Source organism: Paraurantiacibacter namhicola, assembly GCF_001687545.1.
Lineage (GTDB): Bacteria > Pseudomonadota > Alphaproteobacteria > Sphingomonadales > Sphingomonadaceae > Paraurantiacibacter > Paraurantiacibacter namhicola.
The window spans coordinates 1,747,995-1,803,143 of sequence record NZ_CP016545.1 but is presented as its reverse complement, the minus strand read 5'-3'; the positions used below and the strand labels follow the sequence as shown (position 1 = coordinate 1,803,143).

Here is a 55,149-nt window from a genome sequence, read left to right as displayed (position 1 = left end):
TGTTCCTGACCTTCTGGGGCAAGCCGCGCTGGGCCGAGAGCGAGCATATCCAGCACGCCGTCCATCACGGGCACGATACGCCGGAAGAGCACAATCCCGCCAGCCAGGAAGACGCGGGCGACGACGCCACGCATGCCGTGCCTGCGGCTGACCAGTATGACGGGACGGCGGGCTACCATCCGCATGAAAGCCCGATTTCCATGCTCGTCCCGCTTGCGGTGCTAAGCATCGGCGCGATCTTCGCGGGCCAGATCTTCCACGACGCTTTCCTGAGCGTGGAGGGCAACTTCTGGGCCGGCTCGCTCGCCTTCGATCCTGCACTGATGCAGGCCATGACTGAAGTGCCGTACTGGGTGAAGTATTCCGCGCTGGTAGTGATGCTGCTCGGCCTGCTGGGCGCGTGGTATGCCTATATCCGCAACACCAGCCTGCCGGGTGAGACCACCAAGCAGCTGGGGCCGGTGTACAATTTCGTGTTCAACAAGTGGTATTTCGACGAGCTTTACAACCTGCTGTTCGTGAAGCCGGCCTTCTGGATCGGGCGCATCTTCTGGCAGAAGGGCGATGTCGGCCTGATTGACCGCTTTGGTCCGAATGGCGCGGCCTGGCTGGTCGGGCAGGGTAGCGGCCTCGCCAAGCGTGTGCAGTCCGGATACCTCACCAGCTATGCGCTGATCATGCTGCTCGGCCTCGTGGCCGCCATCACCTGGGTGCTGTTCTGATGGGGGGCTTTCCGATCCTTTCGACCATGCTGGCCGTTCCGCTGGTTGCGGCCATCGCGTGCCTGTTCCTCAGCGCATCCGCTGCTCGTGCAACCGCGCTTGCCGCAACACTGGTGAACCTCGCGCTCGGCGTCGCCCTGTGGCTGAACTACGAAATCGGCGGGCCGCAGTGGCAGTTCGTGGAAAGCGCGCCGCTGTTTGCGGGCTTCTCCTACGCCCTCGGCATCGACGGTATCGCGCTGATGCTGATCGTGCTCAGCGTCTTCCTGATGCCCATCTGTATCGGGGCGAGCTGGACCAGCATCACCAAGCGCGTCGGCGAGTACATGGCGGCTTTCCTGCTGGTCGAAGTGCTGATGATCGGCGTGTTTGCCGCGCAGGACCTGTTCCTGTTCTACATCTTCTTCGAAGCCGGCCTGATCCCGATGTACCTGATCATCGGCATCTGGGGCGGGGACAACCGGATTTACGCCAGTTACAAGTTCTTCCTCTACACGCTGCTCGGCTCCGTCCTGATGCTGATCGCGATGTTCTGGATGGTGAACGAGGCGGGGACGACGGACATTCCCACGCTGATGGCGTATGATTTCCCGCCGGCCGCGCAGACCTGGCTGTGGCTGGCCTTCTTCGCCAGCTTCGCGGTGAAGATGCCGATGTGGCCGGTGCATACCTGGCTGCCGGACGCCCACGTGCAGGCACCCACGGCAGGCTCCATCATCCTGGCCGGCGTGCTGCTGAAGATGGGCGGTTACGGCTTCATCCGCTTCAGCCTGCCGATGTTCCCCGAAGCGTCCGCGCAATTCGTGTGGCTGATCTTCGGCCTCAGCATGGCGGCTGTCGTCATCACCAGCCTGATCGCTCTGGTGCAGCACGACATGAAGAAGCTGATCGCCTATTCCTCCGTCGCCCACATGGCGATCGTGACGGCGGGCCTGTTCGCCTTCAACCAGCAGGGGCTGGAAGGCGCGATGATCATGATGTTGAGCCACGGGCTGGTGTCTGGCGCGCTGTTCCTCAGCGTGGGCATCATCTACGATCGGCTGCACACGCGTGAGATCGACCGTTACGGCGGCCTTTCCATCAACATGCCGAAGTACGCGATCTTTTTCCTGCTGTTCACCATGGCCAGCATCGGCCTGCCGGGCACGAGCGGCTTCGTGGCCGAATTCCTTAGCCTGATGGGCGTGTACGAAGTCAGCAGCTGGGCGACCTTTGTGCTGACCACCGGCATCATCCTGGGCGCGGCCTATATGCTGTACCTCTACCGCCGGGTGTGCTTCGGCGAGCAGAAGAACGCCGATGCCGCCGCCATGCCCGATATCGACAAGCGCGAATGGGCCATGCTGGCACCGCTCGCAGCGGCCGTGCTCTGGATGGGCGTCTATCCTGAAAGCTTCCTCGCACCCATGCGGCAGGACATCGCGGCGCTCGACGCGCGCCTTGCCCGTGCCGCGCCGGAAGGGGATGCCAAGCTGGCGATGACCACTGCGCCGGAGGCCGAAACAAAAGACCAGGAAACTGCCGCTGAGGGCGCGAACTGATGGATATGAACATCTCCCTCGGCCTGATTGCGCCCGAAATCCTGCTGACGGTCGCCTCGCTCGTCCTGCTGTTGGTCGCCGCCTATATTGGCGACAAGGCAGCCCGCGCGACTTCGATTGCCGCCGCCGTCACCCTTGGCGGGGCCTTCTTCCTCGTCGCACCATCGGTGTGCGGGGCAGATAGCGGTGCAGGCACGATTGCCTTTTTCGACCAGTTCCGCGCCGATGCCTTTGCCGGCATGGCCAAGCTGATGATCTACGCCGCCGCAGGTGCTGCGCTGGTGATTGCCACGCCCTTCTTCCAGCGCCTGGGCGCGATGAAGACGGAATATCCGATCCTCATCCTGCTCGCGACGCTGGGCATGAGCGTGATGGTGTCCGCCGCGGACCTGCTGACGCTGTATATCGGCCTGGAACTGAACTCGCTCGCCGCTTACGTCCTCGCTGCCATGCTGCGCGACGATACGCGCTCCGCCGAAGCGGGCCTGAAGTATTTCGTGCTCGGCGCGCTCGCCAGCGGCATCCTGTTGTTCGGTATGAGCCTGGTCTACGGCTTTACCGGCACCACCAATTTCGCTGGCATTGCCGCGTCGCTGGACGGCGGCCTTTCCACCGGCGCGCTGTTCGGCCTGACTTTCGTCCTGGCGGGCCTCGCCTTCAAGATCAGCGCCGTGCCGTTCCACATGTGGACGCCGGACGTGTACGAGGGCGCGCCGACGCCGGTCACCGCCTTCTTCGCCAGCGCTCCCAAGGTCGCAGCCATTGCCCTGACGGCGCGCGTCGCGCTGGAAGCATTTGGCGGGCAGGTCGACGCCTGGCGCCAGATCGTGATCTTTGCGGCGCTCGCCAGCATCGTGGTGGGGGCGCTCGGCGCCATCGGCCAGAGCAATGTGAAGCGCCTGCTGGCCTATTCCAGCATCAACAATGTCGGCTTCATCCTGATCGGTCTGGCTGCCGCGACCGCTGCGGGCCTTTCTGCGATGATGGTGTACCTCGCCATCTACGTCGTGATGACGATCGGCAGTTTCGTCGCGGTTCTGATGATGCGCGGTGCGGATGGGAATAACGTCGAAGGCATCGCCGACTTGGCAGGCCTCAGCCGTACGCAGCCGCTGCTTGCGCTGTGTCTTGCCATGCTGATGTTCAGCCTGGCCGGTATCCCGCCGCTGTTCGGCTTCTGGGGCAAGTTCGTGGTCTTCCAGGCCGCCGTGGAGGCTGACCTGATCGCGCTCGCTGCCCTGGGTATCGCCGCCAGCGTGATCGGCGCGTTCTATTACATCAAGATCGTCAAGGTCATGTATTTCGACGAACCGGCGGACACGATCAAGCAGACGGGCGACTGGTCGCACTGGGCGCTGCTGGCGATCTGCGCGGTGATCATCTCGCCGCTGGGTTACCTGCTGACGCCGTGGCTGGGTGAGCTGGCCGACGGGGCCGCTGCGGCGCTGTTCCTTGGCGCCTGACCGCGCGGGCCGGATCCGCGTGATTGCGGAGACTGGCTCCACCAATGCCGACCTCGTATCCGTCTTGAAATCCGGGGAACGCTGGCCCAAGGGCCAATGGCTTGTCGCGGACCGGCAGACGGCCGGCAAGGGCAGACAGGGCCGCGCGTGGAAATCCGCCAGCGGCAACTTCACCGGCTCCACCGCCGTGCACCTGACCGGGCAGGAACCGCCCGCCGCCAGCCTCTCCTTCGTCGCCAGCCTTGCTATTTACGAAGCGTTGGTGGGACTTCTGGCCGATCCCGCGGTGCTGCAGCTGAAATGGCCGAATGACGTGATGCTGAATGGCGGCAAGGCGAGCGGCATCCTGCTGGAGCGGCACGGCGACAGCGCCGTTGTCGGCATCGGCGTGAACCTCGCAAGCGCGCCGGACCTGCCGGATCGCCGTACGGCTGCACTGGCCGATTTCGGGCCCGCACCCTCGCGCGATGATTTCGCCGGCCTGCTCGCAGCGTCCTTCGATAAAGAGCTGGTCCGCTGGCGGCAATTCGGGTTGGAGCCGATCCTGGCGCGCTGGCAGGCCGCCGCTCACCGGCTTGGCACGAGGCTGTCAGTTCACGATGCCACGGGCGCGCGCCTTTCCGGCACGTTCGACGGCCTCGATACGGACGGAGCCTTGCTGCTGCGTTTGCCCGATGGCTCGCGCCGTGCCATCCACGCCGGCGATGTGATGCTGGAGGAAAGCTGATGCTGCTCGCAATCGATGTCGGCAACACCAATGTCGTTTTCGCCCTGTTCGACGGGGACGAAATCCGCGCGCGCTGGCGCATCGCCACAGACGGCCGCCGCACGGGTGACGAATATGCCACCTGGCTGATGCAGCTGCTCGCCATGGAGGGCATCGAGCGCTCCGCCATCAAACAGATCATCTTCGGCTCCGTCGTCCCGCGCGCGGACCACAATCTGACCGTGCTGGCGCAAAAGTATTTCGGGATAGAGCCGCTGATCGCAGGGCAGGGCGCCGCCACCTGGGATTTCGAGATCGATGTGGAGCGGCCAGCATCGCTTGGTGCCGACCGCGCACTTAACTGCATTGCCGCGCATGAACGTGTTGGCGGGGACATGATCGTGGTCGATTTCGGCACGGCGACGAAGTTCGAAGTGGTCGATTACACGGGTGCTTACAAAGGCGGCATCATTGCGCCCGGCATCAACCTCTCGCTGGACGCATTGGTGGGCAAGACGGCCAAGCTGCCGCGCATCGCCATCCGTGCGCCGGAAACAACCAGCGTCATCGGGCGTAACACAGAGGAGCAGATGCTGATCGGCGTCTTCTGGGGCTATGTCGCCATGATGGAAGGGCTGATCGCGCGCATGAAGGCGGAAATCGGCCGCCCTGTCAAAACCGTCGCTACCGGGGGCCTTGCCATCCTGTTCGACCAGAAAACGGATATTTTCGACGTGATCGATGCCGACCTGACCATTCGTGGCCTGCAGATCCTCGCCCGGCGCACAGCCGCGTGAAGAAGGACTTCACCCCCGAAGACGAATTGCTGTTCCTGGCGCTGGGCGGATCCGGCGAAATCGGGATGAACGTCAACCTCTATGGCTGCCAGGGCAAGTGGCTGATGGTCGACCTGGGCATGACCTTCAGTGGCAATGAATATCCCGGCGTGGACCTGGTCTTTGCCGACCCCGAATTCATCGAGGAGCGCGCCGATGACCTGCTGGGCATTGTCCTGACGCACGGGCACGAGGATCATATCGGCGCAATCCCGTATTTCGCAGCTGACCTCGGCGTACCGCTCTACGCGACGCCCTTCACCGCCGAACTGATCCGCCGCAAGCTGCAGGAAGCGGGCCTTGCGGGCGAGGTCGAGCTGAATGTCATCGAGGAAGATCACGGCCATATCGCCATCGGCCCGTTTGAGGTGACCTACATCCCGCTGGCGCACTCCATTGCCGAGGGCAACGCGCTGCAGATCGAGACGCCTCACGGCCGCATCTTCCACACCGGCGACTGGAAGCTGGACGAGGAGCCGATGATCGGCGAGCCGGCGACCGAGGAGGAGCTTTCCGAGATCGGCGACGAGGGCGTCCTGGCGCTGGTGTGCGATTCCACCAATGTCTTCAATCCGGTCCCCTCCGGCAGCGAGGGCGCGGTCTATCGCGGCCTGCTGGAAGAGGTGCAGAAGCATTCCGGCAAGCGCGTGCTGGTGACGACCTTCGCCAGCAATGTCGCGCGGCTGCAGACCCTTGGCCATGTGGCCGAGGCGACAGGACGGCGGTTATGCGTAGCGGGCCGCTCGCTCGACCGCATGATCGAGGTGAGCCAGGACAATGGCTATCTCGAAGATTTCCCGGAGCCGGTCGATTTCGACACAGCCATGCGCCTGCCGCGGGGCGAGATCATGATCGTGGCCACCGGCGGGCAGGGGGAGCCGCGCGCCGCCCTTTCCCGCATCGCGGAATCGAACCACCCGATCGACCTGTCCCGCGGCGATGTGGTGCTGTTCTCCAGCAGGCAGATCCCGGGCAACGAAATCAGCATCGGCAAGGTGCAGAACCGGCTCGCCGAGCGCGGCGTCCAGATGGTGACCGACCGGCAAAGCGAGATCCACGTGTCGGGCCATCCCGGCCGGCCGGAGCTGGAGGCGCTGTATGGCTGGCTGCGGCCGGACGTGCTCGTGCCGGTCCATGGCGAGATGCGGCACATGCAGGAACAGGCCAGGCTGGGTAAGGCCAACGGCATCGCGCACAACATCCTGCAGCAGAACGGCGATATCGTGCGCCTCGCGCCCGGCAAGCCGGAGACGCTGGCCAAGGTCCCGACCGGAAGGCTGGTGCTGGATGGCGATCTGATCATCCCGGCCGATGGCAAGACCATGACCATGCGCCGCCGCCTGATGCGCGAAGGCATGCTGATGGTGGTGCTGGGGCCGAAGCTCGATCCGCAGGTGGAAGGCTATGGCCTGCCGCTGGACGAAGATTCCGGCGAGTTCGTGGAAGAGGCCGTGGCCGATATCCGCAAGGCAATTTCGCTGCTGAAGGGCAAGGACCGGCAGGACGCCGCCCGCATCAAGGAAGCAGCGCGCCTGGCCGCCCGCCGCGCCGCGACGCGCTGGTGCGGTAAGCGCCCGCAGACCCGCGTCATCATTGCAGGGCAGGAGTAAGCGCCGCGATGCCGATGGAATGGACTTCGATCGTGGCGATCTACACCCTGTTCTGGGTGGTCTGCGCCTTTATCCTGCTACCCGTGGGCATCCGCACGGCTGACGAGACGGGCGCGGAGAAAGTGCCTGGCCAGGCGGACAGCGCCCCGACCAACTTCCAGCCGCGCAAGGTTGTCATCCGTGCGACCGTGCTCGCCGCGTTGCTATGCGGCCTTTACGTTGCCAATTATGCGCAAGGGTGGGTGACGGTCGAGGACATCAACTTCTTCCCGCTGCCCGAAGATCCGGCCTGATCCGGCGACGCGGCGATCAGTCGCGCAAGCGGTCAATCGCCTGTGCGAGCGCAACATACAGCTTACCCATGTCGGAACTGAGAAGTGTGACCGCCAAGGCATTGCCATCGCGGGTGGAAAGCACGCTGCGCAGCATCGCCTCGAAGTCGTGGATGTAGCGGTTCACCGTTTCGCGGAAATCCGGATCATCGTCATAGATGTCGTGCAGATCGCGGACTTCCTGAGTGTCGAGCAGCTTGACCGCCCGGCGCGTGAAGATGCCGCGGTCGCCGCGCAGGTAGCTTGCCCATGCAGTGTCCGTAACCTCGCTCGACATGGCGCGCGCGATGTCGATCCCGCTGGAATTCAGCGCATCGGTAATCAGCGCGACACGGCGGGCGAAATCGTTGTCGACCTGCTCCTCGGCCTGTTCGCGGGCGCGGGAGACGCGGCTTTCCAAATTGCCGGCCAGCTCGTTCACGCGCGATAGCTGGTCGCGCAGGTGCACGATGGTTTCGCGGCTGCTCTCGCCCGCGCGCTCGGCGGCAGCTTCAAGGTCGTCGGTGAGTGTCGACAGCTGTTCGCGGATTGCGGATTCGATGCGGGTCGCACTGTCGCGCCCGATATCGTCGGCCATGCCCTCCAGCGCGTCACCAAGGCCGGCACGTGCCTGCTGGGCAACATCGTCCGATTTCGCGGCGAGGGCCTCCAGCTGCGCTTCCAGCTGGCCAAGGCGCTCGGCATGCGCATCCTGCGCCTCACCGATGCGGGCCTGCAGCGTCTCGATATTCTCGCCGGTCGCGGCGCTGTCCTCGCGCGCCTTCTCGACGGCAGCGGACAGGTCTGCACCGCTTTCCTGCACGCCGGAAAGCAGCTCATGCAGCGCGCGCACGCGGCTGTCATAGTCCTCCAGCCCCGATTGCGCGTCGGCCAGCGCCTGCGGCAGGTCCGTCTGCACATGTTCGGCACTGCCGCGGATCAGTTCCAGCAGGCGGACGCTGTCATTCGTCAGCGTATCGATGGTCTGGCGGCTGCTTTCGAGGCTCTCGCGGGCATCGGCGAGGCGTGTGGTGAGCGACAGGGTCGTTGCATCCAGTGCCTCCCCGCTCTCTGCGCCAACCGACTGTATAGCATCGAACTGTTCCGACAGGCGCGCCAGGCGGGCGGCCAGTGCCTCACCGCGCTCGGTGATGCCGGAAATATGCGCGACCTGCTCTTCCTGCCGCTCGGCCAGCTCCGCATCGAAGCGGGCCATGCGGTCGGCGACGCTGCTGGCTGCGTCCTGTTCGCGCGCCTCGATCTGGGCGAGGCGTCCGGCCTGCAATGTGTCGAAGGCTTCGGCGCGTTTCACGGCTTCTTCGGTCAGGGCGTCGAGATGGGCCTGTGCGTTTTCCAGCGCCTTGGCGTCGGTGTCGGCGACCAGCTTGATGGCGTTCTGCATCCGGGCGCGCATCGCATCGATGGCGGCAGCCCAGTCCGCGCCCCATTTGCTCTGGCCCTCGCGCATGGTCTCCAGCAGCGCCATGCCGTCCACGTCCATCGTGCCGAGCATTTCGCGCATTGTGGCAAGCTGGGCGTCGGTCGCAGCGCGCAGGTTAGTGTCCTGGGCCTCCAGCTCGGCCTTCAGATCGTCGGCACGGCGGCGGAAAGCGGCCAGCGCTTCCACTTCGCGGCTGTCGAAATCGGTGCGGAATTCATCGCTTCGCTCGGCCAGAGAGGCAAAGCGCGCATCGGCATTGTCACCGATCCCGCCGAGCTGCGCCTCGAAGGCGGCAATCAGTTCGTCGACGCGGACGCGCAGCGATTCCACCTGGCTTTCGCTCGCTTCGCCGAATTCGTTCAGGCGCTTGAAGCCGTTCACCAGCTGTTCCAGGCGGCCATTGGCGGTCTCGCCTGCATGGCCGATCTGGTTCGCGACATCGCGCGCGGAGTTCGAAATTACCGGCAGGTCGTCGCGCAGCCGTTCCATGTTTTCCAGCGCGGTCGTGCTGACACTGCCGATCCGGTCAACCTGCGCGCCATTATCGTGGATCAGCGTCTGCAGCCGGTCCGCATCGCCGGAAATACGCTCGCTGGCAACGCGGCCAAGCGATTCCAGATCGCGCGATTGTGCAGCGATGAAGTCCCGCGCCAGTGACAGCTCGCGGTTGACTGTCGAAAGACGGGTTTCGAGCCGCGCGCTCTCTTCGGACAGCGACGAGGCCACTTCGCCGAACCGCTTCGCCTCGCGCCGCGAATTGCGCACGGAGAGCAGCCAGATGGCGAGGGCGAGCAGGACCGGCACGGACCAGTCCACGATCATCTGCGACCATGCGCGCGGATCTGCGCCGCCAAGTACCTCTGCCTGGTGGACCCAGCCGAAGAATGCGGTCCAGCCGATGATCGCGAGCACGCAAAGCGCGGGGATAAGCCAGCCGTAGCTGCGCCGGGAGGACATCTCGTCCTCTTCCCAGACCTCTTCCTCCGCGAAAATGGCGTCATCCGCCTGTGTTTCTTCGGGCGTGTCAGCGCCGTGCAGTTCGCTCTCGAGCTCGGCCGTCTCGGCTTCGCTGCCGATCGCCACAAGGTTTTTCCGTGCCATTGCGGCACGATATCACAGGTTGGACGCGGAGAAACCCCACCTTAACCATGCTTATGGCAAAGGGTGTGGATGGCTTACGACAGCGGCAGGATGGACGCCAATCTGGCAGCGGCGGCGGGCGAGGACCCGGTGCTGATGGCAGAGCTGCGCGCGGCATTTGCGCAAAGCGTGGCCCAGCATGTCGACCTGCTTTCGCGCGCACGGTGCGATGGAAACTGGGAAATGGCCGCCTCGCGCCTGCGGGGCCTTGGCCACAGCTTCCATTCGGAAAGGCTTGCGCAGCTGGCCGAAGACGCGCTCTCCAGCGCTCCGGGCGACCCGGTGGCACTGCGCAAGCTGAGGGAATTCGAACAGGACCTGCAAACGCGCTGAGTCGCCACAGTTTGCTTGGCAGGGCAGGGCGCGGCGGGTAAACCGCGCACCATGCGAATAGCGATAATCGGGATCAATGGCGGCGCTGGGGCAGAGCTGGCCGGGGCAACGCTGGCCGAGCGGCAGCTGGACCTTGCCATGGACCTTGGGGCGGAGCGTGTGATTGCGCTGGGCCACGGGGCCGATCCCGCCGCCATCGCCCTGCGCACGCAGGCGGAGGGTGCGGGACTTTCCTTCCAGTGCGTTCCGGCCATTGCGCGCCGACTGCTGGGCCTGGTGGGCGCGGCAGACGATATCATCGTGCTCGCGCCGGGCCTGCTGATCAACGACCGGCGTGACCCGGCGCTGCAATCGCTGGCGAAGGAGCGCGGCGTGCTCGCCTTCCCGGCCGATGCCGGAATGTCGGCGGGTTTCGAGCGCATCGATGCGGATACCGCATGGGCCGGCGTTCTAGTCGCGCCGGGACAGGTGGTGGAGCGCCTCAGCGTTCTGCCCGACGATGCCGACCCGGTTTCCGGGCTGCTGCGCGGCGCGCGGCAATCCAATGTCCGCCTCGTGCCGGTTAGCAAGGAGCACCTCGATCGCGGTGACTGGCGCCTTTTTGTCGCCCGCAGCCAGGTCGAGGATTACGCACCGAAATTCCTGATATCCGCAGGCGGCGTCCTGCCGGCAGCGCCGTCGCGCTGGCTGGGCGGCCTGCTCGCGCGCTTGGCCGCGGCCCGCCTTCCGGGCCTGCCGGGCTATGCCTGGCCCCTGCTTTCGGCCTTGCTGGTCGGCGGGGCGCTGGCATCGGGTGCATACCGGGAGACGGCCTGGGGGCTTGCCCTGCTGGCGCTTGCCGCGCTGGTCCACCATCTCGGCGCCGCGCGGCACAGGATCGCCCGCAAGGGACTGAAAAACATTGTCAAACAGGCGCGCATGCCCATGGCTGGGCTGCTGGTCATCGACGCTGCATTCGTGGTTGTCGTCGTGCTGTCCTCGCTCGGTCCGCTCGGCCCGCGGATCTTCGTGCCGCTCGTGCTGGTGTTGTCCATCCGCTCCCTCGCGCGGTTGCGGCTGACGCTGTCCGACATCCTGCGGGATCGGGGGCTGCTCTGCGCCGGGGCGTCGATTGCCGCGGCGGCGGGTCAGTTCGCACCGGCCGCCATGCTCTGGACCATCCTTGCGCTTGCCCTGCTGGCCCTCTGGCCGGAAAGAGCACGCGGCTAATACGGTCTTAACCCTATGGGCCTATGGAAATCGTGCGATTACCGAGGGCTTACATGAACGATACTGCCGTCCTTCCGGTTGAGGAAACGATGCGCCACGAATTGGCGCTGGGCGACGCTGTGATTGCGAGCTGCGGGCCGATCCTGCAACATTTGCTCGCCAATGACGAAAACGGCCTGTTCGGGGACGAGGTTATCGCCCGCGTCCGCGGCATGATGACGCGCATCGCCCGCGACATGCTGTTTGCGCAGGCCGACGCCGCCGGAGTGCCAGATGCCGGCCATTTCGCCCAGAAACGGCAGGAGCCGCTGCTCCACGCACTGCTGTGCGAAGTGCCGCTGCTTTCCCACGCGCAATCGCTGGTGGTGGAGGCGCAGGTCGCCTCCCGCCTGCAGAAGCGCAGCAATATCGACGGGGTCCTCTCCCCGCTGCTCCAGGAACTGGTCGCATCGTCCGACCCGGCGATGGCCAGCGCAGCGATGGGCGTGCTGAGCGCGCAGGCGCGGTTCTCGCAAGGGGTAGAGCGCATGGCGCTACCTATTGCCGAATTGCCGGGCGACCTTCTCCACCGCGCGCTGCTCGTCATGCGCAATGTGGCGGAAGACGAGGGCGAGCCCGAAGAGCCCGTCGAAAAGGCGGAACGCGCGCTGCGCGATGCCTATGACGAAAGCGCCAGCCGCCTTGGCCAGATCTCGCGCCTGCTCAGCCGCATGGGTGACAAGGCCGTAAAGGCTCTCGATATCGACCATGCCGGTGTGGCGATCTTCGCCAGCGCCCTGGCCATGGCATCGGGCCAGCAGCGTGACCTCGCCGTGCTGTCCTTCACCGATCGCCAGTTCGCCCGCCTTGCGCTGGCGCTGCGCGCATCCGGCCTGAACCCGCGCGATGTGGAGGAGCAATTCCTTTACCTGCACCCGCAGATCACCATGCCTGACGGTTTCGACACCATGTCCGCCGACCGCGCCGCATCCCTGCTTGCGGAAGAGCCGGAGCCCGATTTCGGCTGACCCTTCCCATGAGCGCAACCGTACCCTTCCTGGCACAGGCCCGCACCGACGGGCAGGACCGGCTCGTCGAGGCAGACGAGCCGCTCGCCGGGCTGCAATTGCGCAACGGCGGGGAGCTGCCGGGCCGTATCGCGACGCCGGCCCTGCTGGAGCTGGTCCGCAAGTGCCGCCGTTACGGCATGAAGCTGGCCCGCGCGATCGAGGCGCGTGATTCCGAGGAGCGGATCACGGCCTGGGTCGAAGTGGAACCTGACGAGGCGGGCGATGGCTGTACCATCGGCCTTGCCAACTGGCGTACATTCCCGCTGCCCAAGGAAGACCAGGAACTGGCCGAAGAACGCCGTATCGCCATCGAGCGGCAGGTGGCCGAGTTCGGCGCGCGGCTCGGCCCTGACCAGGAAGTCCAGGCCGTCACGCTGGAAAGCGAAGGGCTCGCTCCGCTGGCAGAAGCCATGCGAGGCGGGCGAGGTCGCCCATGGACGGATTTTGTGGATCTGCCGGGATTCGAGCAGGAACAACCCATGCACTGGCGCCTGCTGGATGGCGCCGCTGTCAGCATTCCGGGCTCGAGCCGAGAGTGGAAGGCTGTGCTCGTCCCTCTGGGCCGCGCAAAGCCGGGCAGCCAGGGCTTCGAGCTGTTCTTCAGCTCCGTCCGTGCGCCGGAGGACAGGTCATCGGCCAAACGCGCGAGCAAACCGCGCGGCTTCAACGCAGCCATCGGCAAGGATATCGCCCCAGTGCTGCGCCAGCCCATCGCGCGCATCATCGCCAATGCGGAGACGATCCGTACCCAGCTGGCCGGTCCGCTGGCCGACGAATACAGCAATTACGCCGCCGACATCGCGCAGGCGGGCGAGCATTTGTTGGCCCTGCTGGAGGACCTGTCCACGCTGGAGATCGTCGAAGCAGACGAATTTTCGACCGCACCGGACGAGATCGACCTGGCCGACGTGGCGCGGCGCGCCGCCGGCATCCTGTCAGTCCGTGCGCGCGATAGTGGCATTACGATAGACGCGCCCAAACAGGACGAGTCCGTAGCCGCAGTGGGCGAATTCCGCCGTGTCCTACAGATCCTGCTTAACCTGCTCGGCAATGCGCTTCGCTATGCGCCCGAGGAATCGCAAGTGTGGCTCCGTGCAGAGCAGGACGGCAAGATCGCCCGCATCACCGTGGCCGACCAGGGTGAGGGACTGGACGAGGACCAGCAGGAAAAGGTGTTCGAGAAGTTCGAGCGGCTTGGTCGCTCCGGCGATGGAGGCTCGGGCCTTGGCCTTTACATCTCGCGCAGGCTGGCCCGGGCAATGGGCGGAGACCTGACAGTCGAAAGCGCGAAAGGGCAGGGTGCCCGCTTCACGCTTTCATTGCCTGTCGAAGCGAGCTGAGAAGCCCGCCAATCTGTCGTCAGCGCCGGCCGATCCGCCGGCCGAGGATCACCACCAGCAGGCCTGCCACCATGATGATGGCGCCATTGGTCACCCATGTCTCGTTTGCGAGCATGAAGCTTTCGGCCGGCCACATGATGATGCCCAGGCCCTGCAGCATGAAAAACCCACCGAAAACGGCAACGGTGGCTCCGATTATGACGAGTAGCTTGCCCATGTCGCCCTCTTACCTCTGGTCCAGCGGCACGTAGTCGCGCTGCGTGGGACCGGTGTAGAGCTGGCGCGGACGGCCGATGACCTGGCCGGGATCGGAGATCATCTCGTTCCACTGCGCAACCCAGCCCACGGTGCGGGCGAGCGCAAACAGCGCGGTGAACATGGTGGTCGGGAAGCCGATGGCCGACAGGATAATGCCGGAATAGAAGTCCACATTGGGGAACAGCTTCTTCTCGCGGAAATAATCGTCGTTCAGGGCGATTTCTTCCAGCTGCAGGGCCGTTTCGAACACCGGGTCCTTCACGTTCAGCGCCTCGAACACTTCGCGCACCGTCTTCTGCATCACCGCCGCGCGGGGATCGTAATTCTTGTACACGCGGTGGCCGAAACCCATCAGGCGGAACGGGTCGTTCTTGTCCTTCGCGCGCTCGATGTAATGTGGGATGCGGTCCGGCGTGCCGATTTCGCGCAGCATGTTCAGCGCTGCCTCGTTCGCGCCGCCATGGGCCGGGCCCCAAAGGCAGGCGATGCCGGCCGAGATACAGGCGAAGGGGTTTGCGCCCGAAGAACCGGCCAGTCGCACCGTGGAGGTGGAAGCGTTCTGCTCGTGATCGGCGTGCAGGATGAAGATCTTGTCCATCGCGCTCTCGACCTCGGGGATGACCTCGTATTCCTCGGCCGGAACGCCGAAGGTCATGCGCAGGAAATTGCCCGTGTAGCTGAGCGAATTGTCCGGATAGAGGAAGGGTTGGCCGACCGAATACTTGTAAGCCATCGCCGCAATCGTGGGCATCTTGGCGATCAGGCGGTGGCTGGAAATCTTCCGGTGTTCGGGATCGGAAATGTCCGTGCTGTCATGGTAGAATGCCGAAAGCGCGCCCACGACACCGCACATGATGGCCATCGGGTGCGCATCGCGGCGGAAACCCTGGTAGAACTGGCGCATTTGGTCATGCAGCATGGTGTGCCGCGTGATGGTGTAAGTGAAATCGTCCAGCTCGTCCGAGCTCGGCAGTTCGCCGTTCAGCAGCAGGTAGCTGACTTCCATGAAGCTGGATTTCTCGGCCAGCTGGCCGATGGGATAGCCGCGGTGAAGCAGGACGCCTTCCTGGCCGTCGATATAGGTCAGCGCGCTTTCGCAGCTGGCCGTGGACTTGTAGCCCGGATCGTAGGTGAACTTGCCGGTCGTGCCGTACATCTTGCGGATATCGACCACGTCGGGGCCGCAGGTGCCTTCCAGCACCGGGAAATCGTGGCTCTCGCCGCCAAGCTCTAGTTTCGCCTGTTTGTCAGCCACCTGGCTTCTCCTGTTAACGTCTTGTCTGTTGCCGGGCCTGTTCAGCCGTTCGCTTGATCGTCGATCCGGGCGAGGCTTTCTTCTTTCCCAAGAAGCACCAGCACATCGAATATCCCGGGCGAGGTTGTCGTCCCGGTCAGTGCCGCACGAAGCGGCTGCGCAAGCTTGCCGAGGCCAAGCCCCAGCTCTTCCGCATATGCCTTCAGACTGGCTTCCAAAGCGTCTGTCGTCCAGTCGCTTATCCCGCGCAGCCGCGAAGAGATTTTTGCCAGCATCGCGCGGGCATCGTCACCGAGTAAACCAGCGGCCTTCTCGGTAAGTTCCAGCGGACGCTGCGTGAAGAGGAATGCTGCCCCTTCGGCCAGTTCCTTGATGTCGCGCGCCCGGGTCTTCAGCACAGGCATGGCTTCGGCAAGTAGCGTCTCGTCTACCTTGCCGCCCATTTCCTGTGCGGCCAGCGTGGCCAGACGCACATCGTCGGCCTCGCGAATGTAATTGCCGTTCATGTTCAGCAGCTTCTTCATGTCGAAGCGGCTCGGGCTCTTGCCGACACCGGCGAGGTCGAAAGCGGCAATCGCTTCCTCGCGGCTGAATTCTTCCTGGTCGCCGTGGCCCCAGCCAAGGCGCAGCAGGTAATTGCACATGGCCTCGGGCAGGATGCCCAGCTCGTCGCGGTAAGCTTCCACGCCGGTTGCGCCATGGCGCTTGGAGAGCTTGGCGCCGTCATTGCCGTGGATCAGCGGGACATGGGCATAGACGGGCTGCTCCCAACCGTCCTCGATCCCCTGCATGGCATGGATGATCGGCAGCTGGCGGAAGGCGTTGTTGAGGTGATCGTCGCCGCGGATGATGTGCGTGCAGCCCATGTCGATATCGTCGACCACCACGGCGAGCATGTAAGTCGGCGTGCCATCGGCGCGAAGCAGGATATAATCGTCGATTTCGGCATTCTTCACCGCGACGCGCCCCTGCACGGCGTCCTCGATAACGGTCTCGCCTTCGGTCGCGGTCTTCAGGCGCACGGTGAAGGGCGTGCCGCCGGGCGCTTCGGACGGGTCGCGATCGCGCCAGCGGCCATCGTAGCGCATCGGCTGCTTGTTGGCCCGCTGCTCTGCGCGCATCTGCTCCAGCTCTTCGGGCGTTGCGAAGCACTTGTAAGCATGGCCTGCTTCGAGCAGCTTCAGCGCCACTTCGCGGTGCCGGTCCGCCCGCTGCGACTGGTAGATCGGGTCCGCATCATATTCGAGGCCAAGCCAGGACAGGCCATCCAGGATCGCGTCGATCGCATCCTGCGTGCTGCGCTTGCGGTCCGTATCCTCGATCCGCAGCAGCGCCTTGCCGCCGTGATGCTTTGCGAACAGCCAGTTGAACAGCGCCGTACGCGCGCCGCCGATATGCAGGAAACCGGTGGGCGATGGTGCAAAACGGGTGACGACCTGGCGGTCAGAGCCGAAATTGCCGTCGCTGCCGCTTGCCATTGGGCTGTCTTTCCTATCCAATCGATTTGATGGCCACGCGCGTGCCACCACTGGTGCCCATGGGGGAGGGCGATGGCGATGTTGCGTTGCAGCACACGCCTTGGCGAATGCGCGCGGCTTTGTCCAGCATCGCGGACACGCTTGAAGGCGCCCTGGGCCGTGCAGGCTTCGACAAGGGCCCTTGGCTGGTGGTGGCTTTTGCTGCGGGCATCGCATCGTGGTTCACGCTTCCGGGGCCGGCGAGCTGGATTGCCAGCATGGCCGCGGCGGGATTTCTCGTGCTGGGCGCGCTGGCCGCATGGCGTGGGCGGGAGGATCGCGATGCGCTGCTGCGGGCCTGCATGGCGGTGGGGCTGGTGTTTGCGATCGGGCTGGCATTGGCGTGGGCGCGCTCGGCCACGGTCGGCCAGCCTGCGTTGGAGAGGCCTGTATTCGGCACGTTCGAGGGCACGGTGCTGGAGCGTATCGAGCAACCCTCGCAGGAACGGGTCAGGCTGGTCATGGCCACACGCTCGCCAGAGGACGGCTCGGCCATCAAGGTGCGGGTCAACGTGCCGTTGGAGAACGACCGGGCAGACCTGACGGAAGGCGCAGTGGTCCGCCTTCGCGCTCGCCTGATGCCGCCAGCAGCGCCCATGCTGCCAGGAGGATACGATTTTGCGCGCACCGCCTGGTTCCAGGGGTATGCCGCCACCGGCAGCGCTTTGGGCGAGGTCGAGGTGCTGGAGGGCGCCGAGAGGGGCTCGCTTATCGGCAGCCTGCAAAGGCGCCTGTCGGGGCATGTCCGGGACAATCTGGGCGGATCGGCGGGATCCATCGCGGCGGCCTTTGCCAGCGGGGACCGCGGCGCCATTTCGTCGGTAGACGAGGAGGCGATGCGGGACGCGGGGCTGACGCACCTGCTTTCGATCAGCGGACTGCATGTCAGCGCGGTGATTGCGGCGGCTTACATGCTGGCAATCCGGTTGCTGGCGCTCTGGCCTTGGTTGGTCCTGCGTGTCAGGCTGCCGGTGCTGGCCGCCGGGATCGCGGCCCTGGCGGGGATTGGATATACCCTGCTGACCGGCGCGCAGGTGCCCACGGTGCGAAGCTGCGTGGGCGCGGTGCTGGTGCTTATCGCCCTTGCACTGGGGCGAGAGCCGCTGAGCCTGCGCATGGTAGCCGTGGCGGCGGCCTTCGTGCTGCTGCTGTGGCCGGAGACGCTGGTCGGGCCCAGCTTCCAGATGAGCTTTTCCGCCGTGATAGCCATCGTCGCCTTGCACAACAGCGCGCCCGTCCGTGCCTTCCTGAGGCCGCGCGAAGAGGGTTGGCTGCGGAGGACGGGGCGGGGCGCTTTCATGCTTCTGGTGACTGGGATGGTGATCGAGATAGCCTTGATGCCGATCGTCCTGTTCCACTTCCACCGGGCAGGCGTTTACGGGGCGCTGGCCAATGTCGTTGCCATCCCGCTGGTGACATTCCTGTCCATGCCGCTGATCGCGCTGGCGCTGTTCCTGGACCTGTTCGGGCTGGGCGCACCGGCGTGGTGGCTTGCAGGGCAGACGCTCGACCTGCTGCTGGGCATAGCGCACACGGTTTCGGCGCAGCCGGGCGCGGTCAAGCTGATGCCGCATATGGGCAATGCCGCCTTCGCGCTGTTCGTGGCGGGAGGATTGTGGCTGGCGCTCTGGCGAGGGAGGGCGAGACTGCTGGGCTTTGTGCCCGCGGCAGTCGCCACCGCGATGATGATTGCGACGCCCGTTCCGGACCTGCTGGTTTCAGGCGACGGGCGGCATGTCGGTATCACCGGGGAGGACGAGCGGCTGCTGGTGCTCCGGGACAGCCGGTCAAGCTATGCGCGCGGCAATCTGATGGAGCTTGCGGGCGTGCAGGGCGAAGCCGTGCCGCTGGCAGACTGGCCCGGTGCGCGGTGCAGCCCGGACTTCTGCGTGATCGGCGTAGAGCGAGACGGTCGCACCTGGCAGGTCCTGATCAGCCGGAGTCGTGAACTGATTGCCGAGCGAGACCTTGCCGCGGCCTGCGAACGATCGGACATCGTCATTTCCGAGCGCTGGCTGCCGCGCACATGCGAGCCGCGTGTATTGAAGGCGGATATGCGTATGCTGTCCGAAAGTGGCGGCCTCGCCATCGTGCTGGACGGCGAGGATGCGCGGGTCACCACGGTTGCGCAAAGCCAGGGCGAACATGGCTGGTGGGGCGACCGGGGGCGGCGCTAGGCACAGCGGAGCAAGTCCGGTCCTGCGCCGCCCACAGCCTCAAACTGCGGCGAAATGCCGGATCAGTGGTAGCGGCGGAGCAGCCCTGCGAGCTTGCCCTGAACCTGCACTTCGTTCTGGCTGTAGATCTGCGGCTCATAGCTTGCGTTCGCGGGGTCCAGCACCACCTGCCCGCTGTCGCGGCGCAGGTATTTGAGCGTGGCTTCCTCGCCGCGCACCAGCGCGACCACGATTTCGCCATCGCGCGCGGTGTCGGTCTTGCGGACTAGGGCGAAGTCGCCATCGAAGATGCCGGCCTCGATCATCGAATCGCCTGAAACTTCGAGCGCGTAATGTTCACCTGCGCCCAGCAGGGCGGCGGGGACGGGCAGGCTCTGGTGATCTTCGAAGGCCTCGATCGGCGCACCGGCAGCAATGCGGCCATGCAGAGGGATCTCGACCACGTCGTTGGCGGGAGCCGGAGCCGCCGCCGGAGCCTTGAACTCGACGACATTGTCGTTGCTGGTCGGCGTCTTGCGACCGCCGGCATTCACATCTTCCGGCTCGCGCAGCACTTCGAGTGCACGGGCGCGGTTCGGCAGGCGGCGAATGAAGCCGCGTTCTTCAAGGGCGGAAATCAGGCGGTGGACGCCGGACTTGGATTTCAGGTCCAGCGCTTCCTTCATTTCCTCGAAAGACGGGGAGATTCCGGATTCTTCCAGGCGGCGCTGGATGAACTGGAGCAATTCGTGTTGCTTGGCTGTGAGCATGCCAAGGCCTCCTTGCAGCGGACACGTCAACCCGAGTGGGTCGATTGGTGAACGGACAGGGAACGATTAAGCAACATTCATCAGTGCGTCAAGCGATTCCGCCATTTTCGAGGCAACAGACCTGCACGATGTCGCCAGCCCGTGATGCAGGGCATCCTGCGGGCCGGATGATGAGCGCCTGCGCCGTTGCGAGGGCGCGAAGGGCGCTGCTGTCACGCTCGGCGATAGGTGCGGCTCCAGCCTCGTCCAGCACGGCGCGGTGGAACTCCATCCTCGGCCCGCCTTCCGGCATCGGCGCGGCAAGCGGCATCGCCATTGTCTGCATTCGGGGATCGCTGGCTCCTCCCAGCGCACGCAGGAGCGGCATCACGAACAGGACGGCCGTGACATAGGCGGACACCGGATTACCCGGCAGGCCGACGACAGTCGTCTTGCCCTTGCGCGCCAGCATCAGCGGCTTTCCCGGACGGATCGCTACGCGCCAGAAGTTGACCTCCGCGCCCAAACGCTCCAGCGCCGGTTTCACCAGGTCGTGATCACCCACCGAGGCACCGCCGCTGGTCACGACGACATCGGCATCGCCGGCACGGTCGAGCGCGCCCAGCAGCGCCTCCATGCTGTCCTTGACGGGACCGAGCCGGCTGACCTCGCTCGCATGGCCGCGCACCATTGCTTCCACCATCGCGCCGTTCGAGGCGGGGAGCTGATGCTCGCCAGCGGCTTCCGGGTCGCTGACCAGTTCCTCCCCGCTGTCGATCACGGCGACGGACGGGCGTTTGCCAACCGCCAGCGTGCCATGCCCGGCCGACATGGCGAGCGCGAGCTGGGCCGCGCCAATGCGGGTGCCTGCTTCCAGCACGGTCTCGCCCGAGGCGAAGTCGAAGCCCTCGCGGCGGATGTGGCGCGGCGTTGGCTCGCCTTCCCCGTTCAGCGACAGGGCATCGCCATCGCGGGCTGCGTTCTCCTGCAACAGCACGGCACCAGCCCCTGAAGGCATCAGCGCGCCGGTGGAGATGCGCACCGCCTCGCCATCCACCAGCGAGCCGCCGAAGGGATGGCCGCAGCGACTTTCCCCCACCACGCGCCATGGCCCGGCCAGGCCGCCTGCGCCCATGGCATAGCCGTCCATGGCGGAGAGGTCCGCGGCAGGCTGAGTACGCCGCGCCAGCAGCGGAGCGGCGAGGTAGCGGCCCAGCGCCGCCTCCACCGCAACCTGCTCGCTGCCCAGAGGCGTGACGCCGTCCAGCAGCCTTGCGAGCGCCTCTTCCAGCGACAGCATGCTCATGTCGCGTGCCAGTCCCCGCTCTTGCCGCCGGTCTTCTCCAGCAGGCGGACCTGTTCGATGACCATGCCTTTCTCCAGGGCCTTGGCCATGTCGTAGATAGTCAGCAGGGCCACGCTGGCGGCGACGAGCGCCTCCATCTCCACGCCTGTCTTGCCTGTCAGCGCCGCGCGGGCGGTGACGCGGATCGCGCTTTCGTCGAAGGCGAAGTCCACGCTGACCGTCTCTAGCGCGAGCGGGTGGCAGAGCGGGATCAGCTCGCCCGTGCGCTTGGCGGCCATGATGCCCGCGATGCGCGCGGCGGCCAGCACGTCACCCTTCGGGCCGCTGCCATCGCGCACGGCCTGCAATGTGGCAGTCGACATGGCGATGCGCCCCTCGGCGGTGGCGGAGCGGGCGTTTGCCGTCTTGCCCCCGACATCGACCATGCGGGCCGCGCCCGATTCGTCGAGATGCGTCAGTCTGTTCATCGAAGGGCCTCTGAAGCTGAAAGGTGTTACAGGTGTTACAGTGTCCTGCGTGCAAAATCCGCGAGGATGTTTAGCGCCTGGAAATGGCAGGGGCAGGCATTGGGCGAGGGTTTCATCATCTGGCCGATATGCACGCTGCGCAGCCGGTAGGAAACCGCTTCAGAACAGCCGCGCGCCGTCCGGCACGTCCTTGTCCGGCGTAAACAGCACGACCTCGCCCGCCTCATCCGGGAAGCCGACGGTCAGCACTTCGGATCGCACCGGGCCAATCTGGCGCGGCGGGAAGTTGACCACAGCGGCGACCTTGCGGCCGCGCAGGTCTTCCAGCGCATAATTCGCCACTATCTGCGCGCTGCTCTTCTTCTGGCCGATGCCCGGTCCGAAATCGATCAGCAGCCTGTAGGCAGGCTTGCGGGCCTCGGGAAACTCCTCCGCCTCGACGATGGTGCCGATACGGATGTCGACCTTCAGGAAATCATCGAAGGCAATTTCGCTGGCTGCAGGCGCAGCGGGATCGTGGTGCAGGTGCAAGGCTTATCCTCCAGTCAGGAGCGTTCGGGTCGCGGCCTCGACATCGTCGGCGCGCATCAGGCTTTCGCCCACCAGGAAGGTTCGTACGCCAGCGCGGGCCAGCCGCTGGCAATCGGCGTGCGTGTTGATGCCGCTTTCCCCCACCAGCAGCGCGCCTTCCGGTGCGAGCGGGGCGAGGCGTTCCGTGGTGGCCAGGTCCGTAGTGAAGGTCTTCAAATTGCGGTTGTTCACGCCGACCAGCCGGGATTTGAGCACGTGGGCGCGCTCCATCTCCGCCTCGTCATGCACCTCCACCAGGACATCCATGCCGCGTTCATGGGCAGCCTGTTCGATCGCCGCCATCTGCGCATCCTCCAGCGCGGCGACGATGATCAGGATGGCGTCGGCCCCGATGGCGCGGGCTTCGGCCACCTGCCAGGGATCGACCATGAAGTCCTTGCGCAGCACCGGCAGTTCGCAGCTGGCGCGGGCATCCATCAGGTAATCCTCATGACCCTGGAAATAAGGCGCGTCGGTCAGGACGGAGAGGCAGGCCGCGCCGCCTGCGGCATAATCCATCGCGTGCTTGTGCGGGCGAAAGTCCGCGCGGATCAGGCCCTTGCTGGGAGAGGCTTTCTTGATCTCTGCAATCAGGCCGAAGCCGTCCGCCGAGGCGCGGCGCAATGCCGCCTCGAATCCGCGCGGCGGGCTGGAAAGCTCGGCGGCGCGTGCGTCCAGATCGGCAATGGTCGCGCCCGTCTTGCGCGCGGCGACTTCCTCGCGCTTGGTGGCGCAGATCTCGGCGAGTTTATCCATATTTTCCCAAGGCTAAATGTCCGTTCGGGCTGAGCCTGTCGAAGCCCCCCTTTTTCTTTAAGCGCTGCGCTACAAGGAAGGACGGCCCTTCGACAAGCTCAGGGCGAACGGTTGATGGCAAGCGCGCTATTTTGCCGCCTTTATCCAGCAGTCGAGAATGCCCTTGGCGAGCCCCTTGTCGATGGCTTCGCCCGCTTCCTCCACGCCCTCTTCCCAGCTGTCCACTTCGCCCGCCACGCGCAGGGCAGCGGCGGAATTGAGCAGGACGGCATCGCGATAGGGCCCGGGCGCGCCCATCAGCAGGGCTTCCAGCGCCTTCGCATTGTGTGCTGCATCGCCGCCGCGAATGGCCTCGACCGGCGCGTTTTCGAGCCCAGCCTGCTTTGCGTTGAGGCGCTGCATCTCGAAATCGCGGCCCGTCACTTCGGCCATTTCGTTTCCGGCTGCCAGGCTCAGTTCATCCAGGCCTTCATCGCCAGACACGATCAGCGTGCGTTCGGTCCCCAGCCGCGCCATGGCTCCGGCATAGATCGGCACATAGGCCGGCCGCGCGATGCCGATCAGCTGGCGGCGCACGCGGGCTGGATTGGACAGCGGGCCCATCAGGTTGAAGATGGTGCGGCGGCCCAGTTTCTTGCGGATGGGCTGGATGCGGCGCATCGCCGGGTGGTGGTTGGGCGCGAAGAGGAAGCAGATGCCGATCTCGTTCAGCGTCTTTTCCGCCGTCCGGCCGGCGGCTTCCATGTTGAGGCCCAGCACCTCCAGCGTATCGGCCACGCCCGCCAGCGAGCTGACCGCACGGTTGCCATGCCGCGCCACCGGCACGCCGCACGCGGCCACGACCAGCCCGACAGCGGTGGAGACGTTGAGGGTATGGTGCCCGTCGCCGCCCGTGCCGCACACGTCGATGGCGTTTTCCGGCGCAGCGACCGGGATCAGGCGCGCGCGCAGGGCGCGGGCGGCACCGGCGATCTCGTCGGAAGTCTCGCCGCGATCGGAAAGGCCGGTCAGGAAGTCGGCGATGGCCTCTTCGCTCGTTTCGCCATCCAGGATGCGGCCGAATGTCTCCTCCGCCTCCTCCTCGGTCAGGTGGCGGGCGGTGTCGGGAAGCTGGCTCATGCGGCGATCCGTTTGGGCATGCGCGGGGTCAGCCCGCAGATTTTCAGGAAGTTGGCGAGCAGGGCGTGGCCGTGCTGCGTGGCGATGCTTTCCGGGTGGAACTGCACGCCATGGATGGGCAGGTCGCGGTGCCGGAATCCCATGGCGCAGGTGCCGTCCAGCCCCGGCGTTTCCGACGTGGCGTTGACCACCAGGCAGTCCGGGATGTCCTCGACAATCAGCGAGTGGTAGCGGGTTGCCTCGTAGGGGCTAGGCAGGCCGGCGAAAACGCCGCTGCCGTCATGTTCCACGGGCGAAGTCTTGCCATGCATCAGCCCGCCGCGCACCACGCGCCCGCCAAAGTGCTGCCCGATGGCCTGATGGCCGAGGCACACGCCGAGCAGCGGTGTGGCGCTGTCCGCGCAGGCCGCGACGAGGTCGAGCGAAATGCCCGCCTCGTTCGGCGTACAGGGGCCAGGCGAGATAAGCACGCCCGCCGCGCCCGATGCCATCGCCTCGCTGGCGGAGATCGCATCATTGCGCTCCACCCGCACCTCGGCCCCCAGCTCCATCACGTAATGGACGAGGTTGAAGGTGAAGCTGTCGTAATTGTCGATGACCAATATGGTGCGCGAAGGGATCATGTGGAAGCTCTTGCGGAATTGCCGGTGGGGTTCAAGACCGGTGACGATGCAGGATGGTATCGATGCCGAGCGCCAGCCCCGCGCCGATGACGTAAGCCAGCATGTCTCCCCACGAAAACGTAGTGCCAAGGACGATTTGCGCGATGCGATTATCCTGCAAACCCAGCAGGTCCAGTACGCGTAGATATTGCATGGCCTCGATCGCAAAAGCTACCAGCAGCGCCACGATCGCCGCTGTGATCCGGCGTGCCGAAAACACAGCCAGAAACCCGCAATAGACCAGCATCACTGCGAGGACATCGCCCAGTACGGGCCGTACGAAAGCATCCCTCACGTAAAGCGCGATGTAAGCCTCGATGGCGAACAAGAGACCTGCGGCAAGCGCGTAGCCGCGATGAAATCTCACCTTGCGTCCGCCAATTCGTCCGTCGCGCGGACAAGCCCGTCGATAATGCCCGGTTCGCCTGCGCTGTGGCCGGCATCGTGGACGATCCGCAACTCCCCTTCCGGCCATAGCTGGGCGAGTTCCCATGCGCTGGCGGGCGGGGTGCAGATGTCGTGGCGGCCCTGCACGATGATGCCGGGGATGCCCTTCAGGCGGCCTGCATTCTTCAGCAGCTGGGCTTCTTCCATGAAAAAGCCCTCCATGAAGAAGCGCGCGCAGATGCGGGCGAAGGGGACGGCCTTGGACGGGTCGGCGAAGCTGTCCATCAGCGCGTCGTTCGGCAGTAGGGTGGCAACGCAGCCTTCCCACATCGACCATTCCTTCGCCGCGGCGAGGCGCGTCTGTTCGTCATCGCTGGTCAGGCGGGCGTGATAGGCCTTAACCAGGTCGCCGCGCTCAGTTTCCGGGATCAGGCCGGTGAAGCTGGCCCATTGCTCGGCCATGATCTGGCTGGCGCCGTGGCTGTAAAGCCAGGCCTTCTCCTTCGCGCGGGCCAGGAAAACGCCGCGCAGCACCAGTTCGGACACGCGCTGCGGATGTTCCTGCGCATAGGCGAGGGCGAGCGTCGCGCCCCAGCTGCCGCCGAAGACCTGCCATTTGTCGAAGCCGCACATTGCGCGCAGGCGCTCCATGTCGGCCACGATGCGCCAGGTGTCGTTGTGCTCGATCTCAGCGAAGGGGAGCGATTTGCCGCAGCCGCGCTGGTCGAACAGCAGCACGTCGTATTTGTCCGGGCTCCACTGGCGGCGATGGTCGGGGCTCATTCCGCCGCCCGGGCCGCCATGGAGGAAGACCGCAGGCTTTGCGCCCGGCGTGCCGACGCGCTCGTAATAGAGCGAGTGGCCTTCGCCGACATCCAGCATGCCGCTCTCGTACGGCTCGATTTCCGGATAGAGCGTGCGTTCGTAAGTGAGCGTCATTCCTTGATCTCCACCACGATGATCGGCCCGAGCGAAGGGCCGTTATCCATCCGCCCGCGCGCCGCATTCCATAGCTGCGAGACGCTGCCATCGAGGAACAGCGCATTGGGCGTTTCCGCCACATCGCGGAAATAGCGGGCAAACTTACCGAAGCTGACAGGCGCCTCGCTGATGACGAAATGCGCGCGGCCGGCCGCGTCCACGCCAACGCCGTTGCGGGTCTTCTTGGATTCGCCATCCTCGGAGAAATCGGGGTGCAGCTCGCCATCGATGACGAGCATCGGTCCGCTCTGCGTGCCGAATTCCGGGCGGTCGGACACCGTGTCATAGAATTTCGCGCTGGTCAGCACGCGCCATGTGTCGCCCGTACCGAAGAAAACGCCATTGGGTTTCAGGTGGAAATTGCCCGGGCCGTCCGCGCGGTTGAGTTCGTGCAGCCGCTCTCCGCCTTCGACGTAGTATCCGATGGGCTCGCCCGCCTCGTCATACATGCCGCCATTCATGGCGAAGGCGACTGCGGGGGCATCGGGTGCGCGGTTGGCGGCGAGACCTGCCAGCGAGCGGTAAGGCGCGCCGTCATCGGGGCCGAGATCCATGGCGATGGCGTGCTTCGCGGGCGCGGCGATGCAATGGGTGAGGGGCGTCTCCTCGAACACGACCGGCTTGCAGGCGCTGGGTTCGGATGCGGCCGGCGCGACATCGGTTTGCGAGAGCGGCTCTTCCGCTTCCCCGCAGGCGAGCAGGGCGAGGGGTATCAGGCAGGTCGCCAGACGCATCTTCACCCGGCTCATTGGCCGAACCCCGGCTCCTGCGCCACGCGGGCCGCCTCGCGCGCGGCGGCGATCAGGGCGCCGGCCTTGTGGCGGCATTCGGCAGCCTCGCTTTCCGGCACGGAGTCCGCGACGATGCCTGCGCCTGCCTGCACATGCATCACTTCATCCTTCACCACGGCGGTGCGCAGGACGATGCAGCTGTCGACCGAACCATCAGGCGCGAAATAGCCAACGCCGCCGGCATAGGCACCGCGCGTTTCCGGCTCCAGCTCCGCGATGATCTGGCAGGCGCGGACCTTGGGCGCGCCGCTGACCGTGCCGGCCGGGAAGCCTGCGAACAGTGCGTCGAGCGCGTCCTTGCCCTCCGCCAGGGCGCCGGTGACGTTGCTGACGATATGCATGACGTGGCTGTAGCGTTCGATGGTGAAGCTGGCGGTCACATCCACGCTGCCTTCGCGCGCCACGCGGCCCACATCGTTGCGGCCCAGGTCGAGCAGCATCAGGTGCTCGGCGCATTCCTTGGGGTCAGCCAGCAGGTCGCGCTCGTTCGCCGCATCCTCCGCATCGGTCCGGCCGCGCGGGCGCGTTCCGGCGATGGGACGGATGGTAACTTCGCCATCGCGCACGCGCACGAGGATTTCGGGGCTGGAGCCGACCACGGCAAAGCCCGGCAGGTCCAGGAAATAGAGGAAGGGCGAGGGGTTCACGCGGCGCAGGGCGCGGTAAAGCTCCAGCGGAGGCAGCGGGAAGGGGCAGGTGAAGCGCTGCGCCAGCACGACCTGGAAGATGTCGCCTGCGGTGATGTATTCCTTCGCGCGGCCCACCATGGCGGCATAGTCCGCCTCCGGCATCACCGGGGTGAAGTCCATGTCCGGCAATTTGGCCTGCGCGGGCGCGGCGGGCATGGGGGCGGACAGGGCGCGCAGCGCCTCGTCGATGCGCTCCGCCGCGTCGTCCAGCAGGCGCTCGGCATCGCCATTTGGCCACACGGGCGCGACGGCAAACAGCTCGTCCGACAGATTGTCGAACACCAGCAGCAGGGTGGGGCGCACGAACAGCATGTCCGGCAGCGCCAGCTCGCTGGCAGGCGCGCGCGGCAGGGTTTCGACCAGACCGATGGTCTCATACCCGAAATATCCGACCAGGCAGGCGAGCGCCTCAGGCAATTCTGGCGGCACGTCGATCCGGCAGCTTTCAGCCAGCGCGCGCAGGGCGGTCAACGCATCGCCGCGCTCGGGCTGGAATTCACCGCGATCATGGCGCCAGTTGCGGTTGACCTCCGCCGTCGCGCCTTCGGCCCGGAACACCAGGTCCGGATCCAGCCCCAGCAGGGAATAGCGCCCGCGGATTGCGCCGCCCTCGACCGATTCAAGCAGGAAGTCCCCGCGCCCCGGTTCGATCAGGCGAAGGGCGGCGCCCACGGGCGAGACGGTATCCGCCACCACCTTGCGCCAGACGAGCGCCGGTCGGCCTTCAGCCAGCTGCCCGCGCGCCGCATCGGCATTGTTCGGGCCGCCAGCCTTCATGTCGCCCGCCATCTCTCGCCCCGGATTGTTACGCCTATTGCTGGCTGTTGCCGGTCAGCGATGTGCCAACCGCATCGATGGCCGCCTGGTTGCGTTCCGCGCCGATATCCTTTTCGATCGCGGCAACCAGCTGGTCCGTATATTCGCCTTCCACGGCCTGCGACAGTTCCACAGTCACCTGGTCGACCATCTGCGCGTCGCCGTCCGTCAGGTCCGGCACGGCGATGTCGGTCACGGTGATGACGTACCAGCCGCCGCTGTTCTGCGCTTCCAGCTTTTTCACCGAGCCTTCCGCCATGCTGAAGAACAGCGCGACGCGGCCCGGCACGTCCTGCATCTGGCTGAGCGCCTGCCGGTCCAGCGAGGTGTTCTGCACGGGAATGCTGGCGGTTTCAGCCGCAACGGCCTGCGCCAGCGTTTGCCCGTCTTCGACGCGCTTCACCACGCGGTCCGCTGCCTCGCGGGCAAGGCGGCTGCCTTCGGACCGTTTCCAGTCGGCAATCACATTGCGGCGAATTTCGGAGAGTGGAGCAATGGCAGAAGGCGTGATTTCGCTGACTTCGAAGACCATGATCGTCTTGCCCGGCTCAGCCTCGGCGAGCTGCGGATCGCCTTCGTCCACTTCAAAGACCACCGGCAGGACGCGGCCGAAGAATTCCGGCACGGTCGTGTCCTTGCCATAGATGCGGCCATTGGCGGTCGCAGGTTCCAGCGTGACGATGTCGAGATCCAGCGTCTGGGACAGTTCGGCCAGGCTGGCGCCGCCATCGATTTCGTCCTCGACCTCGCCTGCCAGGTTCAGGAAGGCTGCGCGGCGCTGCTCGGTGGCGAGCTGCTGCGCGATATCGCCGCGCACCTGCGCCAGCGTGCGGCCAGCGCGACGGTCGATATTGTCCACTCGCAGCACATAGAAGCCCAGCGGACCGCGGGCCGGTGCGGCGATGGCACCGCGATCAGCGGAAAAGGCGGCGGTGGCGACAGCTGCGGAGGACTGGCCAGCGGCCTCCTGGCGCGTCACCGGGCCGAACTGCGTGGTGGCCAGCCCGCGTGCCTGCGCGATGGCAGCCAGCGACGTGCCGCTGCGCGCCTGCTGGGCGATCTCATTCGCCAATGCCTGGGTGGGGACGACCAACTGCGTGAAGGTGCGGTTCTCCGTCGCGGCATATTGCGCCTTGTCCCGCTCGTACCGGGCGGCAATCTGCGCATCGGTGGGTGCGGGCAGGTCGCGCACGGCATCCTCGCCAAAGGTGACGTAACGGATCGTGCGGCGTTCGGGCCGGACGTAATTGTTGCGGTTTTCTTGGTAGTACGCGCCCAGCACCTTGTCGGACGGGTCACCCGCCGGGGCGAAGGCTTCGCTGGATAGCGATGCGATGGCGCCGCTGCGGCGTTCCTTCAGCAGGGTGGCATATCGGCTTGCCATGCTGCGCGGCATGGTGGCGCCATAAGCTGCGGGCAGCAGGATCTGGCGCACGAACAGGCCCTGCGTCAGGTCGTTGCGGAAAATGGAATCGGTCAGGTTCGCGCTGCGCAGCGCCCCTTCATAGGTCTGCTGGTCGAAATTGCCGTCGGCCCCGCGGAATGCGCCGATCTGCAGCAGCTCGCTATCAACCAGGCGGTTGCTGACGCGGAAGCCGTATTCGCGGCCGAATTCGGCAATGGAGGCGCGGCGCACCACATTGTCCACCACCCGGTCCATGCCGCCCGATGCCAGGAATGTCTCCATCGTCAGCGTCGGATCGGACTGGCGTGCCTGGTCGTAAGCGCTGGAGATTGCGGCCCTTAGGTCGGAGGTGTCGATCTTGCTGTCGCCCACGGTCGCCACCCGGTCCCCGCCGGCGATGCCGCCAAAGGTCGAATTGTTCGCCACGTCCGAACTGGCAAAGGCAATCCCGATCAGGACCAGGAAGGCCAGCGTGAAGGGAACACCGAACTTCGACTTGAAGAAATCGCGGAAGAATTTGAGCATGGGGTGGATATCGCCTTGAGGAACGCCATTTAGCCCGTTCACGGGCCGTTTCGGCTGAGGGCTTTATCCGGCCTGCGGCCTTCCCGCAACACTGCGGAGCGCGGAATACACGATGTGGAAAAGCTACTTTGACAACCGCGCCTCCCCGGCCTAGCGGACAACGGTTTTATAGCGCGTGCAATGCGCGGAAATATCTGAAATTCTTGGAAAATCATGTCTGAACGCAAATATATCGTTGGCAATTGGAAAATGCATGGCACCCGCGCCATGCTGGCGGAGGCGCGTGCAATCGACCGCTCGGCCGAACGGCTGATCAAGGTGGAGGTGGCCATCGCGCCGCCTTTCACGCTGGTCCACGCCTGCCGCAAGGAAGCCACGCTGATCGGCATTGGCGGCCAGGATTGCCACCATGTGGAAGACGGCGCGCATACGGGCGATGTCTCTGCAGCAATGCTGAAGGACGCTGGCGCCGGCTTCGTGATCCTTGGTCACAGCGAGCGCCGCGCCAATCACGGCGAGACGAATGCGGACGTGAAGGCGAAGGCCGATGCCGCCATCGCCGCCGGGCTCAACATCATCGTCTGCGTGGGCGAGACCGAGGCGGAGCGTGACGCCGGCAAGGCTGAAGCCGTCATCGCGAAGATGCTGGCCGGTTCGCTGCCGTCGGGCGGGGAAGCGCTGACCGAGAAGGTCACCGTGGCTTACGAGCCGGTCTGGGCCATCGGCAGCGGCCGCACGCCTACGCCGGAAGAAATTGTCGCCATGCACACTTCCATTCGGAAGCAGCTGGTGAAGGCTTATGGCGAGGAAGGCGCGAGCATCCGCATCCTGTATGGCGGCTCCGTCAATGCGGAAAATACGCGCGAATTGCTGGCCGACGATATCGTGGGCGGCGCGCTGGTCGGCGGGGCGAGCCTTTCGGCCGAAAGCTTCCTTGGCATCATCATCGCCGCCGGCGACCTGGGCGAAGAGTAAGCCGAGGGACCGGGCTTCCACGCCTCCACATTGTCATTCCTGCGCCGCATCGCTATCTGCGGCGCGCACATCCAATTCCGTAAGGCCGTTTTGCCATGAACCTGTTCCTGTTCCTCACCGTCCTCCAGGGCCTGATCGCCGCCGCGCTGGTCGGCACGATCCTGATGCAGCGCTCCGAAGGGGGCGGGCTGGGCATCGGTGGCGGCGGCAGCCCCGGCGGCATGCTGAGCGCACGCGGCGCAGCGGACTTCCTGAGCCGCGCGACCAAGTGGCTGGCCGTGACCTTCGTGGCGCTGTCCATCGTGATGGCCTCCATCGCCGTGAACCAGAATTCGGCCCGTACGATCGACGATACGCTCGATCGCTCGGTCGTCCCGGCGAACACGCAACAGGCGCCTGACCTGATCCCGGGCGATCCCGGCCTCGACGGCGAAGCACCTGTCGATCCCGCGCCGGCAGCCGATCCGAACGATCCCCTCGCCGGGGTCTGATCCCGCTGACATCGCGAAAGTTGCGGCGCGGCTTTGCGTGCATCGCGCCCGTGTGCCGGCGCGGCATTCCATGCGGGGCCCACCAGCAACGTGGAAAATGTAAAAAAATCCCCGCATCGCCGCTTGCCCCGAATCCCTGCATAAGCCTAAGGCTCTCCTCCCATGGCGCGGTTCATTTTCATTACCGGCGGCGTGGTTTCCTCGCTCGGCAAAGGTCTCATGGCAGCATCGCTTGCTGCCCTCCTGCAGGCGCGTGGCTACAAGGTCCGCATCCGCAAGTTCGATCCCTATCTGAATGTCGATCCGGGCACGATGAGCCCGTATCAGCACGGCGAGGTCTTCGTGACGGACGACGGGGCGGAAACCGACCTCGACCTCGGCCATTACGAGCGGTTCACCGGCGTGTCGGCGCACCAGGGCGACAACATCACCTCCGGCCGCGTGTACCGCGACATCATAGCCAAGGAACGCCGCGGCGATTACCTGGGCGCGACCGTGCAGGTCATCCCGCACGTCACCGATGCCATCAAGCAGTTCGCCCTGGCCGATACGGACGGGCTGGACTTCGTGCTGTGCGAGATCGGCGGCACGGTGGGCGACATCGAGAGCCTGCCCTTCATGGAGGCGATCCGCCAGCTGCGTAACGACCTGGAGCCGATGCAGACGCTGTCGGTCCACGTCACGCTGGTCCCCTACATCGCAGCGGCGGGTGAGCTGAAGACTAAGCCCACCCAGCACTCCGTGCGTGAACTCGCGGCGCTGGGCATCAAGCCCGACGTCCTGCTCTGCCGCGCCGAGCATGAGATCCCGGACGGCGAGCGGCAGAAGATCGCCAATTTCTGCAATGTGCGCAAAGAGGCGGTGATCCCCGCGCTGGACGCACCCAGCATCTATTCCGTGCCGCTGCAATATCACGAGGAAGGCCTCGACACCGAAGTCCTGCGCGGCTTCGGCATCACCGATGCCCCGGCGCCCGACCTGGCGCGCTGGAACGACGTGACGGACCGCTATTTCAACCCCGAAGGCGAAGTCACCATCGCAGTCGTGGGCAAGTACGTCGGCCTGCCCGATGCCTACAAGTCGCTGAACGAGGCGCTGGTCCATGGCGGGCTGGCCAACCGCGTGAAGGTGAAGATCGACTGGATCGATGCCGAGCTGTTCGACCAGGAAGACGAGGATATCGTCGCCCGGCTCGAACCGATGAATGCCATCCTCGTGCCCGGCGGCTTCGGCGACCGGGGCAGCGAGGGCAAGATCGCCGCCGTGCGCTTCGCAAAGGAGCGGAACATCCCATTCCTCGGTATTTGCCTGGGCATGCAGATGGCCTGCGTGGAAGCGGCCCGTGCGGCAGGCCATGCCGGTGCATCCTCGACCGAGTTCGGCGAGACGGACGAGCCGGTGGTGGGCATCATCACCGAATGGATGGGCAAGGAAGGGCTGGAGAAACGCTCGGCCAGCACAGACCTTGGCGGCACGATGCGCCTGGGCGCTTACGAGGCGAAGCTGGATGGCAACAGCCACGTCTCCAGCGTCTATGGCGGAGCGACGGAAATCTCCGAACGCCATCGCCACCGCTACGAGGTGAACTCGGCCTACAAGGGCGCGCTGGAGAAGGACGGCCTGATCTTCACCGGCATGTCACCCGACGGGCTGCTGCCGGAAATCGTGGAGCGTCCGGAGCACCCGTGGTTCATCGGTGTGCAGTTCCACCCGGAACTCAAGAGCAAGCCCTTCGACCCGCACCCGCTGTTCGACGGCTTCATCTCCGCTGCACTGAAGCAGGCACGCCTTGTCTGATACCCTGCCGCGCAGGTGGCCACAGACCGCGACGCCGGTCAGGCAATGGGCGCTTTTCGTGGGCTGCAGGTTGATTTCCCAAGCGTATTTGCCGTAGCAAAACACTACGATAACCGAATTCGACCGCGCCAACAGGGCTGTTTGCGCGGAAAGGGGGCGCTTAACAAAGGTTTAGTTTGAAAACGCGGCTCCGCGCCGCGGCTTTTTCAGACGCTTTTGGACAGTGTCTCGCGATTCGCTGCTCTGGACCGGCCGTCTTCTGCGACCCGGACAGCCAATTCAGGCAGTGAGTCGGCGCTTCATGCGTCGAAGGGGCGGAGCCGATCCCGGCTCCGCCCCTGAACTTTTTGCGGAACGTTATTTAGCGGGACGCACGCGGATCAGGCCGCGTCGGCGTCCTTGTCCTTCGCCTCTTCGTCCTTGTCGTGGACGACTTCCAGCGTGTTGCCGCCGATGGCGATCTTCTTGGGCTTCATCGCATCGGGCACTTCGCGCTTCAGGTCGATGACCAGCAGGCCATCGGCCAGCTCGGCTGCTTCCACGCGGACATAATCGGCCAGGTTGAAGCGGCGTTCGAACCCGCGATTGGCGATGCCGACATGCAGCATGTCGCCTTCCACGGTCTCGTCGCGCTTCTTGCCTTCGACCACCAGCAGGTTCTGCTGCGCGGTGATGTCGATATCCTGCTTGCGGAAGCCGGCCAGTGCCAGCGTGATGCGATAGGCATCTTCGTTGCGCCGTTCGATGTTGAAGGGCGGGTAATTGTCGCCGCTGTTCTGGCGGACCTGGTTTTCCATCAGGTCGAACAAGCGGTCGAAGCCCACGGTGTTGCGGCGGAACGGGGTGAAATCTGTACGGTTCATCGTGTCAAATCCTCTGTCTTTCGAGCAATCTGTCTGTTGCGGGCCGCCCGGCAATCCGGCGCGAACCCAGTTCGATGTCGCCGCACCCTTCCGGCATGCAGCGGCATGGTCTAGGTAGGCTGGCAAATTGCGGTTTCAAGAGGGCCGCAAGTCACCGGAAAGGCGAGACATTGAGCGAACCCAAAGTCGAGATTTACACCAAGGGGATGTGCGGGTTCTGCCACCGTGCCAAGCGGCTGCTGGATGAAAAGGGCGTCGATTACACCGAATACGACATCACCTTTGGCGGCGATGACCAGAAGGCGTTGAAAGAGCGCCTGCCGAGCTATCGCACCGTCCCGCAGATCTTCATCGACGACGAGCCCATCGGCGGCAGCGACGAACTCGCTGCGCTGGAGCGCGAAGGCAGGCTGGACGCCAAGTTGGGCCTGTAATGCCGAAAATCGCCGTCCTGCAGATGACCAGCGGGATTGATCCCGAGGCCAATTTCTTCGCCATCGAAGGCGCGGCGGAAGAAGCTGCGGCTGCCGGGGCGCAGATGCTTTTCACGCCGGAAATGTCGATCCTGCTGGACCGTGATCGCAAGCGGGCGGCCGAGTGGATCGACCCCCGCATGGCGGGCGAGATTGCCGAGAAGCTGACCAATACGGCCATGGAAACCGGCGTCGATATCGCGCTTGGTTCGATGGCGGTTCCGGCTGCGGGTGGGAAATGGGCCAACCGGTCCTGCTACTTCCGCAGCGATGGCGACGGGGCGGTCGCGCCTGTCATCTATGACAAGATGCACATGTTCGACGTGGATCTTGCGAGCGGCGAGAGCTGGCGCGAATCCAATGCCTATGCCGCAGGGGAGGTGGCCGTGACGGTTCCTGCCACGCCACTTGGCACGCTGGGCCTGGCCATCTGTTATGATCTGCGCTTTCCCGCGCTGTTCGAGGAGCTGGGTCGTCGGCGATGCGATGCCATCGCCGTGCCCGCCGCCTTCACCCTGCCCACGGGCCGCGCGCACTGGCATGTCATGCTGCGCGCCCGCGCGATCGAGGCAAGCGCCTTCGTCATTGCCGCGGCGCAGGTTGGCACGCATGAGGATCGGCGCGAAACATACGGGCATTCGCTGGTCGTCGATCCGTGGGGCGAGGTGCTGCTGGACATGGGCGGGGAAGGGCCGGGCCTTGCCTTCTGCGATATTGACCTTGTCCGCATCGAGGACGTCCGCCGCCAATTGCCAAGCCTTGCCAACAAGCGCGACGTGCCTAGATCGCCCGCACCATGATCGTCTTCGACCTGTCCTGCGACAGTGGCCATGCTTTCGAGGCGTGGTTCCGCTCGTCCTCCGCCTTTGCCGACCAGCAGGCGCGCGGACTGGTGGAGTGCCCGCATTGCGGCAGCGCGCAGGTGGCCAAGGCTCCGATGGCGCCATCCGTCGGCCGCAAGGGCAACCAGCAGGTCGCTCCCGCCAAGCCAAGCGCTCCTGAAAAGACCGACAAGGTTGCCGGCGGTGATTTGCCCGCAGAAGTGAAGGACGCGCTCGGCAAGCTGGCCGAGGCGCAGGCGAAGGCGCTCAAGTCCTCCACCTATGTCGGCAAGAAGTTCGCCGATGAAAGCCGCGCCATGCATTACGGCGAAAAGGATGCGGCCCCCATCCACGGCGAAGCAAGCCTTGCCGATGCGAAAGAGCTGCTGGAGGAAGGCGTCACGGTCGCGCCGCTGCTGGTCCCGGTGGCCAAGCCGGACGAGGTGAACTGAGCAATTGCCAGCCTCGCGAGCGCTTCGTAAAGGCGGCAAGGGGCGCCCGTAGCTCAGTCGGATAGAGCACCAGATTCCTAATCTGGGGGCCACAGGTTCGGAGTCGGAGGCGCGAAGCGCCGGAGACGGCCATAGCGAAGCGGCGGCCAATCCTGTCGTTGCTTCGGCAAAGTTCCCAACCTAAGGCGTCCATCGGCGCGCCCGTAGCTCAGTCGGATAGAGCACCAGATTCCTAATCTGGGGGCCACAGGTTCGAATCCTGTCGGGCGCACCATCCAGTCACATGCTCGGGCCCTGCAAGGCAAACCTTGAGTGAAGCGCCTTCCGCGCCTAAAGGCTGCGGCGGTCCCCTGCCATGCATGCTTACGCAAATCCCGCCCGGTTCCTGCGCCTCGCGCGCCCGCTGACGCCAGCCCTGCTGGTGGGCGGGCTCGTGCTCGTGGCCGGGTCGCTTTGGTGGGGCCTCACGAACGTACCGCCGGACCGGCTGATGGGCGAGACCGTGCGCATCCTGTTCATCCATGTCCCCGCCGCATGGCTGGGCATGGGCGGATGGACGGCGATTGCCATCGCCAGCCTCGTCGAACTGGTGTGGCGGCATCCGCTCGCCGCGCTCGCCGCTCGGGCAGCCGCCGTGCCGGGTGCGGTCTTCACATTCATCTGCCTTGCTACCGGCTCCATCTGGGGACGGCCGACCTGGGGCACGTGGTGGGTGTGGGACGGGCGGCTCACCAGCATGCTGGTGCTGCTGTTCCTCTATTTCGGCTATATCGCGCTGACCAATGCGCTGGACCGCGAAGGCGCCTCCAGCCGCATCGCTGCAATCTTCGGCCTGGTGGGCGCGGTGAATGTGCCGATCATCAACCGCTCGGTCGTGTGGTGGAATTCGCTGCACCAGCCGCCAAGCCTCACCATGGGCCAGTCCAGCATCGATCCGGTGTTCCTGTGGCCGCTGCTGGCCGCGACGCTCGGTTTCTCGCTGCTGTTCGGCGCGGTGGTGCTGATGCGGATGCGCACGCTGCTGGCCGAGCGGCAGGCCGAGGCACGGCTGCGCAGGAAGGCGCTTGAGGAATGAGGGAGAACCTCGCCCAATGGGACTTCGTGATCGCCGCCTATGCCGTGGCGATTGCCGGCACGCTGCTGCTGCTTGGCTGGAGCTGGCGCGCCATGCGCCGGGCGGAGCAGCGGCGTGACGAAGTGAAGCGCAAGTGAGCGGCGGGCTGAAGCCGAAGCACCAGCGGTTAGTGCTGGTGATCGTTGCCGTTGTAGCGCTGGTGGGCGCGGGCCTGCTCGCCGCCTATGCGCTGCGCAACCAGGCGAGCTATTTCTACGTGCCGAGCGAAATGGTGTCCGCGCCGCCGGAAACGGGCCGCGCCGTGCGCCTTGGCGGGATGGTGCAGGAAGGCTCCATGCAGACGTTGCCAGACGGCATCACGGTGCGCTTCATGGTCGGGGATGGGGAGGCGAGTGTCCCGGTGCAGTTCACCGGCATCCTGCCCGACCTGTTCGTGGAAGGCAGCGGCGTGGTCGCGGAAGGCAGCCTGGCTGCGGGCGGCACGTTCATGGCCGACAACCTCCTCGCCAAGCATGACGAGAATTACATGCCGCGCGAGCTCGAAGACATGAGCGAGGCGCAGGCCAACAAGGTCGTCGCGGAGACGACGGAGTGAGATTCCCCCACGTCATTGCGAGGAGCCGGAGGCGACGCGGCAATCCATCTCCTGACCTCCGCCCCGCGCGCCTGCATCATAGGTTCGAAGATGGATTGCCGCGCGGCTGCGCCGCTCGCAATGACGGGATGGAGCCATGATCGCCGAACTCGGCCTTGCCGCTCTGTGGATGGCGGCGGCGCTGGCGCTGTTGCAGGTGTTCGCCGCAGGCATGGCGATGCGTGGTGGTCCGGATGGATTTGCGGCGCTGGTGCGCCCTGTCACCGTCCTGCAGGCCGTGCTGGTCGGCATATCCTTCCTCGCGCTGCTTTACCTGTTTGCGGTCACGGATCTGTCCGTGGCGCTGGTGGCGGCCAATTCGCACAGCGCGAAACCGCTTGTCTTCAAGCTGTCGGGCGCATGGGGCAATCACGAAGGATCCATGCTGCTGTGGGTCACCGTCATGGCGCTTGCCGGCGGTCTGATCGCGCAGGTGGAACGCCGGCTGCCGGAGCGCACCATGTGGGCAACGATGGCGACGCAGGGCTTCGTGGCGCTGGGATTTTATGCCTTCCTGCTGCTGAGCTCCAACCCGTTCGAGCGGCTTGCCGAGCCGGTGGAAGAGGGGGCGGGGCTGAACCCGCTGCTGCAGGACATCGGCCTCGCCTTCCATCCGCCCACGCTTTACATCGGCTATGTCGGCCTGTCGGTCGCCTTCAGCTTCGCGCTGGGCGCGCTGCTGACGCGCAATGTCACGCCGGAATTCGCGCGCGTAATGCGGCCATGGGTGCTGGGCGCATGGGTCTTCCTGACCGCCGGGATCGTGGCCGGATCATACTGGGCCTATTACGAGCTGGGCTGGGGAGGCTGGTGGTTCTGGGACCCGGTCGAGAATGCATCGCTGATGCCATGGCTCGCCGCGACCGCGCTGCTTCATTCGGTCAGCGTGCTGGCCAGCCGCGACGCGCTGCGTACCTGGACGATCATGCTGGGCGTGGTCGCCTTTTCCATGAGCATGCTGGGCACCTTCCTCGTACGCTCCGGCATATTGACCAGCGTCCACGCCTTTGCGGTCGACCCGCAGCGCGGAACATTCATCCTGGCTCTGCTGGCGATCTACATCGGCGGGGCGTTGGTGCTCTTCGCCTTGCGAGCGCATTCGATCGCGGAGGGCAAGCGTTTCGCCCTAGTCAGCCGCGAGGGCGCGCTGGTGGTGAACAATGTCGCGCTGTCGGCGATCCTGGCGGTGGTGCTATTGGGCACGCTTTACCCGCTGCTGACCGAAGCATTCGGCGTGCGGGTTTCGGTTGGGCCGCCTTATTTCAATCCGGTTTCCGCGATCTTCTTCCTGCCCATGCTGGTGGTGCTGGCGGTCGGCCCGCTGCTGCGCTGGCGACGTGACCGCGTGGAGCGCATCCAGCGGCCCGTGATCCTGATGGCCGTGATCGGCCTTGCCGCGCTGGTTGCCGTGATGGCGCTGGGCGGGGCGGAGCTACTCTCTCTGCTCGGAATTGCGCTGGCCGCCGCGCTTGCCGTTGGCAGCTTCCTGCCGCTGCGTGGCCGCAGCCCTCGCCGCCTGCCGCTGTCTGTCTGGGGCATGGTGATCGCGCATTTCGGCGTGGCCGTAAGCCTGTTCGGCATGGCGGCGGACACCGCCTTCCAGCAGGAGCGGCTCGTCGCCCTCGCGCCCGGATCGCAGGCGCAGGTGGGGCCGTGGAGCGTGGAACTGGACGGCGTCGTCCCCGTGGCCGGGCCGAACTGGACCGCCATCGAAGGCCGCATCCGAGCCAGCTATCGCGATGGGCCCCCGCGCGATGTCGCGCCGCAGCAGCGCAGCTTCTGGCAGCCGGTGCAGGAGACCAGCGAGGTCGCTTTGCTCACGCGGTGGAACGGGCAGCTGTATGTCGCCATCGGCCAGCAGGCTGAGGGCGATCGCTGGCAGCTGCGCCTGTGGTGGAAGCCCTTCGTGACATGGATCTGGTATGGCGGGCTGCTGATCGCGCTGGGCGGCGTGCTGGCGCTGATCGGCCGCGTGGTCACGGATCTGCGCCGACGCGATGCGCAGGCCCGCATCGCCGAGCGCCGAGAGAGCGAGGCCGCCCTGTGACCACGCCAGTGCGTACATTTCGCTGGGCGCTGTGGGGCGCGGCGCTGGTCCTGCTGGGCCTGTTCGCGCTGTTCGCCTTCCAGTTGCAGCAGCCGCGCGACGAATTCGTGCGCAGCGCCATGATCGGAAAACCCGTCCCGCCCTTCGCGCTGGAGCCTTCGGTGGAAGGCAAGCCGGGCCTTGCCAGCACCGACCTCGCCGATGGCCAGCCGCAACTGCTCAACGTCTTTGCCAGCTGGTGCGTGCCGTGCCGTGCGGAGGCGCCGCAGCTGGAGGCTCTCCAGCAGCAGGGCGCGCGCATCACCGCCGTCGCCATCCGCGACCGGCCGCAGGATGTGGCACGGTTCCTCGAAACTTATGGCGATCCCTTCACCCGTATCGGTGCGGACGACATGAGCGAAGTGCAGCTGCTGCTCGGATCGTCCGGCGTGCCGGAGACATTCGTGATCGATGGGCAGGGCGTCATCACGTACCAGCACATTGGCGACATCCGCGAGGATGACGTGCCCGTGCTGCTGGAAGAATTGCGGAAGGCGCGGAGATGATGAGGCTTTCTACATGCCGTCATCCCAGCGTACGCTGGGATCTCTTCCGGCCTGGCGCGTGGTTGAGAGAGATCCCAGCTTTCGCTGGGATGACGATTATATTGTCGATGCTCTTGAGCTCACCGCTTTCGGCGCAGCAATCCATGCCGCCCGCGCCTTATGCCTACACCCAGCTGGAGGACCCGCAGCAGGAGGCCGAGGCGCGCGAGCTGATGGCCAGCCTTCGCTGCCTCGAGTGCCAGAGCCAGTCCATCGCTGACAGTGACGCCGCCATGGCGGGCGACATGCGCCACCAGGTCCGGCTGCGCATCGCGGCGGGCGAGGAGCCCGAGGCGATCCGCGCATGGATGGTGGAACGCTACGGCGATTACATCAGCTACGAACCGCGCGTCACCACCATGACATGGCCACTGTTTGCCATCCCGGTGGTGCTGTTTGCCATCGGCCTGCTCGTGATGTGGCGGCGTTTCCGGAGGCGCGCATGACCTGGCTGCTCGTCATCGGCCTTGCGCTTGCCGCCTTCGCCTTTGCCGCCTTTGCGCTGGGCCTGCCGCGCAATGTGTGGAGCGTGCTGGGCAGCGGCCTCGTCCTTGGCCTGATCGGATATTCGCTGCAGGGATCGCCGGACCTGCCGGCGGCCCCCGCGCAGCCTTCGCAGACGCAGCAGGCGGAGGTCGGCGCACAGCTTGTCGAGATCCGCCGCATGATGCTGGACGAGCGGTTCCAGACCAATGTGAACACGCAGATCACGGCCGACGCCATGCTGCGGGCCGGGCGCTACGAATATGCCGTGACCATGTGGCGCTCCATAGCCACCGCGCAGCCGCAGGTAGCGGAGGCTTGGCTGGGGTTGGGCACCTCGCTGCTTGGTCATGCCGATGGCAATCTGACACCGGCGGCGCGGCTCGCCTTCTTACAGGCGGAAGGGCTGGCCCCGGGTGAACCTGCCGTCCCGTTCTTCCTGGGCCTTGCGGAACTGCGCCAGCAGGACCTGTCCACCGCGCGCAGCCTGTGGGCGGAAGCGCAGGCGCGCGCGCCCGAAGGCAGCGATGCGCGAATGCTGCTGGACCAGCGGCTGATGCAGCTCGATGCCATCATTGCGCAGGGTGCAAACCGCCCTGCGGCAGCCCCGTCGCAGCCCGCTACGTAACAAAACCCCTTGTGCCGCGGCGTTAACTGTGATTCTTACGGTGTGATGACAGGCAAGAGCACGGCATTGGGCGTAAAGCGCCGCATCGGACGCGGTCCGACCTATGCGCTGGGCTATCTGCTGGTGCTGGGCGGGCTGGGCCTTGTCGGTCCCAATGGCCTGCTGGCCTGGGGCGAACAGCTGAATACGCTGGACGAGCGCCGCGGCCAGATCGCACTGCTGGAAGCGGAGCGTGCCGAGCTTGACGGGCTGGTCACCGCACTGGACCCCAATAATGCCGATCCGGACCTTGTCGGCGAGATCGCCCGGCGCGACCTCAATGTCGCCCACCCGGACGATTACGTCCTTATGCTGGACGACTGATTGACCGGAACGGTTCGCGCCGCCGGGTATTTTTTCCGTATTCGATTGCATCCGCCCAGATGGCATTGCCAGCGCCGTTTCGCGGCGGCATAGCCTTTGGGGAAACAGGGGCCATCAGGGACCCCGCAGTGAGGAAGCTGATTTGGCCAAAGCCGCAAAACCCTCCGCCAAGAAGCCTGCCGCCAAGTCCAAGAAGGACGCGGCAAGCGACGAGTTCAAGCTCTCCAGCCTGCAGGATACGCTGGAAAAGCAGCTCCGCTTCAAGGCGAGCGAGGAGGAGATGCTGCGGTTTTACGAGCAGATGCTGCTCATCCGCCGTTTCGAGGAACGCGCCGGCCAGCTTTACGGCCTCGGCCTGATCGGCGGGTTCTGCCACCTCTATATCGGCCAGGAAGCCGTCGCCATCGGTCTGCAGAGCGCGCTCGACAACGATCGCGACAGCGTAATCACCGGTTACCGCGACCATGGCCACATGCTCGCCTACGGTATCGACCCCAAGGTCATCATGGCCGAGCTGACGGGCCGCCAGGCCGGCATCTCGAAAGGCAAGGGCGGCTCCATGCACATGTTCAGCACGGAGCATAAGTTCTACGGCGGACACGGCATCGTGGGCGCACAGGTTGCGCTGGGGGGCGGTCTCGCGCTCGCGCACCAGTACAATGAAGATGGCGGCCTGTGCCTTGCCTATTTTGGCGATGGCGCGGCCAACCAGGGCCAGGTTTACGAGACGTTCAACATGGCCGCCCTGTGGAACCTGCCCATCGTCTTCGTGATCGAAAACAACGGCTATGCCATGGGCACGGCGGTGAAGCGCTCCAGCGCGGAGACCGAATTCTACCGCCGCGGCACGGCCTTCCGCATCCCCGGCATGAAGGTGAACGGCATGGACGTGCTGGAAGTGCGCCAGGCAGCCGAAACCGCCTTCGCCCATGTGCGTGCGGGCAAGGGACCGGTGCTGATGGAGCTCAACACCTACCGCTATCGCGGGCACTCCATGTCCGATCCTGCGAAGTATCGCAGCCGCGAGGAGGTGCAGGAAATGCGCGAACAGCGCGATCCCATCGAAGGGCTGAAGAAGGAACTGGCCAAGGCCGGTGTGGGCGAGGACAGGCTGAAGGAAATCGACAAGGCAATCCGCGCGCAGGTGACCGAAGCCGCCGATTTTGCTGAGAGCTCGCCGGAGCCGGAGGCAAGCGAACTCTACACCGATGTCCTGGTGGAGGAGTATTGAGCCATGGCAATTGAACTCAAGATGCCCGCCCTTTCCCCCACCATGGAAGAAGGCACGCTGGCCAAGTGGCTGGTGAAGGAAGGCGACGAAGTCACCGCGGGCACGATCCTGGCGGAAATCGAAACCGACAAGGCGACGATGGAATTCGAGGCCGTCGATGAAGGCACGATCGGCAAGATCATGGTGGAAGAGGGGACCGAAGGCGTGGCCGTCGGTACGACCATCGCCATGCTGGCCGAGGACGGCGAGGACCTGTCCGCCGCCAGTGCAGCGCCCGCCAATCCCGCTGCCGCCGCCGACACGGATGATGCCGTGGGCGAGGGCAAGGACGTTGGCCGCGAGCCGAGCGAGGCCGGTATTACGCAGGCTCCGGCCAAGAAGGCGCGTCCGGCCGATCCGGAGATCCCCGAAGGCACCAACATGGTGAAGATCACCGTGCGCGAGGCCCTGCGCGACGGCATGGCCGAGGAAATGCGCCGCGACGAACGTGTGTTCGTGATGGGCGAGGAAGTGGCCGAATACCAGGGCGCCTACAAGGTGACCCAGGGGCTGCTGGAAGAATTCGGCCCCAAGCGCGTCATCGACACGCCGATCACCGAGTACGGCTTTGCCGGCATCGGTGCTGGCGCGGCCATGGGCGGCCTGCGCCCGATCGTGGAATTCATGACCTTCAACTTCGCCATGCAGGCGATCGACCACATCATCAATTCGGCGGCCAAGACCAATTACATGTCCGGCGGCCAGATGCGCTGCCCGGTGGTGTTTCGCGGCCCCAATGGCGCTGCCAGCCGCGTGGGCGCGCAGCACAGCCAGAATTACGGCCCATGGTACGCTAGCGTGCCGGGCCTGATCGTGATCGCCCCCTATGACAGCCACGATGCGAAGGGCCTTATGAAGGCCGCCATCCGCTGCGAAGACCCCGTGGTCTTCCTCGAAAACGAGCTGGTCTATGGCCGCAGTTTCGAGATCGCCCAGCTGGACGACCACGTCCTACCCATCGGCAAGGCGCGCATCGTGCGCGAAGGTTCTGACGTGACCATCGTCACCTATTCCATCGGTGTCGGCCTGGCGCTGGAAGCGGCGGAGGAGCTGGCGGGCGAGGGGATCGATGCCGAAGTCATCGACCTGCGCACGCTACGCCCGCTCGATATTGAGACCGTGCTGGAAAGTCTCGCCAAGACCAACCGCGTCGTCATCGCGGAAGAGGGCTGGCCCACATGTTCAATCGCCAGCGAGATCGCAGCCGTGTGCATGGAAGATGGTTTCGACCATCTGGATGCACCGGTGACGCGCGTATGCAATGAGGACGTGCCGCTGCCCTATGCCGCGAACCTGGAAAAGCTGGCGCTGATCGACACGCCCCGCATCGTCGCGGCTGTCAAGAAGGTCTGCTACCGGGACTGATACCGGGCGCCCGCAAGGGGCGGCAGCTCAGCTTACGGACTTGTTGTACTTGGTGCAGCTGGCCTGCGGGTCCGGGTTGTTCGGATCCTTCTGGTAGACCTGGCTCAGGTCACGGCTTTCGCGCACGGAGAAGCTGCCTTCCGCGCGGATCCGCGTGTTGCCGACGAAGACGTCGGAAAACAGCGGTTGGTAATCGTATTCGATTTCCACGTAGATCACCGCATCCTGCTCGTCGATTGCGCTGACTTCCTTACCTGTCGGGCCCATCCCCTTGAAATTGGGCGAGTTCAGGCCGTGGCCTTCCGGGCCATAGGCGGAGCCGACCTGCATCTTGCCGAGGCAGCGCTGCCAGTGGATGTACTGCTTGCCGCCATTGCTACCGGGGATCACTTCCAGGCTGCTGACGACCACGCGGCCATGCTCGTAAAGGTCCATCGCCCCGCCGCCGTGGATGGTGGCACCCACCAGGATGTCATTGATATCGGATTCGTAGATCTTGCGGTTCTGCAGCGTGCTGGAATCCCCGATGCGCGAACCATTATCGGCCAGCTGCATCGTCACCTGGCTGACGCGCAGGTTCGTCAGCGCAAGCCACGCCACTTCCGTGCCCCACAGGCCAGCCGTCAGCAGCAGCGGCGCCGCGAGGGCAAACTCCGTCATCGCGACGCCCGCCTTGCTGCGTGCGAGTTTCTTCAGGAAGCGATGCATCATGTGCAATTCCCCACGGCGGAAGAGACCGACTGCTGGTTATAGGGCTGGTTGCGCAGCACGGTGGTGGAGGTGATGCTGACCGTGCTGCCCATGCCGATGAAGGCCGCGACCGGGAAGGCGCGGGGGTACGTTACCGTCACCGCGTATTCCACCGCGTCGCGCGCATTACCCTGGCCGGCAATACCGCGATCGGAATCCCAGGTCCCGTTCTCATTGATGTCGTCGAAGGGCTCGCCGTCATTGCAGACGCCGTCACTGTTGAGATCGTCGAAGTCCTCGGCCTTCCCCACATCGCTGAGATTGGCATAGGCCTTGCGCGTCATCGTGACGTTGGCATTGGGCACGACGTTATAGACCGCGTTCTTGACTGCGTCGTCCATGACGGCGGGTTGTGCGCCATCGATGGTGGAGTCCCGCGCCGCGTCGTGGATGGCGCCCTGCAAGACGCTGGCCGCGTAAAGGTTGTAGCCCATGTCGAACAGGCCCATCAGCATCATGGCGAACACGGGCAGGATCAGCGCAAATTCCACTATCGTGGCAGCGCGTTCCTCGCCGATCAGGCGGGCCAGGATGGCGCGGACGCGGATCACTTCGAAATCCTCAGGTCGCCCATGCTTTTCAGGATGCTGTTGAAGGCCGTCGAGAGTTCCGAAGAATTGCTCGCTTCGAAATAGCGGCCCGGTCCTGCGCATTCGGTCATCGAAGCATTCAGGTTGGTGCCGAATGCGACCACCCAGATGGTGATGTTGCGCTTCTTGATTTCGTTGCACGCGAATTTGAAGCGTTCTTCCACGGTCTGCGCCAGCGTGAGGGTGGACGAGGGGTTCCAGCGGCGATGGTGCACGGCCTCAACACCGTATGCAGAGTAGGCGACATCCAGCGGTTCGGTCTGGCCGTCGGTCAGGAAGATCAGGTGGCGAGAAGTAGGCACGCCGTTCACATCGGCGTTCTCGCTCGCAAACAGGCCGTCCTTCGAAAGCAGCCGACCGCCCCAGATCATGCCGGTGTCATGGTAGGTCTTGCCGCCCGGCAGCAGGGTGCCGAGATACGTGTCCAGCTCGTTCGCGGTCATGGGAGACAGCTTCTTCGCAGCAGCAGGGCAGGCAGAGGTACTGACCCAGCGGCCGTCTCCGAACCAGCCGCCAACCCATGTGGCATTCACGAAGTTCTCGTCGGAATCGACCAGCGGCTTGCTGGGCGCGCCCGTCCCATCCCAATTCAGTCCTCGGACAAAGCCGAAGGATGAGATGGCCGGCTTCCAGCGCGAGGCATCCGAATTGGGGACGAGGTCGATATCCAGGTCCTTGGCGCGGTTGAGGTCGACGCTGGTGTAATCCGTAATTTCATAGGTCTCGCGTTCCTCGATGCAGCCTTCGTACCAGCCGGTGCCGGATTTCACTTCCTGCGGCGTGCCCATGAAGAAGCGATCGAATGCGGTCGTATGGAGCTTCTTGCCCTTCTTGATCTTGGAAACATCGATATTGTAATCGCGATAGCGCCAGGTGCGCTTCAGGCCGATTTTCTGCTGGGTCTTCTTCTCGCTGACATAATTGGAATAGCGGATTTCCTTGATCAGGTACGTCCCGCCATCGGAACTGGAACATTCGAAGCGCGATCCGTTTGCCGTGCGCGTCTGCGTCGTCGTCGTGCCAACGACCGTCTCTTCGCTCCAGTCATAAGTGTGCGCATCCGCCGGACACGAGGTACCTTGCGAATAGTACTCGTTCCGATCACCGCTTATCGGCGTCCACGTCGTGCTGGTATAGGTGATGGAAAGCATCGCCGGATCAACGGCCGAGGCGCGCTGGGAATAGTTCCAGTCGTCCACAACCCAGTCCGGATCAAGCAGCGGGCCCACATTCACATTGGTGGCGTAGGGCACGAAGCCGTAGCGCGTGCGAACACCGCTCTGCTTCGACGTTTCCATCTGGTTGTAGAAGTCCTTGATGACAGAGCGGACGCTGTCGATGCGGCTCATGCTGTCTCCGGCATTGGTGTGCCGCATGGATCCGGTGACGTCGATCACCATCATCATGTCGAGATTGGTGAAGTTGAGCCGCGCTGCGCATTCCACTTTCAGCGGCATTTCCTTGTAGCCGAAAATGTTCATCACCGTTGTCGGGACAACCACGTCCGCCACGCCGCTGATGGAGAAATCGGACTCCATCGTCATGTCGAACTTGCGGCCTGTCGTGCCGTAGATCTTGTCCGGGAAGTTGACGTCGAAGAAGCGCTTGCCGCGGTTCTTGACCTCGCCCGGCATGGAATTGGGCGTGTTGCTGCCCAGCTGTTTGCGCGCGGCAAGCACGCCAGCGTCACACGCCTGCTGCAATCGGGCCTGCGCCATGTATCCGCGGCTCGCATCGACGCCGCCGCCCACCAGCGCGAGCAGGGGCAGCAATGCGCCGGCGATGATCACCAGCGTGTTACCGGCATTGTCGCGCGCAAGGCGCGAAAATAGCTGAAGCGAGGATGAGGTACGGGCCATAATGCGCCGTCAATACGCCGACGCCCTTTGAGAAAGCGTCAACGGCGAAGGTTAATATTTTAACGGATTGCCGCAGGGTCCCGCTGAAGGGCCAAGCCAGCGAAAGCGCTCAGGGAGAGGCAGTGGCCGTGGGCGTGGGCGTGGGGGCCACATAAGCATTGTCGATCACGAACAGCGGGCGGCCGTATTCGATCGTGAACTCGGTAATCGCCAGGCCGCTGATGTTCGGCAGGACATAGTCGATCTCCAGATCGAATTCCTTGGCCCCGGTTACCTGCGGCGTGGCCACGGGTGTGACGGAGATTGTCAATGCATCCGCGTCCAGGAAGTATGGCTCGCCAAGGCCCAGCGTCTTGATATTCTGCTCAAGCGTGACGGCAGCGAGGTTGTTTTCCTTCTGGTATTCAACCGTGGCGTAACGCGCCGCATCGGACGCGAGGTTTCGCACGGCGTTGTACTTCTGCATGTACACGCCAACTTCCATCACCCCGATCACCAGGCCCATGAAGGCCGGGGCGAGAAGGGCAAATTCCAGCACGGTCGCACCGCGCAGGTCGGATTTGAGGCGCTTGAGGCGCGGAAAGAGCGGTCGCAAGGTCATGATACCTGCACCGTGCGGGTCACGCTGTAATTGAACGTGCTGCCGACACCGAAGCTGGTCCACAGCGGTGTGTAACTGTCAGTGATAACCAGTTTCACATAAGCGTAGATCGGCTTCGATGTATCGCAATCTGCCAGATTGCTAGTGCGCGCCGTCGCAGCATCGCAGCGATATTCCTGCGAGATCACGAGCTGGTCGGGCTTGAGGCTCACCGAGCTTTCGATGATCTTCTCCAGGTCGGTGGAGCTTACACCCGTGCTGTTCGCCGCAGCCAGGACGATGGTCGATGCCTCATTGGCTGCGCTCTGCAATTCCTGCTGGCGCGATACCATGCTGCTGACATCGAACGTGCCCAGCGCAAGCAGGCACAGAATCGGCACGACAAGCGCCGTCTCGATCGCCATTGCACCGCGCTGGCAGCGGGCGAGGGTGGAGGTGAGCTTGCGAAGCATCAGCCGACGAGCCGCACGCCGCCCTTGCTGGTGCCAGCAACAAGCGTCTGGTTGCTGCTGCAGGTCGTGGTGACATTCGTGCTGCCGTTGATCTTGAGCGTGTAAGCCCACAGCTGGAAGCAGTTCGAATTGGTCGCGGAATTGCCGTTCAGCGTGACATTGCCGCGCGGCAGGTACATCGTCCCGCGCATGGAGATGCGCGAGTTGCCGTTGATCTTGTGATCGACCTGGCCGGACAGTTCCGGCAGGTCCTTCCAGTCCTGGCCCGAGGCGTTGCTGTAATCCTTCTTGTCCTCATAGATGAGGAGGCCGGCATACTGGTCCTTGTACGCGTCGTTCGGCCCATCGACAAAGGCGGATGCCTCCATCGGGGACAGGGTCACGGATGCGCCATCGGCATCGCTGTAATCGATGCCGCCGTCCTTGTTGGCATTGCCACTGCCGCCCAGCTTCACGGTCGCGCCATTGCGCAGCACGAACATCACGCCGGTGCCGGTCACGTTACCCTTGTTGCTGGTGAGATCGAGCACACCGCCATCGATGATGTAGATACCCGACGCCATGGTCAGCGTGCATTTCACGTCCCAGCCACCCGTGTAGCGGCCCGGCGTGACGGAAACCTTCTTGTTGTTCTTGCAATCCAGCTGCTTTGCGTTCGATTCTTCATTGCTTGCCAGCAGCGGGGCGGGCAGGCCGCCGAATGCGTCGGAAAGGCCGGTGACGTTCTCCGCAGTCTTGCTTTGCAGCGAAGTCGGGACGGAGGCCGTGCCGCAGGTCGCGATCGTATCAGTCGTGACCGAGGACGAACCGCCGATTTCGATTGCGCCTGCCTCGCAAGACAGCGCGCCGAGGCCGCAGCTGGCATTCACGGTGGCGTTGCCGCCGATCGAGAATGTGCCGGAAGATCCCTTCTTCAGTGCAAGCAGGCACGCCTTGTAAGTCGCGCCATCGGCAAAGGTTGCCTGGGCCACGGCCTGCATGTGCAGCGGCTTGTTGGTCAGGAAGCTGCTGAAAGGCAGGCTTTTCGTGACACTGGCGGACACCAGCACGGAATTGTTCACACCGCCGTCATAGCTCGCCAGCTGGACGTTCGGCGTCGAGTCGAAGTCCGACGTGATCTTCTGGTTCGCGTCGAATTCCTGCTGCGCCCGGGTCGTGTAATTTGTCGACTTTTTGTCGTAGGCGAGGGCCCATGCGCCGGCCATTGCGGCCTGGTCCACCGAGTGCTGTAGCTCTCGCTTCCACATATACAGCTGCGCCATGTCGATGCCGAAACCGGCCGCGCCGATCAGCGCGGGCATCCCCAGCGCAACCAGCAGGGTGGCGTTACCGCTCTTGTTCCGGCGCAGGCGCCGCATCAGCGAAGGCTTCTTTACCATGGATGTGTCCTCGGTCGTATGCATGCGACACTGCCAATAGGGCAGGTGTGGTGACCGAATGGTGCATCGACAGGGTTAAGGCGCCTTAATCATGGCCATCCGGGCTTGCACGGGGGCCGGGTATCGGCTTGGACAGGTGCATGGATGAAGCGCTGCTTGCCGATATCGCCCCGCCGCAGCGCCTTGCGCTGGCCTATGCGGGCAAGGCGACGCGGCTTTCCTTCGCCGCAGTCTTTGCGCTCGATGCCCGCCTCGCAAAGATCATCCGGGCACGGCGGGAGGTGGTGCTGGTGCAGATGCGCCTCGCCTGGTGGCGGGACATGCTGGCGCGGCCGGTGTCCGAATGGCCGAAGGGCGATGCGGTGCTCGGCGCGCTGCGACAATGCGAAGCGCCGGACCGGCTTGGTGCGCTGGTCGATGGCTGGGAAGCGCTGCTGGCGGAGGAGTTTGGCGAGGAACAGCTGGATGCCTATTGCGCCGGACGGCAGGCGGCATTCGCATTTGCCGGGGGGCAGGGCGAGGGCGCAGCAATAGCATCGGACCGGGTCTCGCTGGTGGAATTGCTGCCAAACCTGTCCTCGCCAGAGGAACGCTCGCTGGTCGCTGACCGCCTCGATGCACTTGAGCCAACGCCGAAAATGCCGCGCGCGCAGCGGCCGCTTGCCGTGCTGGATGGTCTAGCCAACCGCGCACACCGCGCAGGCCGCTCGGGAGACCTGCTTGCGGGGCCGGGTGACATGGTTGCCGCGATCCGGCTTGGCTTGCTGGGCCGATGACGTAATCTGGGGGTTAAGGGGAGCAGACTATGAACCGCCTGATTCTGGGAGCATTTCTGGCGCTGGCCGCCGCGGGCATCGCCTTCAGCTGGCTGCAGGGACGCCAGGACGTGGAGCGCGCCGCGCCGCCCGCCGTGGAAGAGCCACTGGCCGAGGCGACGCCCGAAGGCCTGCCCAGCGCGGATGCGGCAGGCATGACCGGTCCCGCGCCACCCGAGGCGACCGAGCTGAGCAAGGAACAGCGCCGCTTCTTCCGCTACGACCGCAACCGCGACCTGCGCATCAGCCGTAACGAGATGCTTTCCAGCCGCACGAAGGCCTTCCGCAAGCTGGATACGGACGGAAACAACCTCCTCACGTTCGAGGAGTGGGCCGTGGCCACCGTGGACAAGTTCGACGGCGCAGACGCTGACCGTGACGGCGAGCTGACCCAGAAGGAATTCGCCTCGACGAAGCCCAAGCCGGCGAAACGGCGTCCCGGCTGCAATTGCTGAGCGGAGTTCGAGCGGGCGCCGAGGCTACTGAGAGACCCCGGCCTGCGCCGGGGATCACTTAGTTTGGCAACACGCATGAGTCCCAGCGAACGCTGGGACCTCCCTCGGCCCCGAACAAACCTTCAGGCCGGTATCCCGTCAAGCGTCGCCAGCCACCCACCGAAGTCTTCCTTGGCGCGCGATGTGTAGGCTTCCTTGCGCTGCTTTTTCGGAACCTTGTGCAGCGGCGGGAACAGGCCGAAATTGACGTTCATGGGCTGGAAGCTGCTCGCCTCCGCATCGCCGGTAATGTGGCTGAGCAGCGCGCCCATCGCGCTGGTGCGCGGCGGCGCTTCCCAGTTCTCGCCCGCCAGTTCGGTTGCCGCCATCACGCCCGCCAACAGGCCCACGGCAGCGCTTTCGACATAGCCTTCGCAGCCCGTCATCTGTCCGGCGAAGCGGATATGCGACGCAGTCCTCAAGCGCAGCTGGCGGTCCAGCAGCTTGGGCGAGTTGATGAAGGTGTTGCGGTGCATCCCGCCCAGCCGCGCAAACTCGGCATTCTCGAGGCCGGGAATGGTGCGGAACAGCTCCACCTGCGCGCCGTATTTCATCTTGGTCTGGAAGCCGACCATGTTCCACAGCGTGCCCAGCTTGTTGTCCTGCCGCAGCTGCACCACCGCATAGGGCCACTTGCCCTGCGGATGTTCCTCGCTTGTGTCGTAGGGGTTATCCAGCCCCACGCCCTTCATCGGGCCATAGCGCAGTGTCTCCACTCCGCGCTCCGCCATCACCTCGATCGGCATGCAGCCATCGAAGTAAGGCGTGTCCGCTTCCCATTCCTTGAACTCGCCCTTCTCGGCATCCATCAGGCCCTGGTGGAAGGCGAGGTACTGCTCCTTCGTCATGGGGCAATTGATGTAATCGCCATCCTCATTGCTGGCCGCCGTCCGCTTGTTCCAGCGGCTCTGGATCCAGGCCTTGGACATGTCGATGCTGTCGCGGTGGACGATGGGGGCGATGGCATCGAAGAAGGCGAGGCTGTCCGCTCCCGTTAGCGCGCCGATACTGTCCGCCAGCGCCGCAGCCGTCAGCGGGCCAGTGGCGACGATGACGGGGCCGTCCTGCGGCAGGGTGTCAACCAGTTCGCGCACCACCGTGATATTGGGATGCTGGGTGAGGGCCTTTTCCACCTCGGCGCTGAAGACGTCGCGGTCCACGGCCATGGCGCTGCCAGCCGGCACGCGCGCCACTTCGCCCGCGCGCATCACCAGGCTGTCCATCCGCCGCATCTCGTGGTGCAGCAGGCCGACGGCGTTCTTCTCGTCATCGTCGGAGCGGAAGGAATTGGAGCACACCAGCTCCGCCAGCCCGTCCGACTGGTGCGCCGGGGTCATGTGCCCCGCGCCGCGCATTTCGGACAGCTTCACACGCACGCCGCGCTGCGCCAGCTGCCATGCAGCCTCGCTACCAGCCAGCCCGCCGCCAATGATATGGATATCGTGTTTCATTTCAGCTGTCATTTCGGCAGCGCGCTTGCTCCCATGCGGGCTTTGGGTCAAGGGAAGCGGCATGCCTGTGCGCCGCGCCCTGATTGAGAAACGCCCCTGGCTCGTGGCCAGCATCGCCGCCGCGCTGCTGTTCTATTACCTGCGGCTTACGAGTTTTCCGGAGTTCTGGCTGGTGCCGGTGAAGGGCGCGCCGATGGCTTTGCTGGCGGCCTATGCCTGGCATCGCCACGACAGCCGCGATGCACGCCACCTGGCGGGCGCGCTTGCGCTGGCCAGCCTTGCGGACATGGCGATAGAATTTACCCTGCTGGCAGGCGGCATACTCTTTTTCGCATACCACCTCGCCATGATTGCGCTGTATCTGCGGCATCAGCGGGATCGGCTTGCACCCAGCCAGAAACTGTTCGTCGCCGCGCTGCTGATCCTGACGCCAATCGTCGCATTCCTGCTGCCGGAAGACCGGTCCATGGGTGTGCAGACGGGCCTCTATGCCTTGCCGCTCGCCGGCATGGCTGCGGGCGCCTGGGCCAGCCGCTTCTCGCGCTACCAGGTCGGCATAGGCGCTGTGCTGTTCGTGATTTCGGACCTGCTGATCTTTGCTGAGCTTGGCCCGCTATCGGGCAGCCCGGTGCCCAATGCTGCGATCTGGCCGACCTATTTCCTCGGCCAGTTCCTGATCGCGACCGGGATCATCCAGGCGCTGCGCAAGGCGGACCCGGCGCACAAACACTGACGGCTCCGGCAGTGACAAGCTTTGTCACTTGAACCTGCATGGCGGCTATGGAAGCTTGCCGCCGAATAGCAGGAGCCGACCGATGCTTTTCCGTGCCATCGCCACCCTTTCCATCGCAGCCGCGGCATTTGCCTATCCAGCGCCAGCCACCGCCGCCGCAAACGAGAGCGAACTGCGCGAACGATGCATGGCCGACGGCGGGGACCCGCAGGCCTGCACGGACTATGGCTATGTGCTGGTCAACAGCGGCGATCCGGCCAAGGCAAAGATCGGTGGCAAGCTGCTGACCACCACGTGTCAGGCCGGGTTCGCAAATGCCTGCTTCGAGGCGGGGAAGGCGGCGACCGCCAGCAAGCCCGGCACAGGGTTTGCCGACTGGGAAATTGCCCTCAGCTACCGCGAGGCTTGCGATATGGACCATGCGCGCGCCTGCACCGTGCTCGCGCTGATGTACATGCCCGATTCCGGGTCCATCCTGAACCATGACCAGGGCGCGGCGATAGCCCTGCTGGAAAAGGCCTGCCGCCTGAGAGAACCCGATGCCTGCACGATCACGGGGAAGATTATCCCCGCCGGGCGCAGCGATCCGAACTGGAAATACGTGCCCGCCATCGATCCTTCTCTGACCGCTCCCGAACAGATGAAGCTCGCCCGCAGTTACATTACGGCAGGTGGCGACAAGCGGCAGATCGGCATCACCACCGTCGCGCGCTTGCAGCAGGAAGGCTGGCCGGACGCGCACTACGAGATCGCCATGTGGTTCCGCGACGGGAAATACGGCTTCGACAAGGATCCGGCCATCGCCTCCAACCTGTTCTACAATGCCGGCACGCGCGGCCATGTGGAGGGGATGATCGAGCTGGGCATGGCCTATTGGTACGGACAGGGCCGCGAGGAGAACCAGCAACTTGGCCTCGCTTACATGCGGATGGCTGCGGTGCGCGGAAGCGAGAAGGCGCAGGCCATCTATCGCAACATGCTGTACGAGCCGGTGCGGCAGGAAAATGCGCGCCAGGCGCAGCTTGCCGCGGAACGCGCGAAGCAGCAGCGTTGGGCAAGCCAGTACAACTGGTCCAGCCCCAGCTACGGATCGTGGTCGCCCTCCCGCAGCAATTACGATTATGCCGGCGAAGCCCGCCGCCAGCGCGAATTCGAGGCCCGACAGGACCGCAGCAATTGGAACAATGCAATGCGCTATCACACGGGCGGTACGTCCGCCTGCCTGTACAGCAATCCATACTGCTGAACGAAAATGGGTCGCGCACGCATGGCGCGTGCCTTACCCGGCTTCGACGGATGCGGCAGCCGCGGCGGAGGACGGCTTGGGGCGCCCCGTCCCGGTGACTTTTGTCAGGACCGCTTCCAGCATCGGCGTCATGATATCCAGCCGCCGCGCCTTGATGACGATATCCCAAAGCGGTTCGAACTTCTTCCAGCCGGCCGCATAGGCGAAATGCTTCGCGCGGTGTTTCTGCGATCCGTGCGACAGGGCGCCCGCCGCCATGTTCCGCCAGGAATAGAAATCGCTATACGCCCGGTCATACCCCGCCTTCAGCGCCCCCGGTGTCAGCTTGGCAGGACGATAGACGACATG

57 protein-coding genes and 2 tRNA genes (2 of these 59 running past the window's edge) are annotated in these 55,149 nt (G+C 64.9%); 34 read left to right on the top strand and 25 right to left on the bottom strand.

From position 1 onward, the window contains the following. The 7 genes in view from nuoL to A6F65_RS08805 are tightly spaced (at most 14 nt apart) and all read left to right on the top strand, a layout consistent with a single transcriptional unit that may run on beyond the window. Positions 1-722, top strand: the 3' portion of a protein-coding gene (gene nuoL, locus A6F65_RS08835) for an NADH-quinone oxidoreductase subunit L (protein WP_067787897.1). 1,342 nt of this gene lie to the left of the window's left edge; only the last 722 of its 2,064 coding nucleotides appear in the window; the start codon falls outside the window, past its left edge; its stop codon occupies positions 720-722. Then, positions 722-2,263 carry an NADH-quinone oxidoreductase subunit M gene (locus A6F65_RS08830; protein WP_067787896.1) on the top strand — a complete coding sequence of 514 codons (1,542 nt, stop codon included), beginning with the start codon at positions 722-724 and terminating at the stop codon, positions 2,261-2,263. Before nuoL ends, A6F65_RS08830 begins: the two co-directional genes overlap by 1 nt. Beyond that, positions 2,263-3,726: an NADH-quinone oxidoreductase subunit NuoN gene (nuoN, locus tag A6F65_RS08825; RefSeq protein WP_067787894.1), complete on the top strand. Its 1,464-nt coding sequence runs from the start codon at positions 2,263-2,265 to the stop codon at positions 3,724-3,726. Before A6F65_RS08830 ends, nuoN begins: the two co-directional genes overlap by 1 nt. Continuing rightward, a complete protein-coding gene (locus tag A6F65_RS08820) occupies positions 3,716-4,453 on the top strand; it encodes a biotin--[acetyl-CoA-carboxylase] ligase (RefSeq protein WP_237164797.1) in 738 nt (245 codons plus the stop codon). The genes nuoN and A6F65_RS08820 overlap by 11 nt, the downstream gene beginning before the upstream one ends. Continuing rightward, positions 4,453-5,229 (top strand): type III pantothenate kinase, encoded by a 777-nt coding sequence (locus tag A6F65_RS08815; RefSeq protein ID WP_067787891.1) that lies wholly within the window; start codon positions 4,453-4,455, stop codon positions 5,227-5,229. Before A6F65_RS08820 ends, A6F65_RS08815 begins: the two co-directional genes overlap by 1 nt. After that, entirely contained in the window at positions 5,226-6,878 is a 1,653-nt protein-coding gene (locus A6F65_RS08810; RefSeq protein WP_237164796.1) for a ribonuclease J, read from the top strand. The genes A6F65_RS08815 and A6F65_RS08810 overlap by 4 nt, the downstream gene beginning before the upstream one ends. Positions 6,879-6,892: 14 nt before the next feature. Beyond that, positions 6,893-7,171 (top strand): DUF1467 family protein, encoded by a 279-nt coding sequence (locus A6F65_RS08805; protein WP_067790379.1) that lies wholly within the window; start codon positions 6,893-6,895, stop codon positions 7,169-7,171. Between the two features lie 16 nt (positions 7,172-7,187). On the opposite strand, the gene A6F65_RS08800 is transcribed toward A6F65_RS08805, so the two are convergent. Continuing rightward, positions 7,188-9,713, bottom strand: a complete 2,526-nt coding sequence (locus A6F65_RS08800) for a coiled-coil domain-containing protein (protein WP_157093101.1) — start codon at positions 9,711-9,713, stop codon at positions 7,188-7,190. An 87-nt stretch (positions 9,714-9,800) separates the two neighbouring features. On the opposite strand from A6F65_RS08800, the gene A6F65_RS08795 reads away from it, so the two are divergent. The 4 genes from A6F65_RS08795 to A6F65_RS08780 are packed head-to-tail and all read left to right on the top strand — an operon-like array spanning position 9,801 to position 13,701. Next, a complete protein-coding gene (locus A6F65_RS08795) occupies positions 9,801-10,103 on the top strand; it encodes a hypothetical protein (protein ID WP_067787887.1) in 303 nt (100 codons plus the stop codon). Positions 10,104-10,154: 51 nt separating this feature from the next. Continuing rightward, on the top strand, positions 10,155-11,312 hold the full coding sequence (locus A6F65_RS08790; RefSeq protein WP_067787885.1) for a hypothetical protein: 1,158 nt from the start codon (positions 10,155-10,157) through the stop codon (positions 11,310-11,312). Between the two features lie 53 nt (positions 11,313-11,365). After that, positions 11,366-12,319 (top strand): hypothetical protein, encoded by a 954-nt coding sequence (locus A6F65_RS08785; protein WP_067787883.1) that lies wholly within the window; start codon positions 11,366-11,368, stop codon positions 12,317-12,319. Positions 12,320-12,327: 8 nt separating this feature from the next. After that, the gene (locus tag A6F65_RS08780; RefSeq protein ID WP_067787881.1) at positions 12,328-13,701 is read left to right on the top strand and encodes a sensor histidine kinase; all 1,374 of its coding nucleotides are present in this window, start codon (positions 12,328-12,330) and stop codon (positions 13,699-13,701) included. Positions 13,702-13,720: 19 nt separating this feature from the next. Here A6F65_RS08780 and A6F65_RS08775 read toward each other — a convergent pair whose 3' ends face one another. From A6F65_RS08775 to gltX, 3 genes are read right to left on the bottom strand one after another with little or no spacing between them, the layout of a single operon-like run. Beyond that, positions 13,721-13,918, bottom strand: coding sequence for a hypothetical protein (locus tag A6F65_RS08775; protein WP_067787878.1), 198 nt, complete (start codon positions 13,916-13,918; stop codon positions 13,721-13,723). A 9-nt stretch (positions 13,919-13,927) separates the two neighbouring features. Then, complete coding sequence (locus A6F65_RS08770; protein WP_067787875.1) at positions 13,928-15,214, bottom strand: citrate synthase; 1,287 nt, start codon at positions 15,212-15,214, stop codon at positions 13,928-13,930. Positions 15,215-15,255: 41 nt separating this feature from the next. Continuing rightward, positions 15,256-16,692, bottom strand: a complete 1,437-nt coding sequence (gene gltX / locus A6F65_RS08765; protein ID WP_067787873.1) for a glutamate--tRNA ligase — start codon at positions 16,690-16,692, stop codon at positions 15,256-15,258. Between the two features lie 29 nt (positions 16,693-16,721). Here gltX and A6F65_RS08760 point away from each other — a divergent pair, with 29 nt between their 5' ends. Then, positions 16,722-18,908 carry a ComEC/Rec2 family competence protein gene (locus A6F65_RS08760; protein ID WP_067787871.1) on the top strand — a complete coding sequence of 729 codons (2,187 nt, stop codon included), beginning with the start codon at positions 16,722-16,724 and terminating at the stop codon, positions 18,906-18,908. 62 nt (positions 18,909-18,970) lie between these two features. On the opposite strand, the gene lexA is transcribed toward A6F65_RS08760, so the two are convergent. From lexA to A6F65_RS08700, 12 genes are all read right to left on the bottom strand, one after another. Continuing rightward, a complete protein-coding gene (lexA, locus tag A6F65_RS08755; protein ID WP_067787869.1) occupies positions 18,971-19,657 on the bottom strand; it encodes a transcriptional repressor LexA in 687 nt (228 codons plus the stop codon). A gap of 88 nt (positions 19,658-19,745) precedes the next feature. Beyond that, positions 19,746-20,942, bottom strand: a complete 1,197-nt coding sequence (locus A6F65_RS08750; protein WP_067787867.1) for a molybdopterin molybdotransferase MoeA — start codon at positions 20,940-20,942, stop codon at positions 19,746-19,748. Next, positions 20,939-21,409: a cyclic pyranopterin monophosphate synthase MoaC gene (gene moaC / locus A6F65_RS08745; protein WP_067787865.1), complete on the bottom strand. Its 471-nt coding sequence runs from the start codon at positions 21,407-21,409 to the stop codon at positions 20,939-20,941. Before moaC ends, A6F65_RS08750 begins: the two co-directional genes overlap by 4 nt. Positions 21,410-21,568: 159 nt before the next feature. Then, complete coding sequence (locus tag A6F65_RS08740) at positions 21,569-21,940, bottom strand: tRNA-binding protein (RefSeq protein ID WP_067787863.1); 372 nt, start codon at positions 21,938-21,940, stop codon at positions 21,569-21,571. A 3-nt stretch (positions 21,941-21,943) separates the two neighbouring features. Then, positions 21,944-22,735 carry an indole-3-glycerol phosphate synthase TrpC gene (trpC, locus tag A6F65_RS08735; protein WP_067787861.1) on the bottom strand — a complete coding sequence of 264 codons (792 nt, stop codon included), beginning with the start codon at positions 22,733-22,735 and terminating at the stop codon, positions 21,944-21,946. A gap of 126 nt (positions 22,736-22,861) precedes the next feature. Next, a complete protein-coding gene (gene trpD, locus A6F65_RS08730; protein WP_067787859.1) occupies positions 22,862-23,854 on the bottom strand; it encodes an anthranilate phosphoribosyltransferase in 993 nt (330 codons plus the stop codon). Continuing rightward, positions 23,851-24,477, bottom strand: a complete 627-nt coding sequence (locus A6F65_RS08725; protein ID WP_067787856.1) for an anthranilate synthase component II — start codon at positions 24,475-24,477, stop codon at positions 23,851-23,853. The genes trpD and A6F65_RS08725 overlap by 4 nt, the downstream gene beginning before the upstream one ends. A gap of 31 nt (positions 24,478-24,508) precedes the next feature. Next, positions 24,509-24,883 carry a ribosomal maturation YjgA family protein gene (locus A6F65_RS08720; protein WP_067787853.1) on the bottom strand — a complete coding sequence of 125 codons (375 nt, stop codon included), beginning with the start codon at positions 24,881-24,883 and terminating at the stop codon, positions 24,509-24,511. Continuing rightward, positions 24,880-25,842 carry a prolyl aminopeptidase gene (gene pip / locus A6F65_RS08715; protein WP_067787851.1) on the bottom strand — a complete coding sequence of 321 codons (963 nt, stop codon included), beginning with the start codon at positions 25,840-25,842 and terminating at the stop codon, positions 24,880-24,882. The genes A6F65_RS08720 and pip overlap by 4 nt, the downstream gene beginning before the upstream one ends. After that, positions 25,839-26,633, bottom strand: a complete 795-nt coding sequence (locus A6F65_RS08710) for a phosphodiester glycosidase family protein (RefSeq protein WP_237164795.1) — start codon at positions 26,631-26,633, stop codon at positions 25,839-25,841. Before A6F65_RS08710 ends, pip begins: the two co-directional genes overlap by 4 nt. Then, on the bottom strand, positions 26,630-28,153 hold the full coding sequence (gene trpE, locus A6F65_RS08705; protein ID WP_083989374.1) for an anthranilate synthase component I: 1,524 nt from the start codon (positions 28,151-28,153) through the stop codon (positions 26,630-26,632). The genes A6F65_RS08710 and trpE overlap by 4 nt, the downstream gene beginning before the upstream one ends. Positions 28,154-28,175: 22 nt before the next feature. Continuing rightward, positions 28,176-30,110, bottom strand: a complete 1,935-nt coding sequence (locus tag A6F65_RS08700) for a peptidylprolyl isomerase (protein ID WP_067787846.1) — start codon at positions 30,108-30,110, stop codon at positions 28,176-28,178. Positions 30,111-30,323: 213 nt separating this feature from the next. Here A6F65_RS08700 and tpiA point away from each other — a divergent pair, with 213 nt between their 5' ends. From tpiA to A6F65_RS08685, 3 genes are all read left to right on the top strand, one after another. Next, a complete protein-coding gene (tpiA, locus tag A6F65_RS08695; protein WP_067787843.1) occupies positions 30,324-31,085 on the top strand; it encodes a triose-phosphate isomerase in 762 nt (253 codons plus the stop codon). Between the two features lie 101 nt (positions 31,086-31,186). Then, positions 31,187-31,576: a preprotein translocase subunit SecG gene (secG, locus tag A6F65_RS08690; protein ID WP_067790371.1), complete on the top strand. Its 390-nt coding sequence runs from the start codon at positions 31,187-31,189 to the stop codon at positions 31,574-31,576. Between the two features lie 162 nt (positions 31,577-31,738). Next, a complete protein-coding gene (locus A6F65_RS08685; protein ID WP_067787840.1) occupies positions 31,739-33,373 on the top strand; it encodes a CTP synthase in 1,635 nt (544 codons plus the stop codon). 380 nt (positions 33,374-33,753) lie between these two features. On the opposite strand, the gene A6F65_RS08680 is transcribed toward A6F65_RS08685, so the two are convergent. Continuing rightward, positions 33,754-34,236, bottom strand: coding sequence for an Hsp20 family protein (locus A6F65_RS08680; RefSeq protein ID WP_067787837.1), 483 nt, complete (start codon positions 34,234-34,236; stop codon positions 33,754-33,756). A gap of 170 nt (positions 34,237-34,406) precedes the next feature. Here A6F65_RS08680 and grxC point away from each other — a divergent pair, with 170 nt between their 5' ends. The 15 genes from grxC to A6F65_RS08615 all read left to right on the top strand — a co-directional run bounded on the left by grxC (position 34,407) and on the right by A6F65_RS08615 (position 44,431). After that, a complete protein-coding gene (gene grxC / locus A6F65_RS08675) occupies positions 34,407-34,670 on the top strand; it encodes a glutaredoxin 3 (protein WP_257784258.1) in 264 nt (87 codons plus the stop codon). Beyond that, positions 34,670-35,509 (top strand): carbon-nitrogen hydrolase family protein, encoded by an 840-nt coding sequence (locus tag A6F65_RS08670; RefSeq protein WP_067787835.1) that lies wholly within the window; start codon positions 34,670-34,672, stop codon positions 35,507-35,509. The genes grxC and A6F65_RS08670 overlap by 1 nt, the downstream gene beginning before the upstream one ends. Then, on the top strand, positions 35,506-35,982 hold the full coding sequence (locus tag A6F65_RS08665; RefSeq protein ID WP_067787833.1) for a DUF1178 family protein: 477 nt from the start codon (positions 35,506-35,508) through the stop codon (positions 35,980-35,982). Before A6F65_RS08670 ends, A6F65_RS08665 begins: the two co-directional genes overlap by 4 nt. Before the next feature lie 44 nt (positions 35,983-36,026). Continuing rightward, positions 36,027-36,151, top strand: a tRNA-Arg gene (locus tag A6F65_RS12910). Between the two features lie 28 nt (positions 36,152-36,179). Further along, positions 36,180-36,256, top strand: a tRNA-Arg gene (locus tag A6F65_RS08660). Between the two features lie 81 nt (positions 36,257-36,337). Then, positions 36,338-37,057, top strand: a complete 720-nt coding sequence (gene ccmC / locus A6F65_RS08655) for a heme ABC transporter permease CcmC (protein ID WP_067787831.1) — start codon at positions 36,338-36,340, stop codon at positions 37,055-37,057. After that, positions 37,054-37,194 carry a hypothetical protein gene (locus tag A6F65_RS13055; RefSeq protein WP_169817016.1) on the top strand — a complete coding sequence of 47 codons (141 nt, stop codon included), beginning with the start codon at positions 37,054-37,056 and terminating at the stop codon, positions 37,192-37,194. The genes ccmC and A6F65_RS13055 overlap by 4 nt, the downstream gene beginning before the upstream one ends. Beyond that, positions 37,191-37,652 (top strand): cytochrome c maturation protein CcmE, encoded by a 462-nt coding sequence (ccmE, locus tag A6F65_RS08650; RefSeq protein ID WP_067787829.1) that lies wholly within the window; start codon positions 37,191-37,193, stop codon positions 37,650-37,652. The genes A6F65_RS13055 and ccmE overlap by 4 nt, the downstream gene beginning before the upstream one ends. A gap of 136 nt (positions 37,653-37,788) precedes the next feature. Next, positions 37,789-39,738: a heme lyase CcmF/NrfE family subunit gene (locus tag A6F65_RS08645; protein ID WP_067787827.1), complete on the top strand. Its 1,950-nt coding sequence runs from the start codon at positions 37,789-37,791 to the stop codon at positions 39,736-39,738. An 8-nt stretch (positions 39,739-39,746) separates the two neighbouring features. Next, positions 39,747-40,283: a DsbE family thiol:disulfide interchange protein gene (locus A6F65_RS08640; RefSeq protein WP_067790365.1), complete on the top strand. Its 537-nt coding sequence runs from the start codon at positions 39,747-39,749 to the stop codon at positions 40,281-40,283. Between the two features lie 107 nt (positions 40,284-40,390). Then, entirely contained in the window at positions 40,391-40,768 is a 378-nt protein-coding gene (locus A6F65_RS08635; protein WP_083989371.1) for a cytochrome c-type biogenesis protein, read from the top strand. Then, complete coding sequence (locus A6F65_RS08630; RefSeq protein WP_067790362.1) at positions 40,765-41,433, top strand: tetratricopeptide repeat protein; 669 nt, start codon at positions 40,765-40,767, stop codon at positions 41,431-41,433. Before A6F65_RS08635 ends, A6F65_RS08630 begins: the two co-directional genes overlap by 4 nt. 45 nt (positions 41,434-41,478) lie before the next feature. Beyond that, on the top strand, positions 41,479-41,796 hold the full coding sequence (locus tag A6F65_RS08625; RefSeq protein WP_067787823.1) for an FtsB family cell division protein: 318 nt from the start codon (positions 41,479-41,481) through the stop codon (positions 41,794-41,796). Between the two features lie 142 nt (positions 41,797-41,938). Beyond that, positions 41,939-43,027, top strand: coding sequence for a pyruvate dehydrogenase (acetyl-transferring) E1 component subunit alpha (gene pdhA / locus A6F65_RS08620; protein WP_067787821.1), 1,089 nt, complete (start codon positions 41,939-41,941; stop codon positions 43,025-43,027). 3 nt (positions 43,028-43,030) lie between these two features. Beyond that, positions 43,031-44,431 carry a pyruvate dehydrogenase complex E1 component subunit beta gene (locus tag A6F65_RS08615; protein ID WP_067787819.1) on the top strand — a complete coding sequence of 467 codons (1,401 nt, stop codon included), beginning with the start codon at positions 43,031-43,033 and terminating at the stop codon, positions 44,429-44,431. Between the two features lie 27 nt (positions 44,432-44,458). Here the strand turns inward: A6F65_RS08615 and A6F65_RS08610 are convergent, their stop codons facing one another. From A6F65_RS08610 to A6F65_RS08585, 6 genes are all read right to left on the bottom strand, one after another. Beyond that, complete coding sequence (locus A6F65_RS08610; RefSeq protein ID WP_067787817.1) at positions 44,459-45,142, bottom strand: hypothetical protein; 684 nt, start codon at positions 45,140-45,142, stop codon at positions 44,459-44,461. Then, positions 45,139-45,732, bottom strand: a complete 594-nt coding sequence (locus A6F65_RS08605; protein ID WP_169817015.1) for a TadE/TadG family type IV pilus assembly protein — start codon at positions 45,730-45,732, stop codon at positions 45,139-45,141. The genes A6F65_RS08610 and A6F65_RS08605 overlap by 4 nt, the downstream gene beginning before the upstream one ends. Then, positions 45,729-47,630 carry a VWA domain-containing protein gene (locus A6F65_RS08600; RefSeq protein WP_067787815.1) on the bottom strand — a complete coding sequence of 634 codons (1,902 nt, stop codon included), beginning with the start codon at positions 47,628-47,630 and terminating at the stop codon, positions 45,729-45,731. The genes A6F65_RS08605 and A6F65_RS08600 overlap by 4 nt, the downstream gene beginning before the upstream one ends. 109 nt (positions 47,631-47,739) lie before the next feature. Next, positions 47,740-48,231 carry a TadE/TadG family type IV pilus assembly protein gene (locus A6F65_RS08595; protein WP_067787813.1) on the bottom strand — a complete coding sequence of 164 codons (492 nt, stop codon included), beginning with the start codon at positions 48,229-48,231 and terminating at the stop codon, positions 47,740-47,742. After that, entirely contained in the window at positions 48,228-48,683 is a 456-nt protein-coding gene (locus A6F65_RS08590) for a TadE/TadG family type IV pilus assembly protein (RefSeq protein ID WP_067787811.1), read from the bottom strand. The genes A6F65_RS08595 and A6F65_RS08590 overlap by 4 nt, the downstream gene beginning before the upstream one ends. Next, positions 48,683-50,086, bottom strand: coding sequence for a TadE/TadG family type IV pilus assembly protein (locus tag A6F65_RS08585; protein WP_237164794.1), 1,404 nt, complete (start codon positions 50,084-50,086; stop codon positions 48,683-48,685). The genes A6F65_RS08590 and A6F65_RS08585 overlap by 1 nt, the downstream gene beginning before the upstream one ends. A gap of 116 nt (positions 50,087-50,202) precedes the next feature. Here A6F65_RS08585 and A6F65_RS08580 point away from each other — a divergent pair, with 116 nt between their 5' ends. Together A6F65_RS08580 and A6F65_RS08575 are read left to right on the top strand one after the other, a co-directional pair. Beyond that, positions 50,203-50,838, top strand: coding sequence for a hypothetical protein (locus A6F65_RS08580; protein ID WP_067787809.1), 636 nt, complete (start codon positions 50,203-50,205; stop codon positions 50,836-50,838). A 29-nt stretch (positions 50,839-50,867) separates the two neighbouring features. After that, the gene (locus A6F65_RS08575; protein ID WP_067787807.1) at positions 50,868-51,332 is read left to right on the top strand and encodes an EF-hand domain-containing protein; all 465 of its coding nucleotides are present in this window, start codon (positions 50,868-50,870) and stop codon (positions 51,330-51,332) included. A 122-nt stretch (positions 51,333-51,454) separates the two neighbouring features. On the opposite strand, the gene trmFO is transcribed toward A6F65_RS08575, so the two are convergent. Next, positions 51,455-52,822 carry a methylenetetrahydrofolate--tRNA-(uracil(54)-C(5))-methyltransferase (FADH(2)-oxidizing) TrmFO gene (gene trmFO / locus A6F65_RS08570; protein WP_205631870.1) on the bottom strand — a complete coding sequence of 456 codons (1,368 nt, stop codon included), beginning with the start codon at positions 52,820-52,822 and terminating at the stop codon, positions 51,455-51,457. A gap of 61 nt (positions 52,823-52,883) precedes the next feature. Between trmFO and A6F65_RS08565 the strand changes: the two genes are divergently transcribed. Beyond that, a complete protein-coding gene (locus A6F65_RS08565) occupies positions 52,884-53,555 on the top strand; it encodes a lysoplasmalogenase family protein (RefSeq protein ID WP_067787805.1) in 672 nt (223 codons plus the stop codon). A gap of 82 nt (positions 53,556-53,637) precedes the next feature. After that, positions 53,638-54,801, top strand: a complete 1,164-nt coding sequence (locus A6F65_RS08560) for a tetratricopeptide repeat protein (RefSeq protein WP_067787803.1) — start codon at positions 53,638-53,640, stop codon at positions 54,799-54,801. Between the two features lie 33 nt (positions 54,802-54,834). Here the strand turns inward: A6F65_RS08560 and A6F65_RS08555 are convergent, their stop codons facing one another. Beyond that, positions 54,835-55,149, bottom strand: partial view of a B12-binding domain-containing radical SAM protein gene (locus A6F65_RS08555; RefSeq protein WP_067787801.1) — the end only. Its footprint extends 1,104 nt past the window's final position; only the last 315 of its 1,419 coding nucleotides appear in the window; its start codon lies off the right edge, out of view; it ends in the stop codon at positions 54,835-54,837.

What these genes read in the sequence shown, in the direction of transcription:
- A6F65_RS08830 (WP_067787896.1), top strand. Translation starts at nt 722, where the DNA reads ATGGGGGGCTTTCCGATCCTTTCGACCATGCTGGCCGTTCCGCTGGTT.
- nuoN (WP_067787894.1), top strand. Translation starts at nt 2,263, where the DNA reads ATGGATATGAACATCTCCCTCGGCCTGATTGCGCCCGAAATCCTGCTG.
- A6F65_RS08815 (WP_067787891.1), top strand. Translation starts at nt 4,453, where the DNA reads ATGCTGCTCGCAATCGATGTCGGCAACACCAATGTCGTTTTCGCCCTG.
- A6F65_RS08805 (WP_067790379.1), top strand. Translation starts at nt 6,893, where the DNA reads ATGGAATGGACTTCGATCGTGGCGATCTACACCCTGTTCTGGGTGGTC.
- A6F65_RS08795 (WP_067787887.1), top strand. Translation starts at nt 9,801, where the DNA reads ATGGCTTACGACAGCGGCAGGATGGACGCCAATCTGGCAGCGGCGGCG.
- A6F65_RS08790 (WP_067787885.1), top strand. Translation starts at nt 10,155, where the DNA reads ATGCGAATAGCGATAATCGGGATCAATGGCGGCGCTGGGGCAGAGCTG.
- A6F65_RS08785 (WP_067787883.1), top strand. Translation starts at nt 11,366, where the DNA reads ATGAACGATACTGCCGTCCTTCCGGTTGAGGAAACGATGCGCCACGAA.
- A6F65_RS08780 (WP_067787881.1), top strand. Translation starts at nt 12,328, where the DNA reads ATGAGCGCAACCGTACCCTTCCTGGCACAGGCCCGCACCGACGGGCAG.
- A6F65_RS08775 (WP_067787878.1), bottom strand. Translation starts at nt 13,918, where the DNA reads ATGGGCAAGCTACTCGTCATAATCGGAGCCACCGTTGCCGTTTTCGGT.
- gltX (WP_067787873.1), bottom strand. Translation starts at nt 16,692, where the DNA reads ATGGCAAGCGGCAGCGACGGCAATTTCGGCTCTGACCGCCAGGTCGTC.
- A6F65_RS08760 (WP_067787871.1), top strand. Translation starts at nt 16,722, where the DNA reads ATGGCCACGCGCGTGCCACCACTGGTGCCCATGGGGGAGGGCGATGGC.
- lexA (WP_067787869.1), bottom strand. Translation starts at nt 19,657, where the DNA reads ATGCTCACAGCCAAGCAACACGAATTGCTCCAGTTCATCCAGCGCCGC.
- A6F65_RS08750 (WP_067787867.1), bottom strand. Translation starts at nt 20,942, where the DNA reads ATGAGCATGCTGTCGCTGGAAGAGGCGCTCGCAAGGCTGCTGGACGGC.
- moaC (WP_067787865.1), bottom strand. Translation starts at nt 21,409, where the DNA reads ATGAACAGACTGACGCATCTCGACGAATCGGGCGCGGCCCGCATGGTC.
- trpC (WP_067787861.1), bottom strand. Translation starts at nt 22,735, where the DNA reads ATGGATAAACTCGCCGAGATCTGCGCCACCAAGCGCGAGGAAGTCGCC.
- trpD (WP_067787859.1), bottom strand. Translation starts at nt 23,854, where the DNA reads ATGAGCCAGCTTCCCGACACCGCCCGCCACCTGACCGAGGAGGAGGCG.
- A6F65_RS08725 (WP_067787856.1), bottom strand. Translation starts at nt 24,477, where the DNA reads ATGATCCCTTCGCGCACCATATTGGTCATCGACAATTACGACAGCTTC.
- pip (WP_067787851.1), bottom strand. Translation starts at nt 25,842, where the DNA reads ATGACGCTCACTTACGAACGCACGCTCTATCCGGAAATCGAGCCGTAC.
- A6F65_RS08710 (WP_237164795.1), bottom strand. Translation starts at nt 26,633, where the DNA reads ATGAGCCGGGTGAAGATGCGTCTGGCGACCTGCCTGATACCCCTCGCC.
- trpE (WP_083989374.1), bottom strand. Translation starts at nt 28,153, where the DNA reads ATGGCGGGCGACATGAAGGCTGGCGGCCCGAACAATGCCGATGCGGCG.
- A6F65_RS08700 (WP_067787846.1), bottom strand. Translation starts at nt 30,110, where the DNA reads ATGCTCAAATTCTTCCGCGATTTCTTCAAGTCGAAGTTCGGTGTTCCC.
- tpiA (WP_067787843.1), top strand. Translation starts at nt 30,324, where the DNA reads ATGTCTGAACGCAAATATATCGTTGGCAATTGGAAAATGCATGGCACC.
- A6F65_RS08685 (WP_067787840.1), top strand. Translation starts at nt 31,739, where the DNA reads ATGGCGCGGTTCATTTTCATTACCGGCGGCGTGGTTTCCTCGCTCGGC.
- A6F65_RS08680 (WP_067787837.1), bottom strand. Translation starts at nt 34,236, where the DNA reads ATGAACCGTACAGATTTCACCCCGTTCCGCCGCAACACCGTGGGCTTC.
- A6F65_RS08670 (WP_067787835.1), top strand. Translation starts at nt 34,670, where the DNA reads ATGCCGAAAATCGCCGTCCTGCAGATGACCAGCGGGATTGATCCCGAG.
- A6F65_RS08665 (WP_067787833.1), top strand. Translation starts at nt 35,506, where the DNA reads ATGATCGTCTTCGACCTGTCCTGCGACAGTGGCCATGCTTTCGAGGCG.
- ccmC (WP_067787831.1), top strand. Translation starts at nt 36,338, where the DNA reads ATGCATGCTTACGCAAATCCCGCCCGGTTCCTGCGCCTCGCGCGCCCG.
- A6F65_RS13055 (WP_169817016.1), top strand. Translation starts at nt 37,054, where the DNA reads ATGAGGGAGAACCTCGCCCAATGGGACTTCGTGATCGCCGCCTATGCC.
- A6F65_RS08645 (WP_067787827.1), top strand. Translation starts at nt 37,789, where the DNA reads ATGATCGCCGAACTCGGCCTTGCCGCTCTGTGGATGGCGGCGGCGCTG.
- A6F65_RS08635 (WP_083989371.1), top strand. Translation starts at nt 40,391, where the DNA reads ATGCTCTTGAGCTCACCGCTTTCGGCGCAGCAATCCATGCCGCCCGCG.
- A6F65_RS08630 (WP_067790362.1), top strand. Translation starts at nt 40,765, where the DNA reads ATGACCTGGCTGCTCGTCATCGGCCTTGCGCTTGCCGCCTTCGCCTTT.
- A6F65_RS08625 (WP_067787823.1), top strand. Translation starts at nt 41,479, where the DNA reads ATGACAGGCAAGAGCACGGCATTGGGCGTAAAGCGCCGCATCGGACGC.
- A6F65_RS08615 (WP_067787819.1), top strand. Translation starts at nt 43,031, where the DNA reads ATGGCAATTGAACTCAAGATGCCCGCCCTTTCCCCCACCATGGAAGAA.
- A6F65_RS08610 (WP_067787817.1), bottom strand. Translation starts at nt 45,142, where the DNA reads ATGATGCATCGCTTCCTGAAGAAACTCGCACGCAGCAAGGCGGGCGTC.
- A6F65_RS08600 (WP_067787815.1), bottom strand. Translation starts at nt 47,630, where the DNA reads ATGGCCCGTACCTCATCCTCGCTTCAGCTATTTTCGCGCCTTGCGCGC.
- A6F65_RS08595 (WP_067787813.1), bottom strand. Translation starts at nt 48,231, where the DNA reads ATGACCTTGCGACCGCTCTTTCCGCGCCTCAAGCGCCTCAAATCCGAC.
- A6F65_RS08590 (WP_067787811.1), bottom strand. Translation starts at nt 48,683, where the DNA reads ATGCTTCGCAAGCTCACCTCCACCCTCGCCCGCTGCCAGCGCGGTGCA.
- A6F65_RS08585 (WP_237164794.1), bottom strand. Translation starts at nt 50,086, where the DNA reads ATGCATACGACCGAGGACACATCCATGGTAAAGAAGCCTTCGCTGATG.
- A6F65_RS08580 (WP_067787809.1), top strand. Translation starts at nt 50,203, where the DNA reads ATGGATGAAGCGCTGCTTGCCGATATCGCCCCGCCGCAGCGCCTTGCG.
- A6F65_RS08575 (WP_067787807.1), top strand. Translation starts at nt 50,868, where the DNA reads ATGAACCGCCTGATTCTGGGAGCATTTCTGGCGCTGGCCGCCGCGGGC.
- trmFO (WP_205631870.1), bottom strand. Translation starts at nt 52,822, where the DNA reads ATGAAACACGATATCCATATCATTGGCGGCGGGCTGGCTGGTAGCGAG.
- A6F65_RS08565 (WP_067787805.1), top strand. Translation starts at nt 52,884, where the DNA reads ATGCCTGTGCGCCGCGCCCTGATTGAGAAACGCCCCTGGCTCGTGGCC.
- A6F65_RS08560 (WP_067787803.1), top strand. Translation starts at nt 53,638, where the DNA reads ATGCTTTTCCGTGCCATCGCCACCCTTTCCATCGCAGCCGCGGCATTT.